Below are 54280 nucleotides of genomic sequence, written 5' to 3'. Positions count from 1 at the left end.
TTGGCCTCCGACTTCGGCGCACGGCGGGGCGCCGCGCCGCGCCCGGCACGGCCCGGGCCGTCGGGCGGCGGCGCCGGCGCTTGCGCTTTCGACTATCCTCGGCACTTCCGTGCACTCCTGCCGTGCGCGTTCTTTCCGGGCGGCTCGGTGGATTGTCGGCCGCGACGGGAGCAGCGGGTCGAAAGGGGACGGAATGATTCACCGGCCAGGGCAGAGAATGGGGCCGTCCGGCGACCGCGGGACGCCACCCCGGCTCCCGGGCGACCACGGCGGGGCGTCAGCCGCCACGTCCGCGTCGCGCCGCCGACCGAGGACCCGACGCGCCGGCCGCTCCAGAAGGGACATCGCATGAAGACCACCGAACCGTCCACCCCGCACAGGTCGCCGCTGGGCCGCGCGTACGCCGAACGGCTCGCCGGACGCGCGCCGACCGACGACCCGGCCGCCGCCGCCCGGCAGTCGGTCACGCTGGGACAGTACGGAGACCGGTTCCTGCTCGGCCCCGCCTTCCTCAGCGAGGCCGAGCGGCGGACGGTGACCCGGGACCTCCGCACGGTCTACGACCTGCTGCGCTCCCTGCCGGAGCGGGCGTTCGACGGAGACCTCGCCGCGATGGCCGGCGCGGTCGGTATGGATCCCCTGCAGACGGCGCTCATCACGCGCGGCGCCCGGGCGGGCTCGCTCGTCCCGCTGGGCCGCGCCGACCTCTACCACGACGGCGCGGGGTTCCGCCTGCTGGAGTTCAACGTCGCCAGCGCGCTCGGCGGCGTCGAGAACGCCGACATCAACCGGGCGATGCTGACGTACCCGCCGCTCAAGGAGTTCGTGGACCGGCACGGGCTGCGGTACCCGGACACGCTGGACTGCGTGGTCCGCACGATGTACGCCGAGAGCGCCGCGACGATCCCCACCGACCGGCCGCCCGTCGTCGCCGTGGTGGACACGGCGGAGAACCTCGCGATCGTCGGCGACGAGGTGCGGGCCATCGCCGGGATGCTGACCGGGTACGGCGTCGAGGCGTTCGTCTGCCACCTGGGCGAGTTCGCGTACCCGCAGGGCCGGCCCACCGTCGCGGGCCGGGCCGTCGACGTCGTCCTGCGCTATTTCCTGGTCGAGGACCTGGCCGACCCGGCGGTGGGGCCACTGCTGGAGCCGCTGCTGGCCGCCGTCGAGCGGGAGGAGGTCGGCCTGGTCAGCCGCCTCGACGCCGAGCTCTACGGCAACAAGGGGACCCTGGCGATGCTCTCCGACGACCGGCGCCGGCACCTCTTCGACGCCGCCGAGCTGGCCTGCCTCGACCGGTTCCTGCCGTGGACCCGCCACGTACGCCCGCGCGGCACGGATCCCGACGGCGCGGAGGTCGACCTGCCCGGCTACGCCCGGGCCCGCCAGCACGAGCTGATCCTGAAGCCGACGCTGCTGCACGGGGGCATGGGGGTCGTCGCCGGGTGGCAGGTGGACGCGGCCGAGTGGGGAGCCCGGCTCGACTCGGCGTTGGACGGCCCGTTCGTGCTGCAACAGCGCGTCCACCCCGCCGCCGAACCGTTCCCCGACGGCGCCGGCGGCGTACGGGAGCTCTACCTCAACTGGGGCGTCTACCTGGCCGACCGCGACGTCGTCGACGACGGGTACGCCGGCTGCCTGGTCCGCGGCAGCACCGATCCGGCCGCCGGGGTGGTCAACATCGGCGCCGGCGCGATGATCGGCTGCACCTTCCACGGCGGCTGAGCCCCGCGCCTGTCGGGCACCGGGTCCGGTGCCCGACAGGCGGCGGCGACTCAGGCCGAGCGCACCCGGTCGATCCACGCCTCGACGTCGTCGGGGGTGCGCGGCATCGCCGCCGACAGGTTCTCGTGCCCGTCCTCGGTGACCAGCACGTTGTCCTCGATCCGGACGCCGATGCCGCGGAACTCCGCCGGCGCCAGCAGGTCGTCGGCCTTGAAGTACAGGCCGGGCTCCACGGTGAGGATCATGCCGGGCTTCAGCTCGCCGTCCATGTAGTCCTGGCGCAGCAGCATCTGGCAGTCGTGCACGTCCATGCCGAGGTGGTGCGAGGTGCCGTGGACCATCCACCGCCGGTGCCAACCGCCGGTCTCGCGGTCCAGCGTCTGCTCGAGGGTGACCCCCTCCGGCAGCAGCCCCCACTCGTGCAGCCGGCGCGCGATGACCACGTTCGCGGCGGCGTGGATGTCGCTGAACCTGTTGCCGGGGCGCACCGCCGCCAGGCCGGCCTCCTGCGCCTCCAGGACCGCCTCGTAGATCTTCCGCTGCACGTCGGTGAAGCGGCCGCTGACCGGCAGGGTCCGGGTGATGTCGGCGGTGTAGAGCGAGTCGACCTCGACCCCGGCGTCCACCAGGATGAGGTCGCCCTCGCGTACCTGCCCGGTGTTCTTCGTCCAGTGGATGGTGTTGGCGTGGTCGCCGGACGCGCAGATGCTCTCGTAGCCGATGCCGTTGCCGTCGTGGCGGGCGTAGAGACCGAAGAGGCCCTCGACCCAGCGCTCGCCGCGCTCCTTGCCGACCGCCTCGGGGAGGCCGGCGATGATCGCGTCGAACCCCCGGTGGGTGGCGGCGATGGCCTTGCGCATCTCGCCCACCTCCCACTCGTCCTTGACGATCCGCATCCCCGAGAGGTGGCGGGCCAACTCCTCGTCCGCCTCGTGCTGCCGCTCCACCGCGGCCGGCGTCTCCGCCTGGGCGCGGGTCTCGTCGACGAGGCGGGCGAGTTCGCCGTCGGCCGCGCGCACCACCCGCACGGGGGTCGCGCCGGCGTCCTTGGCCAGTACGTCGGGCAACGATTCGACGTGCCGGGTGCTGAGGCCGAGCCGCTGCTCCACCTCCCGCATCGTGGGGCGGGGCCCGACCCAGAACTCGCCGAAGCGGGAGTCGGCGAAGAACTCCTCGCTGTCGCGCGGGGCGAGCGGGCGGAAGAACAGCACGGCCTCGTGGCCGCCGTCGGACCTCGGGTCCAGCACCAGGACGCTGTCCGGCTCGCTGTCGAAGCCGAGGCCGGTCAGCCAGGCGAACGCCGTGTGCGGCCGGAAGGTGTAGTCCGTGTCGTTGCTGCGCACCTTGAGGCCGCCGGCGGGGATGATCAGACGCTCGCCCGGGAACCGCCGTGACAAGGCCGCCCGGCGGCGGGCCGCGTGCTCGGCGACCTCCGCGCGCGGGACAGGTACCGCAGCCGGGCTAGCCCATCCGGAGGCGATGAAAGCGCGGAACTGGTCGCTCGTCGGGGTGTTGCGGTGGCTGGCTTTCACCTGCTCGTCGCTTGTCATGGTCGATATCCTGCCATGCGCCGCGGAGCACCGGCAAAGCCCGCGACGACCGCGTCGTCCGGGCATTTTCCCGCGTACGGGCCGACGGCGGGACACCTTGCGGCCGCCGGCCGTCCGGACCGGACGAGTCGGGCCGGCGGCCGGGGCGGCGGCACCGCGGTCACCCGTCGCCGTAGACGAGGCCCATCGTGTCGCTCCGCCCCGACCAGCGCAGTTCCAGCCGCCAGCAGCCCGCGCTCGGCAGGTCGACGATCGACGGTCCGGGGCCGCCGGCCACCTCCCGGGTCACCGTCGTCGCCGTGCCGTCCAGGGTCGCGGTGATCGTCAGGGTGGCCGGGGAGGCGGGGTCGGGGGACGTCGCGGCCGGGCGCGGCACCCAGAGGATCTTGTTGTTCGTGCGGCCGGCCCCGCCCTGCCCGAGCGGATGCCCGAACAGCACCGCGACGATCTCGCCCCGCGCGCCGAAGACGTGCGGCATCACGGCCTCCCCGCTGAATCCGCCGCGCGCCCAGTCGGGCAGCCGCTCCGTGCGCACCGGAGAACCACAGCCGGCCGACGGGCTCGCCGCCGCCTGCGGCGTGGCCGCGCCGGCCGGGGCGTCGGCCCGGTCGAGCGACGGATCCGCTGTCGCGCACCCCGCCAGCAGGAGGACCGTACCCAGCAGAACCCCACGCACCGAACCCATCTCGCGCCTCCCGGACAGCCGTCGTACCCCGCCGGGGAGGCTCTGGCCTCCCCCACTCACCGGACACCGGCCCGGCCTCCCGGGTTCCCGGGATGCCCCGGGTGTCCCGGCGCCGACCGCTCCCCTACCCCAGCGAGCCGGCGATTTCGAGCGCCTCGGCCCTGCCGAGGTCCCCCTCGATCCGGTAGCTGACGCCGGCCCGCTGCCAGATGAGCGTCGAGGCGGCCAGCCGCGCGGTCTCCGTCCGGACGGTGCCCGCGCGATCCACGTAGGCCACCGGGTGGGGGGCGCCGATCCAGACCGCGAACTCGCCGTCGACCCGCACCCACTCGACCCCCGGGCCGCCGGCACCCTTGTGGAACGCCAGGTCGAGGCGACCGTCGAAGGCGTCGACGCGCAGCGCGCCCCCGCGGTAGAGCAGCGTCACCACCCGGAAGCCGCCCGCGCCGTCCGGGTCGGCGACCAGCACCCCCTCGGGGTGGCCCAGGCGCGCCGGTACGCGGATCGGGAAGCGCACCTTCCGCCGCGCCTCGCCGAGGGCGGCGGGCTCCTGTGACGGCAGCGGGGACGGCGTGCCGGCGGGCGGTGCCGGCCCGGGGGCGGTGGCGATCGTGATCCCCGCGAAGCGCAGCAGGCCACCCACGGCGTCGGCGAGGGCCGCCCGCCCCGGCGGGAGCACCACCACGGCCGCGGCGACGAGCACCGCGGCGAGGTGGTAGCGCCACCGGCGCCGCCGCCGGGTGGGCGCGAGGCGCCCACGTACGCGGGCGGTCACGTCGGGCGGGTCGGGCGTCTGCAACCAGGTGGAGAGGTCACGCAGCTCCCGTTCGAGGTCATCCACGCCGCACCTCCCCGACGTCGAGCAGGCCGCGCAGCTTCGCCAGCGCCCGCGAGGTCCGCGACTTCACCGTGCCGCGCGGCCAGCCCAGCAGGGTCACGGTCTCCTCCTCGCTGAGGTCGAGGAGGAACCGGCAGACGATCACCTCCCGGTCCCTCTCCGGCAGTGACCGCAGGGCCCGCACCAGCGCGCTGCGGCGTTCCCCGGCGAGGACGGCCTCCACGGCGACGTCCCCGCTGGCCTGCGGCACCGGGTTCGCCGCCGCGGCGCGCAGGACGAGCCCGTCGCGGCGGCCACGGGAGCGGTGCAGGTTGCGGGTCTCGTTGGCCACGATCGCCAGCAGCCACGAGCGGAAGGACGCCTCCCCCCGATAGCGGGCGAGCTTGCGGTGGCCCTTCACGAACGCCTCCTGGATGATGTCCTCCGCCTCCGAACCGGCGCCGAGCAGCACCGCCGTCCGGTACGCCGCGGCGGTGTGCCGGGCGACCAGGAGTTCGTACGCGTCCAGCTCACCCGCCCGGGCACGGCTGACCAGCTCTTCGTCGTCCAGGGAGACCTCCGATCGGGACGAACTGGTGACACCGTCCGGCCCGTCCGGGTTCCCGTCGCGGCCGAATTCGTCCGGGCGGTGCCGCCAGCCGCGCCGCGACGGTCCCCGGCCCGGGTCGCCGGGCCGGTGGGCGGCGACCGCGTCAGCCGAGGCGCTCGACGGTGGCCGGGACCAGCCCGTGGCCCCGCGCGACGCCGACGAGCTGGCGCAGCAGCCAGCGCAGCGCGTCGCCGCCGGCCGGCGCGGACGTCACGTCGATGCACCACGCGATGCCGCCGACGCGCCGCAGGTCCCAGCGCAGCTCCGTGTCGTTGACCCGCAGCCGGCCGGTGGCGACCGCGCCGGGCGGCACGGCGTCGGGCGGCGGGGCGCCGGTCAGCCGCAACCGCGCGCTCAGCCGGGCGATGCGGTGGTCGTCCGGTTCGCCCGCGAAGAGGATCCGGTGTACGCCCGGCCCGGCGCCGAGCCGCAGCGGCGCCCGCGGAGCAAGCGGGGCGTCGTCGCGGAAGTGGCCGCGCAGCGTCTCCTCGTCCGGCAGCGTGCCGCCGCCGAGCCCGCGGTAGGCCGCCTCGGCGGCGCGGCGGTCGACGGCCGTGGTGCGGGCGCGCAGCCCCGGTTGCGTCCGGACCGCCCGGGCGAAGGCGGCGGAGCTCCACCAGTCCCGCTCCGCCGCCGTCCAGCCGGCGCTGCGCAGGCCCACGGCGCAGAGGTCGTCGTCCAGGACGAACTCCTCGACGAGCAGCCCCGCCGCCCGACCGTCGTCCGCCCCGGCGTGCAGCAGGTAGTAGTCGAGGGTGGCCGTGCTCGACCGCGGCGTCGGGATTCTCGTGGTCATCCCGGGACCGTACCCGGCGGGCGGGCCGGCCGGCCCGGTCCGCCGTGCGCCGGGCACGTCGGAGTCCCCCGCACGGTTCTCCACCAGCGGAAAGAACGGCCGGATGAATGGTGCGCGCGGAAAGCCGGGGAGGGTGTTGTCCGCGGCATCGCCGCACACTACGCTGTGGACGGTTTCAATCAGCCTCGCCTATGCCTACCTGGCCGCCGCGACAGCCATGTCATGGACGCGTCCCCGCTGCCCGGCCGCCGCCGGCACCGGCCCGGACACCGCGGCGGATCCGACCCGTCCCGCGCGTCGCGTCCGCCCGAGGGGCGCGACGGGTGCCGGACCGGACGGCACCAGCCGCCCGAGGGGGTCGCGTCCCGGCGGCGGCCACGGCGGGCCGGCCATTCATGGCCGCCTAGACGTAACTGCTTTTAACCAGACCGATATCAGGCGCCGGTAGGGTCCGGCGCTGATAGATCGACGTCATGGGGAATTCCCTGGCACGGGTGGGGACCCGAAGGGGTGGGGATGAGGGGCGCCATGTCCTTGGTCATCGGCATTGCTTCCTCGCCGGCCGAACGCAGACGGCTCGCCCGTCTGCTCGGCGGGACGGAGGCGTTTCTGATCGTCTCGAGCGTCGACCAGGCGCGCAAGTTCCTCGACGTGCCCGGGGCGGCCCCGGGCACGGGCGTGGCGGTGCCGGCAATGAGCGACGCGGGGCGGGGCACCGGCGCGCCGCCGCCCGATCTCAGCGTGGACTCCGACCGGCGGGTGCTGCGCTGGCGGGACCGGGAGATCGCGCTGACCCGGCTGGAGCACGATCTCCTGCTGTGCCTGGTCGGCGCGCCCGGGCGGGTCTGGACCTACGAGCGGCTGCACCTCGAGGTCTGGGGCAACGCGCACCTCGGGCGCGGCTCCGACATCCACTCCGTGGTGCGCAGGGTGCGGACCAAGCTCCTCCGGCTGAACGCCGCCGCGACGATCCACTCCGTCCGGGGGGTCGGCTTCCGCCTCGCCCCGCTCTGACCGGCGCCCGCCCGCGCAGGGTACGGCGTCGACGAGCCGAACGGAGCCGGCCCGCCTGGTCGCAACCAGGCGGGCCGGATCTGTCACCTACGGTCGCTCGTCAGCAACGGACGGGGGACAGTGCGAAGTCCTCCACCGTCGGGGTGGTGGTGTTGATCTTCGTCTGACGGGTCTGGGGCTTCCAGTCGTCCTTGGCGACGATCATCGTGAGCGGGTTGTTCCGCCGGTCCAGCCAGTAGGCGTACCTGCCTTCGACGTCGGTGGCGAACGTCCAGGACATCGCCCACGAGTCGACCTGGACGAGGGCACCGGAGATCGGCGACCTGGCGCCCTGGCAGCTAGTCCCGGTGACCGTACCCGTCAGCTTGCCCCAGGTCGTCGGCTGCAGCACGTTCATCGTGACCGCCACCGGCTCGACCGCGTACGGGGTGTTCTCCTTGACGGCCACCGAGGCGGTGTAGGTGCCGGGCTGGTCCACGTTCGCCGACATCCCGACGTTGACCGTGACGGCCTCTCCCGGCGCCAGGGTGGCCGCCGTCTTGTCGATCGTCATCCAGCTGACGTCGGCGGTGCTGGCGGCGCACTCCTCGAAGCCGGGCAGCACCTCGCTGTCCCGGGTGGCGGTGAAGCCGCCGGACGAGCCGCCGACCTTGTAGAACCCGCACGCCGCACCACCGCGGTAGCGCGCCGTGTTGGCGTTGGGCAGGCTGGACCAGGAGGCGGTCGCCGGGTCGTAGGCGAAGCCCACGTTGGTGATGGCACCGCCCTGGGAGCCGCCGACCACGAGGAACTTGCCGTTGGCCACGGCGAACGAGCTGGCCCAGTTGTCGGCCGGCGCGTCGGCGATGGCGGTCCAGGTGTTGGCGCCCGGGTCGTAGGCGTAGCTGGCCTTCTGCGCCACGGAGCCGTCGTTGCCCCCGGTGCAGTAGACGATGCCGTCGATCCCGCCGCAGGAGACGAAGGCCACCGACTTGGGGTAGTCGGCCAGGGTCTCCCAGCTGTCGCTGGCCGGGTCGTACCGCACGACGTCGTTCGACATCGGCGTGCAGGACGCCGTGGTGCAGCCGCCGACGGCATACAGCTTGCCGCCCGCGACCGCCTGACCGGCGGCGGAGCGCGGCGCCGGATTGTCGGCCCTCTCCGTCCAGGTGTTGGCCGCCGGGTCGTACGACCAGGTGGTGCCGTCGGGGCCGGCGGTCCCCCAGCCACCGGTCGCGATGATCTTCCCGTCCAGGACGCCCACCGTCATGGCGGTACGCGCGCCGGGCAGATCGGCGATCGCGCTCCAGGTCTGCGCGATCGGGTCGTAGGCGTAGTTCTTCGCCGAGGACGCCGATCCGGTGCCGCCGGCGATGGAGTACACCTTGCCGCCCAGGTTGACGACCCTGTTGTCCATCACCACGGCCGGGTAGTCGGCGATGTCGGTCCAGGGCGCGGCCTGCGGACCGGCCGCAGGCGACGCCGCCGCCGCAGACTTGCCGGACGTCTTCGCCGCGAACGAGGTCGGGACCTCGAGCCGCTGCACCGGCGCGCCGGACGAGCCGAGCACCTGCTGCTCGTCCAGCCGGGAGCCGTCGGCCCGCAGCAGGTCGAAGCCACCGTCGCGCTCGCTGAACTCGACCGCGACCGGGGCGCCGCCGGTGTTGGTCACCGTGAACGCCTTGGTGACCTTGCCGGTGGGCATCCGGACCGTCCCGGTCACCTCGGCCGGCTTGACCGACAGGCGGCCGGCGGCCAGCTGGAAGTTCGCCGCGGTGGCCCAGTCGGCCTGGACGTCGACCTGCTTGCTCTGGCTGACGTAGTTGCTGGCCCGGGCGGTGAACTTGTGGGTGTCCGTCAGCGAGGAGAACATCCAGTAGAAGCCGTCCGGCAGCCCCGGGTCGTCCGGCGTCGCCACGGTGGTGGCCTTCTCCGCCGGCCGCTCGTCGCTGGTGACGGTCGCGCCGTTGACGTAGCCGTTGTCGTTCCTGTCGCGGACGTGACCGAGCACCAGGCCGCCGTCGACCGGCGCACAGGTGAGCTGGCTGCCGATCAGCACGTTGTCGACCGCCCACCACCACTCGTACGAGGCCTCGTAGTAGTGGAACCGGACCCGCGTCTGAGCGTTGCCCGCGGCCTGCGGGATGGCGATCTCGGTCACCTTCGGCCCGCGGACGTCGGCCGCCTGCCGCAGCACGTTGGTCCACGTGGCACCGCCGTCGAGGCTGAGGTCGACGTCGGCGCGGTCGCTGTTGAGCCAGTTGTAGTCCTGGTTGAACCGGATCACCGGCGCCGCCACGTCGGTCAGGTCGACGACGGGGCTGACCAGCGACGTGTCCTGCTTGCCACCGGAGCCGTACTCGTCGCTGTCGACGATCGCGAAGTTGCCGCTGCCGCCGGTGAGGTTGCCGCGGGCGCCGTCGTCGGTGAACTTCCACACCTGGCCGCTGGCCGCGTTGTCCACCACGGACCAGCCGGCCGGCACGGTGCTGCCGTCGAAGGTCTCGTACTCGCCGTCCGAGCCGAACGTGTAGCCGGGTGCCGTGGTGCAGGCGTTGGTCTGCACCGGAACGGCCACGTTGGCCGTGGCGTTGCCCGTGCCGACCGCGACCTGCTTGGTCACCGTCTGGTAGCCCGGGTACTGCGGGGTGACCTTCAGGGTGTACGTCGTCCCGGCCGGCAGCTTCAGGCTGTAGCGGCCGTTGACCGGCGTGGTGTAGTCGGAGACGCCCGACGGGCCCTCGACGGTCACCTTCGCGTAGAGCGGCCAGCCGTGCCCGGAGCCGTCGGTGACGGTTCCGCTGACGGTGACGCTCGGCACCGCCGTCAGTGCGACGTCGAGGGTCGTGGTCGCGTTGCGGGCCACCGCCGCCGTGGTCGTCCTGGCCTGGTAACCGAACGCCGCCACGGCGACCTGGTAGTCGCCGACCGGGAGCAGGGACGAGTACGTCCCGTCGGTCGCGGTGGTCAGCTCGCGCTCCGCCGCGCCGGTCACGGTCACCGTGGCACCGGCGATCGGGGCGCCGGTGGCCGCGTCGGTGACCTTGCCGGCGAGGGTGCCGGTGTCGCCGATCGGGGCGGCGTTGAGCAGCGCGAGCGCGTCCAGCCGGCCCTCGCCGAACACGTTGTTGTCGTCGGTGGTGCCGCCGCACTGGGCGTCGCCCTTGTCGAGCGCCGCGTTGTCGAGCAGCGCCCGGGTCGCGGTGACGTCACCGACGAGCGCCGGTGCCGCCGACCAGAGCAGCGCGATCGCGCCCGCGAGGTGCGGGGCGGCCATCGAGGTGCCGTTGTAGCTGGCGTAGCCGCTGCCCGGGATGCTGGACCGGACGTTCACGCCCGGCGCCGCGATGTTGGGCTTGATCTCGCCGTTCTGCCCCGCGCCGCGGGCCGAGAAGCTGGCGATGTTGTTGTTGACGTCGTAGGCGCCGGCCGAGTAGTTGCTGACCAGGCTGCCCGGGGAACCGCTGGTCTGGCAGGCCGGACCGCTGTTGCCGTTGGACCAGACGCCGAAGATGCCGGACGCGGTCCAGGCCAGCGTCACGTCCTCCATGAACGGGTCGTTGGAGGGCAGCGTGGTTCCCCACGAGTTGTTGATGATGTTCGGCCGCTTGCTGGCGTCCGGGTTCTGGCCGTTGAGGTCGGTCGGCTCGAGCATCCACTCGCCGGAGCTGACCAGGGCGGCGTCGCTCGGGCAGCAGCCGTTGGCCGCGATCCACCGGACCTCGGGGGCCACCCCGATCTGGTTCGCGCCGTCGGAACCGACCATCGTGCCCATCGTGTGCGTGCCGTGGCCGTTGGTGTCGCAGGGCGCGGCGCAGCTGCCGGTGGCGCGGTACCAGTTGTAGTTGTGGTCGAACGTGCCGTCGCCGTTGTTGCCGCGGTAGGAGTTCACCAGCGCCGGGTGGTTGAACTGGACCCCGGTGTCGATGTTCGCCACCGTGATGCCGGCGCCCTTGACGCCGTACTGGGACCAGACGTCGTCGGCGTTGATGTTCGCGATGCCCCACTCGAGGGCGTTCACGTTCTTCTCGTCGGTGCCCTCGGTGACCTCGGGAACCTTGTAGGCGATCGGGGCGTACAGGCCCTCGACCTCGGCGTGCGCGGCGAAGCTCTGCGCCATCGCCAGGGAGCCGCCGCTGACCTTGATCGCGTTGGTGGCCCAGAAGGTCTGGTACTTCGTACCCGAGCCGTCGAGCTCCGCCCGGATCTTCGACTGGCTGCCGGCGGCGGACTTCTTCAGCGCCTCGGCGACGGCCGCGCCGCGCTTGGTCCAGTCCTTGATCGCGGCGGCCTCGGTCAGGTCCGCCCGGTCCTTGAAGCGGATCCAGAAGTCGCCCTCGGTCTTACCCTGGAGTGCCTTCGTGAGTTCCGGCCGGACCTTGTCCGCCGGGGACGCCTGCGCGCCTGAACCTGTGGTGGCCAAGCCTGCCGCGGCGAGGATGATCGCCGCGCCTGCGCTCACCAGAGATCTGGCTGAGCGCCTCGTGGCTAGACGTCTGAACATTCGGTGGTGCCTCCTCCAGAACGACCCAGAGCTCAACGAGCCATGGTGGAGGGTGCAGGAAGTCGCCCCCGTTCGGACGAACCGGACCCGACCCCTACTTGCCCCCCAGGCACCGCACGGATCACGCCGGCTGCCCGTCTGGACACTATGATCGACAAGAACGGACGATCAAGAACTTGCCGTAAGCAATCTGTCACTATCCGCTGGTCAGCTGGCGGAAAGCTTGCCAGTAACTGTCATGATCTTGACGAAGCTGGGCAGAAGTTGCCCGACGTTTCGGGGTGGGTGCTGTGGGGGCACACGACGAAGACACCGGGTCGGGCGGGTCCGATCCGGCTGAAGAACGGTATCCGCTGGTCATAGCGGTGACACCCGCGCCGGCCGACAGGATCCGGCTCGCGGAGCTCCTCGACGGCGTCGCGCCGCTGCTACTGGTCGCCGACCTCGACGAGTTGCGCAGGCTGATCGCGGCCCCGCCCCGGCTCCCGCCCGGGCCGGAGGCCCCGGCGCCCGCGGCACCGCCCCAGGCGTCCGCCGCGGCCGACAACACGCTGCTGATCGACTCGACCCGCTCCACCGCCGCCTGCCGTGGCCGCGAGGTCGGCCTCACCCGGCTCGAACACGACCTGCTGGCCTGCCTGACCACCGAGCCGATCCGGGTCTGGAGCTATGCCGAGCTGCACCGCTCCGTCTGGCAGGACGAGGGCCTGCACCGCAAGGGCGACGTGCAGTCCCTGGTGAAGCGGCTGCGCCGCAAGCTGCACGAACTCGGCACCGGCGTGAGCATCGACGCGGTGCGTGGCGTCGGGTTCCGGCTGACCGAGCACCAGCAGCCCCGGGTCAGCGGATCCTGACGGCTGCCTGACATGGGCAGTCCGCGTCGCCGGCTACGCAGAGGGTCAGGTGCCACCCGGACCGGCCGCTGGCCGCGGACGCCCGTTCGGCCGGCGGAGGTTCCCCGCGGCGGACCGGTCGAGCTGATGTCACAGACGACTCAGCTCGACAGCGTCGCGCGACCCGTTCGCCCCGCCGAGCTGAAGACGATCACCTTCGACGCGGGCCTCCTCACGCTCGCCGAGGACGCGGTCGTCAACCTGTGACGGTCATGTCCCCGCGGCGCCGGGCCGCTCGATCGCGTCCAGCCTGCGGCGCAGCAGGACCCGGTCGGCTTCGGTGCCGGCCAGGGCGAGCGCCTCCCGGTACGCCTCGGCGGCCTCGGCGTGCCGGCCGAGGCGGTGCAGCAGGTCGGCCCGGGCGGCCGGGTAGGGGTGGTGACCCCGCAGCAGCGGCTCGTCGGCCAGCTCGTCCAGCAGCGCCAGGCCCGCCTCCGGGCCGTCGCGCATCGCCACGGCGGCGGCCCGGTTCAGGGCGACGACCGGCGACGGCGCGAGGGCGAGCAGCACGTCGTAGAGCGCGACGATCTGCGGCCAGTCGGTGCCGGTGACGTCCGTGGCCTCGACGTGCAGGGCGGCGACCGCGGCCTGCACCCCGTACGGGCCGGGTGGGCCACCGGTCAGCGCGACGGGCACCAGGCCGAGGCCCTCCGCGATCATCGGGCGGTCCCAGCGCCCGCGGTCCTGCTCGTCGAGCAGCACCGGCCCGCCGTCCGGACCGGTGCGGGCGTCGCGCCGGGCGTGGACCAGCAGCATGAGCGCGAGCAGCCCGGCGACCTCCCGCTCGGCGGGCAGCAGCCGGCGCAGGATCCGGGCCAGCCGGATCGCCTCCTCGGCCAGGTCGAGGCGTTGCAGGCGCGGGCCCCCGCTGGCCGCGTAGCCCTCGGTGAAGATCGAATACACCGCCTGGAGCACGCCCGGCAGCCGCTCGGGCAGCTCCGCCGTGCCGGGCACCCGGAACGGGATCCGGGCCCCGTGGATCTTCTGCTTCGCCCGGGTGATCCGCTTGGCCATCGTCGCCGTGGGCACCAGGAAGGCCCGGGCCACCTCGGGCGTGCTCAGGCCGGCCAGGTAGCGCAGGGTCAGCGCCCCGCGGTCCTCGGCCGCGAGCGCCGGATGCGCGCAGGTGAAGAAGAGCTGGAGCCGCTCGTCCGGCAGCTCGCCCGCCTCGACGGCGGGCACGGGGGCCAGGTCCGGTCGGTCCGCCTCCGCCTGGAGGACGGCCAGCCGCGCCGCGTACGCCTGGTCGCGGCGCAGCCGGTCGACCGCCCGGCGGCGCGCCGTGGTCATCAGCCAGGCGCCGGGCCGGGACGGGACGCCGTCGACCGGCCACCGTGCCAGCGCCGCCTCGACGGCCTCGGAGGTGACCTCCTCGGCCAGGTCGAGGTCGCCGAAGCGGCGGACGAGGGCCGCCAGCAGTCGGCCGCGTTCCTCCCGGAACACCGCCTCCACGACCGACGCCGACGCCTCGTCCGTTCCCGCGGTGCCGGCGGGCCGTTCGTCCACCGCGCTCAGCCCTCGAAGTCCGCGACCGGCCGGACCACGACCGAGCCGCCGCCGCGCGCGCCGGGGCAGCGCGCCGCCCAGTCGAGCGCGACGTCGAGATCGGGCACGTCGATCACGTAGAAGCCGCCGAGGATCTCGCGGGTCTCGGCGAACGGCCCGTCGGTGACGGTCCGCCTGCCGTCCTCGCCGACGCGCACCGTCGTGGCGGTGACCAGGTCCGCCAGCGACTCTCCCGAGACCAGGATCCCCGCCTCCCTCACCTGCTTGTCGTACGCCATCCAGTCGCCGACGTCGCAGCCGGCGGCCCCGCCCTCCTCGCCGACCGCACCGGCGTTGATGAGCAACATGTACTTCATGATCGGACTCCCTCGTGTCGTCGCACCCTCGGGTACGGCCAGGACCGCCGTACGCCATCACGACGAACGGGGAGCCGCCGGATGGACACCCTCCCAGAAGATTGTCGCGCGCCACCCCGCGCGGCTCGTTCGCACCCGGAGATCCGGCCGGCGATCCTTGACGACGCACACCGGCGGGTCGTAGTTTCCAGCCTTACATCGACGTGTGCCGCTCGATGGGCCGGCACCGGGCCCGGCACCGCAGGTCCCTGACCTCCGGGAACCCGTCGTGAGGGAGGACCGCATGACCATCACCCGCCGCACGCTGTTCGGCAGTCTCGCCGCGGCCGGCGTGGCCGCCGCCGTCGCGCCGGCCGTGGCCCCCGGCCCGGCCCGGGCCGCCACCTGGAAGAAGCGCCTCACCGGCGCCGACCTCGACACGAACCACCGCTGGCGGGTCGCGGGCACGGATCTCGGCATCCCGTACGTGCTGGAGAACGGCTCCATCGGCTACCTCTTCGGCGACACCTTCGACACCCCCTGGCCGGAGGGTCCGCCGCTGCCCAACGACTGGCGCTCACCGGTGATGCTGCGTTCCAACGTGCACCCCGGCGCGCCCGGCGGGATCGTCTTCGACAGCGCCGCCCGCGTCGCCGGCAACGGGCGGGCCCCGGAGCTGATGCACAACGGCCACCACGGCGTCGGCATCGACGGCCTGCGGGAGGTGACCGTCATCCCCAACGACGGCATCGCCTTCCCGGAGACCGGCCGCCAGCTGGTGTCGTACATGAGCATCGAGAACTGGCACTCCGCCGGCCCGGCCGGGCCGGACTGGAGGTCGCGCTACGCCGGCCTGGCCTACAGCGACAACGGCAACGACTTCGTCCGTACGCCGCTGAAGTGGTGGAACAACGGCACCAACACGGACCCGTTCCAGATGTGGACGATGCAGCGCGACGGGGACTGGGTGTACGTCTTCTCGGTGCGCGCCGGTCGTCAGGACGGCCCGATGATGCTGCGCCGCGTCCGCTGGGACCGCCTCTTCTTCCCCGAGTCGTACGAGGGCTGGGGCTACAACGGCGCCAACTGGGGCTGGGGGCGGCCGTGCACGCCCATCCTGACCGGCCGCTTCGGCGAGCCGTCGGTGCGGCGGCTCGCCGACGGGACGTGGGTGATGTCGTACCTGAACGTCGCCATCGGGTGCATCGTCACCCGCACGGCCGACGGACCGGACCGCGTCTGGACTTCCGAGAAGATCCAGGTCACCGGGTGGCAGGAGCCCGGGCTCTACGGCGGGTTCATCCACCCGTGGTCCAGCCGGCGGGCCAACGACCTGCACCTGATGGTCTCCAAGTGGACCAGGACGCCCGACAACCGCAGCACCGCCTACCACGTGAGCCAGTTCGTCGGCTCGGCGTGAGCCGGCCGCAGCCCCACCGCCCACGGGTCCCGGGAGCCGCCGTGGCGTGACGGGTGCGGGACCGACCTCACGTCTGCCCGGCGGCGGCCCGGCGGACCAGCCGACGTGCCTCGTCGCGGGGGACGCCCGTGGCGCGGAGCAGGTCGTTGGCGATGGTCCGCAGCTGGGACACGACGATGGTGCCGGAGAATCCCATGTCCTGACGGCACGCCTCGCCGGCCTCCCGCACCGCCGCCAGCACCCGCTCGCGCGCACCGACGGGCTCGCGGGCGGCCAGGAACTCGCGGTGCAGCATCCGGATCGCCTCGCCGTAGCGCTCGACGGCGGCGGGCAGGCCGGGCGGCACCGGCTCGTCGTCGCGCAGGGTGGTGCCGATCCGGCGGACCAGGGTACGGCTGTTGCGGAAGGCCCGTTCCATGTGCTCCACGCCGCCCCGGTAGGCCCTGACCGCCCGGCGGCGGCGCCAGCGCAGCGGCGAGAACCGGGCCACCTCGCTGGCGGCCTCGACGGCCTCGCGGAGCCGGTCGAGTTCCGGCTCGGCGGAGCGCATCCGGTCCAGCACCTCCTCGGCCGCGTGGGCGTCGCCGAGGGCCAGCGCCCGCGCCGACGCGCTCATCTGGCGGGCGAAGACGTCCAGTGCGGAGTCGGCCACGCGACGCACGGTCCGCAACGGGTTCAACGGCACGATGACGAGGACGACCAGCAGGCCCACCGCCCCGCCGACCAGCGCGTTGATGGTCCGGGGCAGTTCCAGGTGGGGATTGTTCGGGGTGAGGGTCGCCACCAGCACGCCCGTACCGCCGGCCTGGGACATCAGGGCTCCGCCGCCGCGGAACAGGACCGCCACGGCGATCGCCAGGAAGACGATGACACCGGTCTGCCACGCCCCGGTGCCCAGCAGGCCGATCAGCACGTCGCCCACGGCGATGCCGAGCACCACCCCGGCGATCAGCTCGACGGTGCGGCGGGTGCGGTTGCCGATGGCCGCGGCGATCACACCGACCGCGGCGGCCGGGGCGAAGGTCGAGTCCTGGTTGCCCAGCACCTCGCGGGCCGCCACCCACGCCAGGGCCGCGGCGAGGCCGGCCTGCACCGCGAGGAGGAGGTGCGTCTGCAGTCGCCGGTAGGCTTCCCGGCCGGTGCGGCGCAGCCGGGAGTCCGCCTCCGCCGCCGCTGGGTCCCCCGCGATCCGCATGGCCGGGGTTACCCAACCCGCCGGGCGCCGAACGTCAGGCGGGATGGGCCATGACGCCGGTCAGCGCGAGGACGCCGGGCAGCCGGGTGTCCTGGCGCAGGAACTGCACCACCACCGGCACCGGCGAGCGCAGCAGGCAGCCGTAGGGACGGCCGAGGCGGATCGCCTCCGGGTCGATCAGGTCGTTGACCCGCACGTGCCGGATCCGGCGCGCGCCGACCAGGATCCGGTACGGCCCGACGGGCTCCGCGTCCTCGTAGTAGACGTCCAGGCTGAGTTCGGCCTCCTGGTCGGTGGCGTTGAGTACGCAGAGCTGGTCGAAGCCGGTGAACTCCGGTTCGGGGCCGTGGCCGGGGAACGGCACGTGCCCGCCCGGGACGACCCACGTCCGCGCACCGATCTGCGCCATCACGCCTCCTCCAGCAGCCGGGCCAGGTCCGGGGTGAGAAACACCCCGTCCGGGTCCAGTCGGCGACGCAACGACTGGAAGTCGTCCCAGCGGGGGTAGAGCGGACGCAGCTCACGGGCCGTCAACCAGTGCTTCTTGCCCCAGTGCGGCCGGCCGCCGTACTGCCGGAAGACCGCCTCCATGTCCCGGAAGTACTCCTCGTACGGCAGGGAGGTGTTCTGCAGGCAGGCGATGGTCACGGTCGGACGGCCGTAGGCGTTGCTGAGCCAGATGTCGTCGGCCGCGATGCTGCGCACGAGCACCCGCCAGCCGGCCACCCGTCGGTGCCGTTGCCTGATCCGTCGCCGCACCTCCGCGAAGCACGCCGCGAACGCCTCCACCGGGAGCATGTACTCGATCTCCTCGAACCGCAGCTCCCGGTGCCGGGGGATGACCCGGTGGGTGGGGGCCACGTGGACCTCGCGGGGTTCGTCCACGGCGGCGAAGCCCGGCACCCGCGGGGCGTGCCACACCCGCTCGTCCGGCTGCTGGTCGACCCGGTTCATGACCCGGACCTGGGTCAGGTCGCTGCGGGGATACCAGTAGAAGTCCATGTTCCGGTTGGTGTGCTGCAACTCGGCCAGGTGGTCCAGGGTCCAGGCGACGGGCGCGCACCAGGAGCGGCGGTGCAACTGGTAGCGGGGCTGCACGGCCAGCGTGACCCGGGTGACCACGCCGAGAGCGCCCAGGGAGAGCCGGGCCGCCGGCAGCAGCTCCGGGTTGTGCTCCGCGCTGACGTCCACCGTCTCGCCGGTGCCGGTGACCAGCCGGACGCCGGCCACCTGCGTGGAGAGGTTGCCGAAGCCGCGGCCGGTGCCGTGCGTGCCGGTGGCGGTCGCTCCGGCGATCGACTGGTAGTCCACGTCCCCGAGGTTGTCCATCGCCAGTCCCGCGTCGTACAGGCCCTCGCCCAGCGCCCTGAGCTTGGTGCCGGCGCCGACCGTGGCGAGCCCGCCCTCCTGCGCGATCACCCCGGCGAGACGGTCGAGGCTGGCGAGGATCCCGTCCGTGCGCACCAGCGGACTGGACGAGTGCCCGGATCCGACCGGCCGCAGCGTCGCGCCCTGCTCCCGGGCACGCCGCACCAGCGCCCGCACCTCGTCCTCGTCGGCGGGCTCGGCGTACTCGGCGGGGGTGAACGACAGGCTGCCGGACCAGTTCACGAAGCCTCGTCCCACGCCCCCTCCTCCCCCGGTCGGACGGCCGGCTTACCCGCAGGCGGCCGGGGTAGTCGTCGCCGGGCGCCGTCCCCGCACCGGGCGCGTACGACGCCGCCCGGCGACTTACGGAAGACCCCCGGAAAGTACGGTCGGAAGTCGGGTGTAGATGATCGTCCACTTGCCCCGGAATGGTCGTCGCCGTCGCAACGGAACCGCGCAGCCTGCTGAGATACCCATTCGCTCCGCCAATGCGCTACCGAAACTTTTCCGGAAATTCTTGCCTGTCCGCGCTCGGCGCTGACATACTTTCCATCCATCAGGGTCGATTACCTTGTGCCCGCGGCCCCTCCGGCGGGCCCCGGCTGAGCGGCCCCGGTCCGGCACACCCCACCACCCCGGCCCGCGCCCGACGGCGCCCGCCGGCCCCCGGAAGGAGCAAGGATGATCGAGAGGCGCCACCGGGACACCCGGCCCAGATCGCGCCCCCGCACCCGCGCGGCCCTGGCCCTCGTGGCCGCGGGCCTGCTCGCCGCGACCGGCGCCACGGTGCTGCCCGACGCGGCGAGCGCCGGGACCACGCTGGGCGCGTCCGCGGCGGAGCGCGGTCGATACTTCGGCACCGCCGTGGCCGCCAACAAGCTCAGCGACAACACCTACGTGACGATCCTGAACCGCGAGTTCAACTCGGTGACGCCCGAGAACGAGATGAAGATCGACGCCACGGAACCGCAGCAGGGCAGGTTCACCTACGGCGACGCGGACCGGATCGTGAGCCACGCGCGCAGCCGGGGCATGAGCGTGCGGGGCCACACCCTGGCCTGGCACTCCCAGCAGCCCGGCTGGATGCAGAACATGAGCGGCAGCGCGCTGCGCCAGGCGATGCTCAACCACGTCACGCAGGTGGCCACGCACTTCCGTGGCCAGGTCGTGGCCTGGGACGTGGTGAACGAGGCGTTCGCCGACGGCGGCAGCGGCGCGCGGCGCGACTCCAACCTCCAGCGCACCGGCAACGACTGGATCGAGGCCGCGTTCCGGGCCGCCCGGGCCGCCGACCCCGGCGCCAAGCTCTGCTACAACGACTACAACACCGACGACTGGACCCACGCCAAGACCCAGGCCGTGTACAACATGGTCCGCGACTTCAAGCAGCGCGGCGTGCCGATCGACTGCGTGGGCCTGCAGTCGCACTTCAACAGCGGCTCGCCCTACCCGGGCAACTACCGCACGACGCTGTCGAACTTCGCGGCGCTGGGGGTGGACGTCCAGATCACCGAGCTGGACATCGCCGGGGCCTCGGCCACCACGTACCGCAACGTGGCCAACGACTGCCTCGCCGTCCCCCGGTGCACCGGCATCACCGTCTGGGGGATCCGGGACAGCGACTCCTGGCGCGCCTCCGACAGCCCGCTGCTGTTCGACAACAGCGGCAACAAGAAGCCCGCGTACGACGCCGTGCTCGCCGCCCTGAACAGCGGCACGCCCCCGCCGACCACGCCGCCGCCGACAACCACGCCGCCGACCACGCCGCCGCCGACGACGACCCCGCCGCCGACGACCCCGCCGCCGGGCGGCGGCTGCACCGCCACCCTGCGCGACGGCCAGAGGTGGGGCGACCGCTTCAACAGCGAGGTGACGGTCAGCGGTGCCACGAACTGGACCGTCGTCGTCGCGGTGACCGCGCCGCAGAAGGTCTCCGCCACCTGGAACGGCACGCCGAGCTGGGACAGCAGCGGCGACGTCATGACCATGAGGTCCAACGGCAGCGGCAACGTCTTCGGGTTCACCACGATGGCCAACGGCAACTGGAACCGGCCGCAGGTGCGCTCCTGCACCGCGTCCTGAGCACGGGCCGGTGGGCACGCCGGGGTGGCGGCGCGGGTCGGCGCCACCCCGGGCCGTCGGTGCCACCGTCCGGTCGCCCGCCGCCGGCGGCGGGCCGGTCGGCGGCGGGCACGGGCGCGGCGGCGAGGCGCTGACGGTCGCCGGCAATACCTGACTAAGGTCAGGCGTCATGGATTCGGAACTCATCGCCGCCGTGCGGCGGTTCAACCGGACGGTGACGCAGCGGGTGGGCGCGCTCGACGACGAGTACATGGCCCGCGCCCGCCCGCTCGCGCAGGCGCGCCTGCTGTGGGAGATCGGCCCCGGCGGCGCCGAGGTCGCGGCGCTGCGGGCCCGGCTCGGGCTGGACTCGGGTCACCTCAGCCGCCTCCTGCGCGCCCTGGAGGGCGACGGGCTGATCACCGTCGGCCCCTCGGCGCAACCCGGCGGCGACGGGCGGGTGCGGACCGCCTCGCTCACCTACGCCGGCCGCGCCGAGTGGGCCGAACTCGACGAGCGCTCCGAGGCGTTCGCCCGGTCGATCCTGGCGCCCTTGACCGGGTCGCGCCGCGAGCGGCTCGTCTCGGCCATGGCCGAGGTCGAGCGGCTGCTCGTCGCGTCGATGGTGGTCATCGGGCCCTGCCCGCCCGGCGACCCGCGGGCCCGGGCCTGCGTACGGGCCTACGCACGGGAGGTCGCGCGGCGCTTCGACGAGGGGTTCGACCCCGCCCGGAGCAATCCGGTGCACGACGAGGAACTCGTCCCGCCGTCGGGCGTGTTCCTGCTCGCCACGCTCAACGCCGAGCCGGTGGGCTGCGGCGCGGTCAAGCTCCACCCCGGCGCGCCCGCCGAGATCAAGCGGGTCTGGGTCGCCGACAGCGTACGAGGGCTCGGCGTCGGGCGACGCCTGCTCGGCGAACTGGAGCGGTACGCGGCCGAGCGGGGCCGGACCGCCGTCCGGCTGGACACCAACCGCAACCTGACCGAGGCGATCGCGATGTACCGGGCGGCCGGCTACCGCGAGATCGAGGCGTACAACGCGGAGCCCTACGCGCACCACTGGTTCGAGAAGCACCTGACACCGTGACCAGCCCGGAGACCGGTCACGCCACCCCGACCACGCTTGCCACACCCCTGCCACCAGCAGACACTGATCGATGTCTGAGCCGGACGTGATCGGGCAGCCGGGCAGCCCTCGATCGGAGCCACCCCTGTCCGCCATCCCCCGGAGGAACCAGCCATGAGATCCCGAATCAGACTGTGGGGCGTCGCCTTCGTCGCCGCCGCGTTGACCGCGATGGCGGCGGCGGTCCCCCCGCCGGCGTCCGCCGCGGCGCTGACCGAGGTGCCGAACTTCGGCCCCAACCCCAGCAACCTGCGGATGTACCTCTACGTGCCGGACGCCGTCGCGCCCCGCCCGGGGCTGCTGGTCGCGGTGCACTACTGCACCGGCACCGGTCCGGCGATGCACTCCGGCACCCAGTTCGCCGCCCTGGCCGACCGGTACGGCTACATCGTCGTCTACCCCTCGGTGACCCGCAGCAGCCAGTGCTTCGACGTCTCCTCGCCGCAGGCGCTGCGCCGCGACGGCGGAAGCGACCCGGTGGGCATCAAGTCGATGGTCGACCACGTCCGGCAGCGGTACGCCGTCGACCCGGAACGGATCTTCGCCACCGGCATCTCCTCCGGCGCCATGATGACCAACGTCCTGCTCGGGCTCTATCCCGACGTGTTCCGCGCCGGGGCGGCCTTCTCCGGCGTCCCGTTCGGCTGCTTCGCCACCACCAACGGTTCCGAGTGGAACAGCGAGTGCGCCAACGGCCAGGTCACCAGGACCCCGCAGGAGTGGGGCGACCTGGTCCGCAACGCCTACCCGGGATACACCGGGCGTCGTCCGCGCATGCAGACCTGGCACGGCACGAACGACGAGGTGCTGCGCTACCCGAACTTCGGCGAGCAGGTCAAGCAGTGGACGAACGTGCACGGGCTGAGCCAGACGCCGACGTACACCGACAGCCCGCAGGCCGGCTACACCCGCACCCGCTACGGCGGCAGCGGCGCCATGGCGCCGGTCGAGGCCATCAGCATGCAGGGCGTCTCGCACAACCTGCCGGTCGACGCCGCGCAGGCGATCCGCTTCTTCGGGCTCGACGCCTCGGCGCCGCCCACGACCCCACCCCCGACGACCCCGCCGCCGACCACTCCCCCGCCCGTACCGGGGGTCTGCCGGGTGGGTTACACGGTCAGCGCCTGGAACAGCGGGCTGACCGCCTCGGTGACCATCACCAACACCGGGGGCAGCACCGTGGACGGCTGGTCGCTGGCCTTCACGCTCCCCGCCGGGCAGCGCATCACCAACGGCTGGAACGCGACGTACGCCGCCACCGGCAGCGCGGTCACCGCCCGCGACGTCGGCCACAACGCCACCCTGGCCCCCGGCGCGTCGGTCACCCTCGGCTTCCAGGCCACCCATACCGGCGACACGACGCGACCGTCCTCGTTCACCCTGAACGGCGCCGCCTGCTCGGTGGCCTGACTCGCCCGGGGCGGCACCGCGCGGTGCCGCCCCGACACCTTCCTTCCGTGCCGCGCGTCCCGGCCGGCCGGACCACCCCCACGCCGTCCGTTACCGGCCGTCCGGACCCGGCACGTCGCGCATCGGCACAGCGCGGCGATGCGCCGCCCCCGTGCGAGCGGTTTCGTGACCGGTCGGCGGCAGTCGCGTCCCACCCGGCGGTTAGTCTGCGGGTATGCAGGAGGCGGAGCACCGGCGCGAACCCGATGGCTGACGCCGACGACGTCCGCCGCCTGGCGCTGGCGCTGCCGCACGTGGTCGAGATCGACAGTGCCGGCTTCGACTTCCGGGTCGCCGACAAGGGGTTCGTCTGGTCCTATCCGGAGCGCAGGCCCGGGGCGTCGCGGCTGATCCGCACCGACGTCGCGGTGCTCTACGTCGGCGACGAGGCCGAGAAGCAGGCGTTGCTCCTCGGCGAGCCGGAGGCATTCTTCACCACCGCCGCGTACGACGGGCTGCCCCTGGTCATGCTGCGGCTGGCGCAGGTCGACGTCGACCGCCTGGAGGAGTTGGTCACGGACGCGTGGCGCATGCGCATCCCGGAAGCGCTCCTCGCCGGTCACGACGACAACGCCGACCCGGCGGGCGCCCGGTCGGGGTGAGGCGGCGGGTCGCCGCCCCGGCACGCCGGGCGTGATCTCCGTCCCGCAACGGATCCCCGCGCCGGGCGCGATCACTACGCTCGGGGCGGGCGTTCGAACGGGGGAACCGTGCGCAATCATCCGGCTGTCGTGCTCGTCGCTGTCCTGCTCTCCACCCTCACGCTGCCGGTGTCGTTGACCGGTGCCTCGGTCGCGTTGCCGGACATCGGCCGCGACCTGGACGCCGGGCTGGCGGGGGTGCAGTGGGTGGTGAACGGCTACAACGCCACCTTCGCCAGCTTCATGCTCGCCAGCGGCACGCTGGCCGACCTGTTCGGCCGTCGCCGGGTCTTCGCCATCGGCGTCGCGATCTTCACCGCGTCGGGGCTGCTCGCCGCGGTGGCCGACGACATCGTCCTGCTCGACGTGCTCCGCGCGGTGGCCGGCGTCGGCGCGGCAGCCGCCGCCACCAGCGCCTCGGCGATCCTCGCCGGCACGTTCCACGGCCCGGCCCGGGCCCGTGCCTTCAGCGTCTTCGGCACCACCATCGGCGTCGGCCTCGCGTTCGGGCCCTCCATCGCCGGGCTGCTCGTCGACGCCTTCGGCTGGCGGGCGGTGTTCGCCGGCCCGGCGGTGGCCGGGCTGGTGGTGCTGGCCCTGGTGCCGCTGCTGCCCGAGTCCCGCCAGCCGCACGGCGGACGGATCGACTGGCCGGGCGCCGTGTCGTTCACCGCCGCGCTGCTGCTGCTGATCTTCGGCTTCGTGCAGGGTCCGGAGCAGGGTTGGCACGATCCCGTCATCGTCGCCGCGTTCGCCGCCGCGCTGGCGCTGCTGGTGCTGTTCGTACGCGTCGAGCGGCACCGCGCCGAGCCGATGTTCGACCTGACGCTGCTGGCCAGCCCACGGTTCCTCGGCATCTGCCTGGCGGCGGCCGTCATCGTCACCGTGCTCGTGCCGCTGCTGGTCTACCTGCCCGCGTACCTGACCACGGTGGTCGGGCTCAGCCCCGCCACGGCCGGGGCGACACTGATCCTGCTCACCGCGCCGACGCTGGTGCTGCCGCTGCTCGGCGGGGCGCTGACCCGGCTGGTGCCGGCGCCGGCGGTGATCGTCGCGTCGGTGGCGGTGGTGGGCGTCGGCGCGGCGTGGGCCACCGTGATCGGTCCGGACAGCGGTACCGGCACGCTGGCCGGGCCGCTGCTCACCATCGGCGTCGGGGTGGGACTCTCCATCGGGCTGCTCGACGCGCTCGCCATCGGCAGCGTCACGCCGGCCCGGGCCGCGACCGGCGCGGGGATGATCAACACCGCCCGGCTGGCCAGCGAGACGGTCGCCATCGCGGTCGTCGGCGCGGTGCTCGCCAGCACCACGGCCGGCCGGCTCGCCGACCCCGGTTTCACCGGCGGGTTACGCGTCGTGCTCTGGTCGATGGCCGGGGTGGCGCTGGTGGCCACCGTCGCCGTCGCCGCCCTGGTGCGCCGCGCCGTGCCGGTGGCGCCGGCGCCGGTCGCCACCCGCGACCGGCGGGCGGCACGACGGGCCTGACGTACGGCTGGTTCCGGCGCCGCGCCGGGGCCTCCGGTGGGTACGGCCCCGGCGCGGATCGGATCAGCGCAGCCGGCGGGCGGCGAACCTGGCCGGCGGCGCGGCGATCGCGTCCTGGGCGGCGACCAGCTGGATCTCCCGGGTGCCCGCCGCGAGGGTCGCCTCGAGCACGGCGAAGACGCTGGCGATGGTGCGTTCCAGTGCCGTCGCGGGCGATCCCGTCGTCCACAGGTGCGCGAGGTACAGGGCGGCGGTGACGTCCCCGCCGCCGTTCGGGCTGATCGGCAGCAGCGGCGTGGTCACCGCCCAGGCACCCGCGTCCGAGACGGCCACCACCTCCAGCGACCCCTGCGGCACGTCACCGTGCAGCACGCTGGTGACCAGGACGTGCCGTGGCCCCGTCTCGCGCACCACGTCGACCGCCTCCAGCACCCCTGTCAGCGAGTCCGTGGTGCGGCCGGCGAGGAAGTCCAGCTCGAAGTGGTTCGGCGTGATGATGTCCGCGCGCGGCACGACGACGTCACGCAGGTACTCGGGGATGCCCGGTCGGACGAACATCCCGCGACCGGCGTCGCCCATCACCGGGTCGCAGCAGTACACCGCGGCGGGGTTCGCCGCCTTGACTGCGCTCACCGCGTCGAGGATGACCGCGCCCATCGCCGGGTCGCCCTGGTAGCCCGAGAGCACCGCGTCGGCGCCGCCGAGGACCCCGCGGTCCGCGATGCCCGTGATCACCTCGGCCACGTCGGCCGGCGCCAGCAGCGGCCCGCGCCACGCGCCGTACCCGGTGTGGTTGGAGAAGTGGACCGTCAGCACCGGCCAGACCTCGTGCCCGAGCCGCTGGAGGGGAAAGACGGCCGCCGAGTTGCCCACGTGGCCGTAGGCGACCGAGGACTGGATGGAAAGGATCTTCACCAGCTCATCGTCGCAGGCCCGGCCCCGCCGGGCTCCCGCGGCCCGCCGCGGTCACGCCTCCGGTGCGGCGGGCGGGCGGGGGACGGCCGCGTCGATCATCGCCAGCAGGCTGGCGCGGAGCAGGTCCAGCCGGGCGCGATCGAGGGTGGCACCCCAGAGCGGGGACGCCAGCACGCCGTCGGCGGCGGCGACCACCACGGCGAGGACGTCGGGCGGCAGGCCGTCGGCGGCGAGGTCACGCTCCCAGCGCTGGTAGTCGGCGGCGGCGAGGCCGGCGGCGGCGGCGGACGCGTTGAGCTGCGCCATCAGTGCGACCCGCTCGTGCGCGTCGCTCTCCAGGATCCCAGGCTCCAGGCTGGCGTGGACGAAGGCGCGCGTGAGCCGTCCCGGGCCGTCGTCGGCCGGGTCGAGGTGGGCGCGCACGGAGACCCGGAACGAGTCCAGCATGTCGTGCGCGAGCGCCGACACGAGGGCCTCCTTGCTGGGAAAGTGGTAGATGAGCCCGCCCTTCGACACCCCGGCGCGGCGAGCGATCTCGTCGAGGGAGACCGAGACCCCGTGCGTACGGATCGCCGTGGCGGCCGTCTCCAGCACCAGCCTGCGCGTCTCCTCCGACGACCGACCCGCCGTCCTGCCCATCGCGCCTCCCCTGCCCCGCACCACCACCATAAACTGTACCGACCGGTCAGTACAGTATCTCCATGACCACCACGAGCGCCGCACACCGCGGACTGTCGCCTCGACGCCGCTGGGCGGCACTCTCCGTCCTCGTGCTCGCGATCCTGCTGCTGGCCGTCGACGGCACCGTGCTCTACCTCGCGGTCCCGTCGCTGACCGAGGCCCTCTCCCCGACGGCCACCCAGGTGCTCTGGATCGGCGACATCTACTCGCTCGCCCTGGCCGGACTGCTGGTCACAATGGGGAACCTCGCCGACCGGGTCGGACGCAAGAAGATCCTGCTCTGCGGCGCGGTGGCGTTCGGTCTGGCGTCGCTGCTCGCGGCGCTGTCGACCAGCGCGGAACTGCTGATCGCCGCCCGCCTGCTGCTCGGTGTCGCGGGCGCCACCCTGATGCCCTCCACGTTGTCGATCATCCGGAACATCTTCACCGACCCCGCCGAGCGCACCCGGGCCATCGCCATCTGGTCGGCCGCCGCCGGCGGCGGCGCCGCGCTCGGCCCGCTGGTCGGCGGGGTGCTGCTCGAGCGCTTCTGGTGGGGCTCCGTCTTCATGATCAACGTGCCCGTCATGCTGGTGCTCGTCGTGACCGGCGCGTTCCTGCTGCCCGAGTCGAAGGACCCGGAACCCGGGCGCTTCGACCTCCTCTCCGCGGCGCTCTCCCTGGCCGCCGTCGTCTCGCTCGTCTACGCCGTCAAGCACACCACGACCGCCGGGATCGACCTGCCGGGCCTCGTCGCGCTCCTCACGGGCCTGGTCGCGGGCGTGGCCTTCGTCCGCCGGCAACGGCGCCTCGCCGCCCCGCTCATCGACGTCGACCTCTTCCGTACGCCGGCGTTCTCCGGCGCGGTCTTCGCCAACTTCGTCGCCGTGTTCGCCCTCACCGGGCTGCTCTTCTTCTTCTCGCAGTACCTCCAGCTCGCCCGCGGCTTCGGCCCGCTGCGCGCCGGGCTCGCGGAGCTTCCCGCGACCCTCGCGTCGATCGGCGTCGTCGCCCTGGTCGGGGTGGCCATGGCGCGGCTGGGCCGGGGCCGGACGATCGCCTGGGGCCTGCTGCTGACCGCGGTCGGCCTCCTCTTCGTCGCCGCGGCGGAGGGGGCCGACCGGTTCGTGTGGCTGGCCCTCGCGCTGGTCCCCGTCGGCCTCGGCGTCGGTTTGGCGCAGACCGCGACGACCGACGCCGTCGTCTCCGCCGTGCCGCCGCGCAAGGCGGGCGCGGCCTCGGCGATCTCCGAGACCGCGTACGAACTCGGTGTCGCGCTGGGCATCGCGGTGCTCGGATCGCTCGTCACGCTGCTGTACCGCGGCGCGGTCCGAGTCCCCACCGATCTCTCGGGCGCCGACCGGGCCGCCGTACACGACTCCCTGGCCTCCGCCCTGTCGGTGCTGGCTCCCGACTCCGCGGCCGCGCACGCGGCGAAGGAGGCCTTCACCCACGCCATGCAGGCCGCCTCGCTCGTCGCCGCGGCCATCACGGCCGTCGCGGCCGTCATCGCGTGGCGCGTGATCCGGCCGGACGACGACTGACCCCGGAAGGGTTGCGACGCCGGCGGCCCGGCGCGGGAGCGGTCCCGCGCCGGGCCGCCGGAGCGGTCAGCTCGCGGTGCAGGTGGGGGCGGCGGTCGGTCCGGCTCCGGTGCCCTGGAAGCCGAACTCGGTGGTCGCCCCGGCGGCCAGCCGGCCGTTGTACTCGACGTTGCGGAACGTCACGGCGCCGCTGGTGCCGGTGGCGCGCGCGCTCCACGTGTTGGTGACCGTCGCGCCGCCCGGCAGGGTGACGGCGACGGCCCAGCCGCCGGTGCCCGACGATCCGGCTGTCACCCGTACGGTGGCGACGAAGCCGCCGTTCCAGGAGTTCAGGGCCACCGTCGCGGAGCAGCCGCCGGACGGCGGCGGGGTGCTGGGTGCCGGGGTCGACGGCGCCGGGGTCGACGGGGGCGGGGTGGCGCCGCCGTTCAGGGCGTCGAGGGTGGCGGTGTAGGCCGGCTTCTTGTTGCCGTTGCCGTCGAAGAGCAGCGGGGTGCCGCTGGCCCGCCAGGAGTCGGTGTCCCGGATGCCCCACACGGTGATCCCGGTGCAGCGGGCAACCGCGAGGCAGGCGCGCACCACCCGGCCGTAGTTGTCGGCCTGCGTCTGACCCGAGCCCTCGATGTCCAGCTCGGTGATCTGCACGTCGACCCCGAGGTCGGCGAAGCGTTGCAGGTTGGCCTGGTAGTCCGCGGGCACGGGCGAGGCGCTGTTGAAGTGCGACTGGAAGCCGACGCAGTCGATCGGCACGCCGCGGGCCTTGAAGTCCTGCACCATGGCGTACACCGCGTTGCTCTTCGCGTTCTGCCCGTCGGTGTTGTAGTCGTTGTAGCACAGCTTCGCGGTCGGGTCGGCGGCCCGCGCTGCGCGGAACGCCGCCTCGATCCAGTCGTCGCCGGTCCGCTGGAGGTTCGAGTCACGGCGCGCGCCGGTGCCGCCGTCGGCGAACGCCTCGTTCACCACGTCCCAGGAATGGATCTTGCCCCGGTAGTAGGTCGCCACCTGGGTGACGTGGTTGAGCATCGCCTGACGCAGCGCGCCGCCGGCGAGGTTCTGCGCCCACCCCGGCTGCTGGGAGTGCCAGGCCAGGGCGTGGCCGCGCACCTGCATGCCGTTGGCGCGGGCGTGGTTGACGATCCGGTCGGCGCTGGTGAACGAGAACTGCCCCTGCGACGGCTCCGTCGCGTCCCACTTCATCTCGTTCTCCGGGGTCACCGAGTTGAACTCCCGGTTGAGGATCCCGACGTACGTGGTGTCGGAGAGCTTGTTGGCGGCCACCGCGGTGCCGAAGTACCGCCCCTTCTCGGCGGCGGACGCCCCCAGGGTCGTGCCGGCGTTGGCGCCGGACGCCATCGCCATCGTGGTGGCGACGGCGGAGAGACCGACCACGACCGACGCCAGCGCGACGCGCGGCCCTCTGCGGGCCGGGCGCCCACCGGTACGGGCGAGCATGTTGTCCATGGCAGAGCCTTTCGATGAACCGGATGGTGGAGGAAGGCGGCCTCGGCAACTGCCCGTCACGGCTCGGACCGGCGAGGTGGTCGCCCGGAGACCCCGCGGTCGTCGGCCCGGCATCGTGAGTTGATCGAAGCACTTCCATGGCGAACCGTATCGGAACATATCCGGAAGCTCAACGGCCGACGTCCGGGTAATTTCGTCCTCGGCCGCCGCGAGGCAGACCGGGCGGAGCGGATACCCACTGTTTGAAGACATCGCCCCGCCCTCGCGCGGGACCGAAAGTTCCGGAGCAGACGAGGCTCACCCCCGCTCCGGCGGCGCGCGGTCGACGAGCCCGCGACTCCGCCCAGCCCCCGCCGGGCCGTCGGCGCCAGCGCGCGGCGGTGTCGAGCTGAGTCGTGCGCGGCATCAGACGGCCGCCCGAATCGTCCACGACATCAGCTCGACAGGGTTCCGCGGCCACCTAACCGGAGTCCCGCCGCGCCACACCGGACCGCCCGGGGCCCGGCCTGACGCCGGCGCGGCGCTTCCCGGTGCGGCCGAGCCCTCTCAGGCCGAGGGGCGGAACAGGGCGTCGACGAACACCCCGGGTTCGACGGTGCGGGGGCGGTCGCTGACCTGCCCGTCGCCGAGCTCGACGACGCGCCAGACGCCGTCGGCGCGCAGGGTCAGGTCCACGGTCACGAAGGGCAGCCCCAGCGCCGCGACCGACGCACCGACCGGGGCCGGATCGAAGGCCTCGGGCGGCGCGTCGTGCGGGCTGTCCGGGTGGGCGCCGGTCAGGACGCAGGCGCCGTCGACCCACCAGGTACGGACCTCGGCGGTGGTGAACGGCTCGAAGCGGCGCAGCACGAGGCCGCCGACGAGATCGTCCCCGCGCAGGTCGAGGAAACGGCTGGCCACCCGCCAGGCGGCGTCGCCGTCGTCGAGGTCCGCGATGAACGCCGCCTCGTGCCAGTGGTGCTTCATCGACTTGACGTAGTCACGCAGCACCGCCGCCCCGCCACCGAGCGCGCGCCGCGCCCGGTCGAAGTCGTCGCGCCGCGACCCGGCCGTCCACGCCGAGGGCGGCGTCCACCCGAGCAGGTCGGGATACCAGCCGGGCAGCTCGTGGGCACGCCGGTACTGCTCGCCGGTCGTGCGCAGCGCGACCCCCCGTTCGGCCAGCGCGGCGGCGAAGGCCGCGTACCGCTCGCTGCGCAGCATCCAGCCACGGTAGACCGCGACGCTCTCGGCCGGCATCCGCGACACCGCCCGCGCCATGTCCTCACCCCGGACGAGGGCGTCGTGGTCGACGAGCGTCACCTCGACGCCGGCCTCCCACGCGGCGCGGGCCTCCGGCGCGAAGTGGGCGTCGGGACGCCCCGGCCGCAGCGGGTCCGCGGGAACGATCAGCAGCATCCGGAGATGGTGTCCCATCGGCGGGTACGGCACGAGCGCGGGGGCCGCTCCACGCCCTCCGCCGGCCGGGCGGGCACCCGGTTCGTGCGGGCGGAGCGGGCCGCCGAGGCTCCACGGTGGCGCCCGGCGCGTTTCCAGGGTAGAAACGTGTCGATCCCTTTTTTCACGGCGTGATACAAGTCCGGATGCATCAGAGAGCGCTCTCTCAGCACCTCCCCACCCCCACGTCGCCGCGCCGGAACGCCGTCGGCCGGCGGAGAGGACGAAGCGAATGAGATTGCAGTCCCCCACCGGGCGGCGGCTCCGCCGGGCGCTCGGGCTCGGGCTCGTGCTGACGACGGCCGTCGGCGCGACCGGCCCGGCCGCCCTCGCCGGCCCGCCCCGGCACGGCACCCCGGACTTCGGGCCGAATGTGACGATCTTCGAGCCGGGCACGCCGGTCGCCGAGATCCAGGCGACCCTCGACGCGGCGCACACCCGGCAGGTCGACGCCGAGATGGGCACGGCGCGGCACGCGTACCTCTTCAAGCCCGGCAGCTACGGCACCGCCGCGCAGCCGTTGCAGGTCAAGGTCGGTTACTACACCGAGGTCTCCGGCCTGGGCGCCTCCCCCACCGACGTGACCGTCAACGGGAAGGTGGAGGTCTACAACCGCTGCCTCGAAGGCGGCGGGACCGGCAACTGCATCGCCCTGGTCAACTTCTGGCGCACCCTGTCCAACCTGTCGATCTCGATCAACGCCGCCGGCCAGGACGGCTGCCGCTCGTCGGCGAACTTCTGGGCGGTCTCCCAGGCGGTGTCGATGCGCCGCCTCGACATCGGCGGCGGTGAGCTGTCGCTGATGGACTACTGCACGGCCGGCCCGCAGTTCGCCAGCGGCGGCTTCATCGCCGACTCGCGGCTGCCCGTCACCACCAACGGCTCCCAGCAGCAGTGGCTGACCCGCAACAGCGAGGTCGAGAGCTGGTCCAACGCAGTGTGGAACCAGGTCTTCGCGGGCACCGTGGGCGCCCCCGACGACGCCGGCTTCCCCGACCCGCCGTACACCACGCTGGAGACCACCCCGCTGAGCCGGGAGAAGCCGTACCTGTTCGTCGACGACCGGGGCCGGTACCAGGTCCGGGTGCCCGCGGCCCGGCGCGACAGCCGGGGCGTCTCCTGGGCCGACGGCATGACGCCGGGTCGGACCATCGGCATCGGGGACTTCTTCGTCGCCAAGCCCTCCGACCCGGTGCGGGTGATCAACCGCGAACTCGCCCGCGGCAAGCACCTGCTGCTCACCCCCGGCGTCTACGACATCGCGCGCAGCATCGAGGTGAAACGGCCCGACACGGTGGTGCTCGGCATCGGGCACGCCACGCTGACCGCCGCGAACGGCGCGATCCCGCTGGACGTCGCCGGCGTGCCCGGCGTGGTCGTCGCCGGGGTCACCGTAGACGCCGGCCCGACCGAGTCGCCGGTACTGCTGCGGGTGGGCCGCGAACACGGCCGCAACGCCAGCACCCCGGGCAACCCGATCACCCTCTCCGACGTGTACTTCCGCGTCGGCGGGCCGCACGTCGGCAGGACGGACACCGCGCTGGAGGTCAACGCCGACCATGTGCTCATCGACCACACCTGGGTGTGGCGCGGGGACCACGGCGTCGAGGGCTTCACCGAGGGCGTCAACGGCGACACCGACCGGTGGCGGACCAACACCGGCCGCTACGGCGCGGTCATCAACGGCGACCACGTGACGGCCACCGGCCTCTTCGTCGAGCACTTCCAGCGGTACAACACCGTCTGGAACGGCGAGCACGGCACCACGATCCTCTACCAGAACGAACTGCCGTACGACCCGCCGACGCAGGCCGACTGGATGAACGGCGAGGTCGAGGGGTGGGCCGGCTACAAGGTCGGCGACCGGGTGCGACACCACACCCTGCACGGCGGCGGGGTGTACGTGTTCAACCAGAACAACCCGTCGATCCACACCGAGAACGGCTTCGAGGTGCCGGTGACCCCGGGCGTCCGGCTGCACCACATCATGACCGTCAACCTGAGCGCCGGCACGATCGACCACGTGGTCAACGGCGTGGGTGCGGCGGCCGACATGACGCGGGTCGGCGCGCCGGTCTACGTCGCGCGGTATCCGGCCCCGTAGCCGGCGTCGGGAACCGGGCCGGACGGGGCACGCACCTCGCCCCGTCCGGCCCGCGCGTCAGCCGGCGCAGTTGTTGTTGTGCGCCGGCTGCGTCAGCTTCTCCTGGGTGCCGAACTTCGCGTAGACGCGCAGGTAGCAGGGGAGCTCGATGTCGCCGTAGTAGCTCTGGACCTCGTCGTCGTAGTGCGTGGTGCCGCTCTGCGCGACCTGCCAGCCGCCGGCGTCGCCCGACTGGATCTCCCAGTAGACGTCGCCGGAGCAGCCCCGCAGGCCCTGCGACCAGGCGATGATGTTGGCCCCGTTGTAGATCTCGGACTGCACGAGCGTGCAGCTCGCCGCCTGCGCCGGGCCGGCGCCGGCGAGCAGCCCCACGGTCAGCATCGCTCCGGCCCCGATCGCCGACATCATTCTGCGCATGCTCGGTCTCCTCCACGATGGACGCCAGGTGAATCCACAGGAGGGTATCCAATTTCGCAGAATAGCTCCACGACAATGATCTATGTCGGCGAAAAGTTTTACCGGGCGGGTCCGGTCCATGCCTCGCCGCTTACGATCAACAAAGCTAACTGATAGCCTCCCGCCATTGACGAGGAGCCAGGCGCTGGTGACGCACACGCCCCCGCCGGGCGCCGGCTGGAACCCCGCCGCGACGCCCTCCCTCTGGAGGGACCTCGGCGCCTGCGACGGCGGCGGCACGCCGTCGCCCACCCCGACCACCACGGCGGGGCCCTCCCCCACCGCGACGCCGACACCACCCGCCACGCCCACGCCCACCACGACGCCCACGCCCCCCGGCCCGGACACCTGCGCCGGCAAGCCTAAGCCGGCCGGCAAGGTGCTCCAGGGCTACTGGGAGAACTGGGACGGCGCGGCGAACGGCGTTTACCCGCCGCTGGGGTGGATCCCGATCACCGACCCCCGGATCCCCGCGCACGGGTACAACGTGATCAACGCGGCGTTCCCGGTCATCCGCGCCGACGGCACCGTGCTCTGGGAGGACGGCATGGACTCCACCGTCAGGGTGCCTACCCCCGCCGAGATGTGCCGCGCCAAGGCCGCCGGCCTGACCATCCTCCTGTCCATCGGTGGCGCCACCGCCGGCATCGACCTCAGTTCGGCCGCGGTCGCCGACCGGTTCGTCGCGACCGTCGTGCCGATCCTCAAGCGGTACAACTTCGACGGCATCGACATCGACATCGAGACCGGGCTCACCGGCAGCGGGAACATCTCCCAGCTCTCGCCGTCGCAGGCGAACCTCATCCGCATCATCGACGGGGTGCTCGCGCAGATGCCCGCCGGCTTCGGCCTCACCATGGCACCGGAGACCGCGTACGTCACCGGTGGCAGCGTCACCTACGGCTCCATCTGGGGCGCGTACCTGCCGGTCATCAAGCGGTACGCCGACAACGGCCGGCTCTGGTGGCTGAACATGCAGTACTACAACGGCAGCATGTACGGCTGCTCCGGCGACTCCTACCCGGCCGGAACCGTGCAGGGCTTCACCGCCCAGACCGACTGCCTCAACGCCGGGCTGGTCGTTCAGGGCACCACCATCCGGGTCCCGTACGACAAGCAGGTCCCCGGACTGCCGGCGCAGCCCGGCGCCGGCGGCGGCCACATGGCACCGGCGACGGTGGCGCAGGCGTGGAACGCCTACCGTGGCGGCCTGAAGGGCCTGATGACCTGGTCGCTGACCCCTCCTGCCGGCAGGGGGCGGCCGCGCGGTCGGCGGCGGGCGCCCGGAATGTGGCGGGAGCGGGCGTCAGCCGGCCAGCCAGTTCCGGATCTCGTCGCCGTGCTCGTCGAGCCCCGGCGGCGGCAGGTCGTAGCGCGGCGGGGTGGCGGTGAGGCCGATCGGGTTGCGGACGCCGGGCACCCCACCCGCGGTGACCACCGGGTCGAGCCCGAGTTCGCGGGCCAGGTCCACGCCGGCGGCGACGGTGTTGATCGGGGCGCACGGCACGCCCGCCGCGCGCAGGTCCCGGAACCACTCGTCGCGGCTCCGCCGGGCCAGTCGCGCGACCAGCAGGGGCCGCAGGGCCTCCCGGTTGACCGTGCGGTCCCGGTTGCGCGCGAACCGGGGGTCGTCGGGCAGCTCGGGCACGCCGAGCACCTGGCACAGCCTGCGGAACTGGCCGTCGTTGCCGGCGATCACCACGAGGTCGCCGTCGGCGGTGGGCAGCGGCTCGTACGGGAAGAGGCTGGGGTGCGCGTTGCCCATCCGGAACGGCGTCACGCCGCCGGCGACGTGGCCGCTGGCCTGGTTGACCAGCCCGGACAGCGCGGAGGAGAGCAGGTCGACCTCGACGTGCTGGCCGACGCCGGATCGTTCGCGGTGGTGCAGGGCGGCGAGGACGCCGACCGCCGCGTGCAGGCCCGCGATCACGTCGAGGACCGCGACGCCCGCCTTGTAGGGCGGGCCGTCCGGCTCGCCGGTGAGGCTCATCAGGCCGGAGGCGGCCTGGACGACGAGGTCGTAGCCGGGCAGGGCCGCGCCGGCACCGGCGCCGAACCCGCTGATCGAGGCGTAGACGATCCGCTCGTTGACCGCCGCGACACTGTCGTAGTCGAGGCCGAAGCGGCGCAGGCCGCCGGGGCGGAAGTTCTGGATCATGACGTCGGCGCGACGGGCGAGTTCCCGGGCGACGTCCAGGTCGGCGGGGTCGGCCAGGTCGAGGGCGATGGAGCGCTTGTTGCGGTTGACGCCGAGGTAGTAGGTGGAGGTACCCTCCCGCACGGGCGGCTGCCAGGCCCGGGTGTCGTCCCCGCCGGGCCCCTCCACCTTGATCACCTCGGCGCCGAGGTCGGCCAGGAGCATTGTCGCGTACGGCCCGGCCAGGATCCGCGAGAAGTCCGCGACCACGATGCCGCGCAGCGGCCCGGCCGGTTGCTCCCCCATCGCCCCTCCCCTTGCGCCGACACGCCCGCCGCGACCGGGTCTCCCGGGGCCGCCGCCCGGCCGCCCGGATGGAAGGACCACGATGGCACAGCGGGCGCGGCGGACGTCCCTCGCCCCGGCCCAGGGGCCGTGGCGCGCCGTGCGGCCGTTCACGGCCCGGGTCGCGGTGCCGGCCCCGCCGGCGGCGGGACCGGCCGTACGCCGCGACGGGTCAGCCCTTGCGCCACTTCTGGTTGGCGGTGCCCGCACAGTCCCAGAGCTGGAGCTTCGCGCCGTCGGCGCCGTTGAGGTCCCGGATGTCGACGCACCTGCCGGACTGGAGGTTGACCAGGTCACCGGCCGAGTTCAGGGTGAACCGCTGCGCGCCCGTGCCGTTGCACGAGTAGAGCTGCACGACCGCGCCGTTGCCGGTCGCGCCGCCGTCGACGTCCAGGCACTTGTTGTTCTGGCTGCGCAGGGTGTCGCCGGTGAACGTCCACTGCTGCGCGGCGGTGCCGTTGCAGCTCCACATCTGCACCTGCGCGCGGTCGACGAAGTTCGCGTTCGGCACGTCGAGGCACTTGTTGTTCCAGGCGCTCACCACCGGCACCGCGCCGCCGGGGTTCCCCGGTCCGCCGCCGCCCGCCCCGAACGGGCTCAGGACGATGCCGGCGGCGCGGGGGTCGCCGTCGTGGACGAGGGACTCGAACGCGCCGACGTCGTCGAAGGCGAAGGCGTACGCCCTGCCGTCGGTCATGTTGGCGTGGATGACGCGGGCGTAGTGGTTGGTGGGGTTGTTGCGGTAGAACTCGGCGGCGTTGGTGCTGGGCTGCGTGTCGATGGTGCCGAGCGTGCCCCGGTTCAGTGCCGCGCAGAGCGTCCGGGAGATCGGGCCGACGACCGGGTCGTTCGGTGCGGGCAGGTCGCCGTCGCAGCCCCAGACGCTCGCCGACGAGGGCCGGTTGAAGGAGGCGACGACCTGGCCGGCCCCGTTGGTGAAGGTCATCACGTTGCCCGACGTCCGGCCGAAGTAGCGGATGTTCGGCTGGTTGGCGAAGGGCACCACGGTCAGCGTCCTGGTCGTGTACGCGTTCCACGCCCACGCGATGTAGGAGTCCAGGTAGGTGGGGCTGAACAGGCCCGCGCCGGCCGCCTTGCCGGGCGCGAGCACCCGCAGCACGGTCCCGTCGGCGCGGGTGTGCACCGTGTTGGCCCAGCCGGGCTGGGAACGGATGCCTTCGATGATCGCGTTGCGGCCGTTCGCGACGACGTCGCCCGTGCGCCTGGTGACGCCGGTCGCGCCGGTCACCGTGACCGCGTGCGGCACCGCGAACATGTCCACCTGGGAGCTGTTCAGCCACAGCCCGGCGTCGTTGTAGGTGAACTCGCTCCAGTCGAACAGGATGTCGCGGTTGGCGTCGCCGGCCGCCCACGGCGCGGGCTGTACCAGGCCGTCGGGGGTGAGGAAGAACTTGAGCTTCTCGCCGAAGGAGAAGTAGACGCGACCGGAGAACCCGCGCGGGAACCGGATCGTCGTGCTGGCGCCGTTGCCGGGCCCCGGGATCGACGCGTCCGGTGCCGGCGACGGCGGGAGCTGCCCACCCGACCACGGGACGAAGGTGCCGCCCTGGTTCACGTAGCCGAGGCGGCCGCTGGAGAGCTGCACGCCGATGACGTACAGGTGGACGGCCTCGCCACGGCCGCTGCTGTTGCTGACCGTGACGGGCAGCAACGCGGGACCGACGGCCTGGGCGGGGGGCGCGGCGGCGACGGTCACCGGGACGGCGGCGACCAGGGCGGACAGGACGGCGAGCAGCCTTCTTCGGAGATTCACGTGACCCTCCTGGTGGTGGACGACTGAGAGAGCGCTCTCTCAGCGTCGGTCGGAGGCGGCTCCCCTGTCAATAGATGCTTGCCGATAGGTCTGGTCGCGCGCGGTTCCGGGGCGGGAGGGGGCGCGCCGGGCGTCAGCCGTGCCCGTGGCCCCCGGCCGCCCGGTCCCTGAACGTCGCCAACGGGTCGGCCAGGAGCGGGGCGAAGGCCAGGTCGGCGGCGCCGAGCAGGGTCGCGTCGTCGCCGAGCGCGGAGATGCGCAGCCGCACCCGCTCGCGGGATATCGGCAGCACGTTCTCGGCGACGCGGCCGCGCACCGGCGCCGCCGCACCGGGGTACACGTCGCGCAGCACGCCGCCGAAGATGACCATGCCGGGGTTGAAGAGGTTGATCAGGTTCGCCACCCCGATGCCGAGCCAGTCGCCGATGCGCCGCAACGCCTCCCGCGCCGCCTCGTCACCCTCGTCCGCTGCCCGCACCACCGCCCGTACCGCGTCGCGGCCGATGAGCCCCGGGGGCCGGCGGGCGGCGTCGAGCAACGCCCGCTCGCCGACCTCGGCCTCCAGGCAGCCCCGGGAGCCGCAGCCGCAGGGGCGCCCGTCGTACGGGTTGACCACCATGTGGCCCACCTCGGAGCCGTACCCGCCGTCGCCGTCGAGCAGCTCGCCGCCGACGATGATCCCGCCGCCGACGCCGACGTCCCCGTGCAGGTAGACCAGGTTCTGGATCCCGACACCCGCGCCCCGGGTGTGTTCGGCCAGCGCCCCCAGGTGCGCCTCGTTGCCCACCGAGACCGCCAGGCCCAGAGCCAGCCTCCGACCCAGTTCGGCGCCGAACGCCTGGTCCACCCAGCCCATGTCCGGCCCGAACCGGACCATGCCGTCGCCCCGCCGGATCATGCCGCAGTACGACGCACCGACCCCCACGCACACCGACCGTGGCGCCGCCGCGCCGTACAACTCCCGCCCCAGCCGGGCCAGCGTGCCGGCGACCGTGTCGAGGTCGGCACCGGCGCGCAGCCGGGGCGCCTCCCGGCGGTCCAGCACCGTCCCGCCGAGGCCGACCCGCGCGGCCACCAGCCGGTCCACCGCGATGTCGAAGGCCAGCACGTAGGCCCGGGCCGGCTCCGGCCGGACCACGAGTGACGGCCGCCCCGCCCGACCACTCGGCGCGGGCCGCTCCTCACGCACCAGACCCGCCGCCGCCAGCTCCGCCGTCAGCGCCATGACCGTGCTGCGGTTCACGCCCATCGCCCCGGCCAGCTCCGCGCGCGAGATCGCGCCGCCGAGGTGCACCCGGCGCAGCACGGCGCCGAGGTGGCGTCGCCGACCGTCCACCCGGCTGCGCTCGTCGGCCGACGCCACACGGCTTCTCGCCATCACGGGGAACCTTCGTCGACTCGGGGAGGGGGCGGCAGGTGCCGCGCCGCCAATCTATCGCGCAGTCACCGGGTTCCGCCCGGCCCTGCCTGCGGCGCCGCACCCGGCCCGCCGTCCATGAGGGACGGAGCACCCGAGGACGGCGTTTCGCCCGGACCGGCTCGCGCGGCGCCCGGGCGGCGACACTAGGGTGAGCCCGTGACCCTCACCCCCGCCACCGCCCCGTCCGCACCCGGCGGCGCGCTGCTCGCCGAGGTCGAGCGGCTGATGGCGGCCGAGCCGCTCGACGCCGCGTACCTCGAAGGGCTGTGCCTCGAACTCGACGGCCGGATCGTGCGCGGCGACGCGATGATCGGGATCCTGCCGGTCGAGGCGTACGACGTGCTGGTCCGGGGTTACACGGCGGCGGCATTCGCCGGCCGGAGCACCGCCTGGGTGCCGCTGGGACGTCGGCTGCTCGACCCGCGCGTCGGGTGGACGCCCACGTGGCCGTCGCCGCACCCGTTCCCCGTCGGGGGGACCGAACAGCTGGACTCCGCGCTGCGCTGCTTCGCCGAGGCGGCCCGGCACGGCGACCGCCAGGGCGCGTACCTGTTCGCCGCCCTCGGCCGGGAGGCCGTGGACCGGGTCGGGCCGCACGCTCTGACGCTGCTGGAGCCGCTGCGGGCCGACGACCCGACCGGGGAGGCGAACTACTGGTCCGGCATCGTGCACTACCTGCGGGGCGACGGCGGGGCCGCCGTCGCGCACCACCGGCGGGCCGCCGCGGCCGGCAACGCCGACGCCATGTTCGAGCTGCACGTCCTGTACGGCACCGGGGACGTGGTGCCGCCGGACGAGGAGGCGGCGCGGGAGTGGCTGCTGCGCGCCGCCGACCGCGACCACCCGCGCGCCCTGTACAACGTCGCCGCCGCCCACGCCAGCGGGCGCGGGTTCCCCCGCGACGAGGCCGCCGCGGCCGGCTGGTACGAGCGGGCGGCGGCGGCCGGCAACGCGCGGGCCGCGGCCACCCTGGGCGTGATGTATCTCCTCGGCTCCGGCGTGCCCACCGACGCGGGCCGCGCCGCCGGCTGGTTCGACCGGGCCGAGGAGCAGGGGTACGACGTCGACGGCTGGCTGGAGCAGCTCGGCATGAGCCGCCCCTCCTGACAACCGCCGTCACGCCACGTCGACGCCCCAGGCGGCCCGCACGAGTTCGGGAAGCACCTCGGCGGCCGGCGCGCGAAGGTTCACGTCGGCGACGCCGTCCAGGGGCGTCTCCCCCGGGTTGACCTGCACCACCGAGGCGCCCAGCCGGGCGGCCACCAGGGGAATCTCCGCGGCCGGGTGCACCAGGCCCGAGGTGCCCACCGTCAGCAGCAGGTCGCAGGCGGAGGCCGCCTCGACGGCGGCCTCGAACGCCGCCGCCGGCAGGGCCTCGCCGAACCACACCACGCCGGGCCGGACCAACGCCGAGCAGCGCCCGCACCGGGGCGGAGCCGACCGGCCTTCGCCCGGCTCCTCCGCCGCCGGCGGCACCGGGGCGGGAGCCGCGCATGCCGAGCAGCGCGGCGCGAACAGGCTGCCGTGCAGGTGGATCGGCGCCACCGAACCGGCGCGCTCGTGCAGGTCGTCGACGTTCTGGGTGACGACGACCGTGCCCGGCAGCCGCGCCTCGATCGCGGCCACGGCCACGTGCGCGGCGTTCGGAAGCGCCCGCCGCACGGCCGCGCGCCGCGACTCGTACCAGCCCCACACCAGTTCGGGATCGTCGGCGAACGCCGCCGGCGTGGCGAGCCGCTGCGCGTCGAAGCGCCCCCACAGGCCGGTGAGGGCGTCGCGGAAGGTCGGCACGCCGCTCTCGGCGGAGACGCCGGCGCCGGTGAAGACCACGACGCGCCGAGCCCGCGCCAGCAGGGCCCCCGCCTCGCGTACCGCCCGCTGCCCCATCCGCCCCCGCTCCCCCTCGGCCCAGTTGACCGCAGCCGATACTAGGCGCGCCGGGTCCTGCCGCCGGCGCCGCCTCGGTGACCCCGGGCGCGGCAGCGCACCCGCGTCGCACGCCGACGCGGCGGAAACCTCTTCGACGTTGCTCACTTCGCCGTCGTGTGCGGCGGGTGCGCCCCCGGGCGCACCCGCCGGACACGTCACCCGCCGCCGCCCCACCTGCCCGGGCACGGCGCCGGGCCGCCGAGAGCAGCGAACAGCACGAGGGAATGGGATTCCCGCGGCTTTGGGGAAGGGTGGTGCGACGGTCCACCGACAGATATGAATGTCTCAGGCGCTCCGACGGAAAGGCGTGTGCACATGAATGATCTGACGTTGGTCTCCCGGGACCAGTGGGTCGACGCGCGCAGGAAGCTGCTCGACCGGGAGAAGGAAATCACCCGCCTGCGCGACGAGGTGACCGCCCTCCGACGCCAACTCCCCGCCGTCGCCGTCGAGAAGGACTACTCCTTCACCGGCCCCGCCGGCCCCGTCGGGCTGGCGGACATGTTCGAGGGCCGACGACAGCTGATCGTCTACCACTTCATGTTCGACCCGCAGTGGTCCGAGGGGTGCACCGCCTGCTCACTGCTGGTCGACAACTTCGGGCACCCGGCGCACCTGCACGTCAGCGACACCACCCTCGCCGTGGTCTCGCGTGCCCCGTTCCCCACCATCTCGGCTTTCAGGTCCCGAATGGGCTGGACGTTTCCCTGGTACTCGTCGCACGGCAGCGATTTCAACTACGACTTCCACGTCACCATGGACCCGACCGTCGCACCCGTCGAATACAACTACAAGGACGCCGACGCCCTGGCCGCGGCGGGCCTCACCGACCACATGCGGGGCGAGTCGCACGGGCTGAGCGTCTTCGTCCGGGACGGCGAGCGCGTCCTGCACACCTACTCCGTGTACGGGCGCGGCCTCGAGACGCTGGTGAACACCTACACCTTCCTGGACCTCACGCCCCTGGGCCGGCGACGCTACGTCAACGAGTTCCCCCTGCACGACACCTACGGCACGGACCCGGACGCGGGCGGGAGCCACTGACGCCACGCCGGTCGGTGCGGTCACCCGGGGACGCAGTTCCTGCTCGTACGCCTGACCGTGTATTCGGTGTCGTCGTGGGTGATGCCCGACGGGGCACCGTCGAAGTGGGCCTCGACCTTCTCCCAGCCCCGCCGCTGCTCGTAGTGCAGGTGCGGCGCGCCCGAGTTGCCGGTGCTGCCGACCCGCCCGATCTGCTCGCCCTGGGCCACCCGCTGGCCGACCCGGACCAGGGGCGGTTCGAGCAGGTGGAGGTACTGCGTCTCCCACCGGCCCCCGTGGTCGATCTTCACCCAGTAGCCGCCACCGCGCCCCCGCGGGCCGTCCGGGTTACGCGGGTTGCGCCCGCCCAGGGAACCGTTGATCCCCGCGACGGTCACCTCGCCGGCGTAGGAGGCGAGCACCGGCCGCCCCCACGCCTCACCCTCGGTGGGAAATAGGTCCACGTCGAAGTCGTCGTGGCCCGGGTAGGTACCCAGCTGCCACGTCTCGCCGCACGCGACGGGAAGCTGGAACAGCGGGCGCGGGCCCGGCGGGCGCACCAGCGGCACCACGACCACCGCGGCGACCACTGCGACGGCGAGGAGCACCGCCACGGCGCCGGACACCAGTGCGATGCGCACGCGGCGGCTGCGGGGCCGGCGGTGGGTGCGGGGCGGGGCGGGGCGGCCGGTCGTCACCGGCCCGAGCATGGCAGACGTCGGCAAGGCGCCGGCCGCCGGCACCGCGCCGCCGAACGCCGCCGACCTCGCGGCGCGGGCTTGGCCGATCCCGCGCTCCGCCCGCCCGCCGGTTGACAGAGTGGTCGGGTGGCGATGAGCGCGTCGGGGGCCGGGCGGATCCGCGCCGCCGTGTCCCCTCGCGTCCAGCTCGGGCCAGGCGGGGTGACGCGCCTGGAACTCTTCCTCGACCTGGTCTTCGTCTACGCGTTCGTCAACGTCACCGAGTTGATGTCGGCGAACTTCGGCCCCGTCGGGCTGTTCCAGGGATTCCTGGTGGTCGCGCTGCTGTGGCGGTGCTGGGCCTCGTATGCCTGGTTCGGAAACACGGTGCGTTTCGACCGGGGCGTCATGCCACTGGTCGTCTTCGCGGCGGCGGCCGGTGTCTTCGTGGCCGCCGTCACCCTGCCGGTGGCCTTCACCGACCGACCGGGCGGCCTGTGGGGTCCGCTCATATTCGCCGTCGCCTTCGTCCTGGTCCGCCTGGGGCCGTTGGCGGTCACCACCCTCGCCGGCCTGAACGCCAGCGACCGGCCTCTCTTCCCGCGCCACGCGTGGCTGCCGCTCTGCGTCAGCGTCCCACTGCTGCTGGCCGCCGCGTCCCTGCCCGCCCTGCTGCCGGCCTGGCCCCCGGTACACCTCGCGCAGACGGCGCTGTTCGCCGTCGCCGCCGTCATCGACCTCGCCGGCCTCGCGACGATCGGCGCGGGCGACTGGCAGCTCACGTCGGTGGGCCACTGGGCGGAGCGGCACAGCCTGATCCTGCTCGTCGCCCTCGGTGAGACGATCATCTCCATCGGCACCAGCCGCGGACTGGTCGGCGACCCGCCGATCACCTGGTCGGTGCTCGGCGGGTCGGCCCTGGGCGGCGTCGTGGTGGTCGTGCTGTGGTGGACCTACTTCGACCTCGCGAGGTTCGCCGCCGAGCACTCCCTGCGGCGGCGCAGCGACCTCGCGTCCCTGGTCAGCCGCGACGCGTACGCCCTGCTGCACCTGCCGATGGTGGGCGGCCTCATCCTGCTCGCGCTCGGCCTCAAACAAGCCCTGAGCGCGACGGAGGCGAGCACCGCGCAGCGCTGGGACACGGGCGGTGCGCTCGTCCTGTACGGCGGGGCGCTGCTCTACCTGCTCGGGCTCCTGGCCTTCGAGAAGCGCGCGTTCGACCTGGTGGGACGCAGCGTGCTGCTCGGCATCGCGCTGCTCGCCGGCACCGCACCATTGGCGCTGCGCCTGCCGGCGCTCGGGGCGCTGGCGGTCCTCGCCGGCGTCATGGCCGCCGTCGTGCTGGCCGACCAGACCGTCTTCCGGGGCCGGCACCGCCGGCTGCACGGCACGGTCGCCGACACGGTACGGCGGATCACGGTCGTCCGCCCGCACGAGCTCTTCCTCGACCTGATCTTCGTGTACGCGTTCATCCAGATCACCGTCCTGGTGGCCCGCCAGCCGTCCGCGGCGGGGCTGGCCCAGGGGCTCGGGATCCTGGTCCTGCTCTGGTGGGCGTGGTGTCTGTACGCCTGGCTGGGCGGCGTGACGCGCCGCGTCACCACGCCGGTACGGGTCACGGTCCTGGCGGCCGCGGCGCTGATCCTCGTGCTCGGCATCGCCATCCCCCAGGCGTTCAACCGTGCTCCCGGCGGACTCCCCGGCCCGCTGATCGTCGTGACCTGCTACGTGGCCGTCCGGGTGCTGCAACTCGTGGCGCTCCGCCGGGCCGCCGGCTCCGATCCGGCGCTGCGGGCCCAGACCGTCCGGGCCGCCGTGCCCGCCACGGCGGCGCTCGCCCTACTGGTGGGCGCGACGTCGACGTTCCCCCCGGCCGGCGAGGCCATCCCGCCGCTCAGCGCGGCGTGCTGGGCGACCGCGTTGGTGGTCGACCTGCTGGGCGGCTACCTGGTCGGTCCCGGCAACTGGCGGATCCGCTCCCTGGAGCACTGGTCGCAGCGGTACAACCTGATCGTCCTCGTCGCCTTCGGGGAGGGGTTCATCTCCACCGGGGTCGCGCTCGCCGACACGTCGATCTCGTTGGCCGCCCTGTCGGCCGTCGCGTTGATCGTGACCCTGCTCGCCGCCCTGTGGTGGACCTACGTCGGCACCGAACGCATCCTGCACCGGCGCATGTCGCAGGTCTCGACGGGGTCGCTCGGGGCCGCCCTCGGCCGGGACGCCTACACCTACCTGCACCTGCTGATCGTCGCCGGGCTGATCCTCGTCGCCCTCGGCCTCACCACGACGCTGGCGCGGGTGGCGGAGCAGCCGGCCGCGCCGCTGGGACCGCTGGGACACGCCGCCCTGCACGGCGGCGTGCTCGTGTTCCTCGCCGGCGACCGGCTGATCCGCAGGACCGCCCGAGGCGGCCGCTGCCGGCGCCGGACGCTCGGGCTGGTGCTGGTGGCGCTCGCCGCGCCGGCGACGACCGTGCTGCCCAGCCTCGTCACGCTGGCGCTGCTCGCGGCGCTCGCGGTCGCGATCGCCACGACCACCGCGCTACAGCCCGCCTCCCCGCGCGACGACAGCTGAGCCCCGGCTGCCCGAAGTCCTGCCCTCGTCACTTGGCGTTGAAGTAGCTCGCCTCCGGGTGGTGCACCACGATCGCGTCGGTCGCCTGCTCCGGGATCAGCTGGAACTCCTCCGACAGCTGCACGCCGATCCGTTCCGCACCCAGCAGCTCCATGATCTTCGCCCGGTCCTCCAGGTCGGGGCAGGCCGGGTAGCCGAACGCGTACCGGCAGCCCCGGTAGTCGGTGCGCAGCAGACCCGCCAGGTCCGCCGGGTCGTCGTCGGCCACCGTACGGCCGCCGGGCAGGGTCAGCTCGGACCGGATCCGTCGGTGCCAGTACTCGGCGAGGGCCTCGGTGAGCTGCACGGAGAGCCCGTGCACCTCCAGGTAGTCGCGGTACTCGTTGCGGGCGAACATCTTCGCCGTGTACTCGCTGATCGGCTGCCCGACGGTCACCAGCTGCAACGCCACCACGTCGAGCTGGTCGCCGCGCGGGCGGAAGAAGTCGGCCAGGCAGAGCCGCCGCTCCTGCCGCTGCCTGGGGAAGGAGAACCGGGCCCGCTCGGCGTGCCCGTTCTCGTCCAGCACCACCAGGTCGTTGCCCTCGGCGTACGCCGGGAAGTAGCCGTAGACGACGGCCGCCTCCAGCACCTGGTCGGCGATCAGCCGGTCCAGCCAGTAGCGCAGCCGGGGCCGGCCCTCCGTCTCCACCAGCTCCTCGTAGGACGGGCCCTGCCCGCTGCGGGCGCCCCGCAGGCCCCACTGACCGAGGAAGGTGGCCCGCTCGTCGAGCAGCGCCGCGTAGTCGGCCAACGGCACGCCCTTGACCACCCGGGTGCCCAGGAACGGGGCGGCGGGCACCTCCACGTCCGTGGCCACGTCGGAGCGGACCGAGGCGTCGTCCAGCTCCGGCAGCGACTCCGTGACGATGGCCCGCTGCCGCTCGCGGCGCGCCCGGCGGGCCGCCAGCGCCGCCTCCCGCTCCGCGTCGATGACCGGCGCGCCGCCGCGCTTCGCGGTCATCACCCGGTCCATCAGGGAGAGCCCCTCGAAGGCGTCGCGCGCGTAGTGCACCTGGCCGGGGAACATCGACCGCAGGTCGTCCTCGACGTACGCCCGGGTCAGCGCCGCCCCGCCCAGCAGGACCGGCCAGCGCTCGGCGACCCCGCGCGTCGCCATCTCGGCGAGGTTCTCCTTCATGATCACGGTGCTCTTGACCAGCAGCCCGGACATGCCGATGGCGTCGGCGCGGTGCTGCTCGGCGGCCTCCAGGATCGCGCTGATCGGCTGCTTGATGCCGATGTTGACGACCTCGTAGCCGTTGTTGGACAGGATGATGTCGACCAGGTTCTTGCCGATGTCGTGCACGTCGCCGCGGACGGTGGCCAGCACGATGCGGCCCTTGCCGCCGTCGTCGGCGCTCTCCATGTGCGGCTCCAGGTACGCCACCGCGGTCTTCATCACCTCGGCCGACTGGAGCACGAACGGCAGCTGCATCTGGCCTGAGCCGAAGAGCTCACCGACGACCTTCATGCCGTCGAGCAGGATGTCGTTGATGATGGAGAGCGGGGCGCGCCCCTGCGCCATCGCCGCGTCCAGGTCGGCCTCCAGGCCGTTGCGCTCCCCGTCGATGATCCGCCGCTTGAGTCGCTCCTCAAGCGGCAGCGCGGCCAGTTCCTCCGCGCGCCCGGCCCGCGCCGACGCGGCGTCGACGCCCTCGAAGGCCTCGATGAACCTCTGCACCGGGTCGTAGCCCTCGCGGCGCCGGTCGTAGACGAGGTCCAGCGCCACCTGCCGCTGCTCGTCGGGGATCTTGTTGAACGGCAGGATCTTGCTGGCGTGCACGATGGCGCTGGTCAGGCCGGCCTGCTGGCACTCGTGCAGGAAGACCGAGTTGAGCACCTGCCGGGCGGCCGGGTTGAGCCCGAAGGAGACGTTGGAGATGCCGAGGGTGAAGTTGACACCCGGGTAGCGGCGGGTGATCTCCCGGATCGCCTCGATCGTCTCGATGCCGTCGCGCCGGGTCTCCTCCTGGCCGGTGGCGATCGGGAAGGTCAGCGCGTCGATCATGATGTCGGCGCGGTCCATCCCCCACCGCCCGGTGAGGTCGTCGATCAGCCGGCCCGCGACCCGCACCTTCCACTCGGCGGTCCGCGCCTGCCCCTCCTCGTCGATGAGCATCGCCACCACGGCGGCGCCGTGCTCCCGGACGACGGACATCACCCGCGCGTACCGGGACTCCGGCCCGTCGCCGTCCTCGAAGTTGACCGAGTTGACCACGCACCGGCCGCCGAGCATCTCCAGCCCCGCCTCGACCACCGCCGGTTCCGTCGAGTCGAGCATGATCGGCAGGGTGGAGGCGGTGGCGAAGCGGCCGGCGAGCTCCCGCATGTCCTGCGTGCCGTCGCGCCCGACGTAGTCGACGCAGAGGTCCAGCAGGTGCGATCCGTCGCGGGCCTGGCTGCGGGCGATCTCCACGCAGGCCCGCCAGTCGCCGGCGAGCATGGCCTCGCGGAACACCTTCGAGCCGTTGGCGTTGGTCCGCTCCCCCACCATCAGCAGGGACGCGTCCTGGGCGAACGACACCGGGTGGTAGACCGACGAGACGCCCGCCTCGTGCCGCGGGTCGCGGGGTGCCGGGCTCCTGCCGTGCAGGCGCTCGGAGAGCACCCGGATGTGCTCGGGGGTGGTGCCGCAGCAGCCGCCCACCAGCGCGACCCCGTACTCGGTGACGAACCGCTCCAGTGCGTCAGCCAGCTCGACCGGGGTCAGCGGGAAGTACGCCCCGTCGGCGGTCAGCACCGGCAGGCCCGCGTTCGGCATCACCGACAGCGGGATCCGGGAGTGCTGGGAGAGGTAGCGCAGGTGCTCGCCCATCTCGGCGGGCCCCGTCGAGCAGTTCAGCCCGATCAGGTCGACCCCCAGCGGCTCGATGGCCGCCAGCGCCGCCCCGATCTCGCTGCCCACCAGCATGGTGCCCGTGGTCTCCACGGCCACGTGGCAGATGATCGGGACCGTCGTGCCGAGCCGGGCCATGGCCCGCTTCGAGCCGACCACGGCCGCCTTGACCTGGAGCAGGTCCTGGCAGGTCTCCACGATCAGCGCGTCCGAGCCGCCCTCGATCAGACCCTCGGCGTTCTCCTGGTAGGCGTCGCGCAGGGTGGCGTAAGGGGCGTGCCCGAGAGTGGGCAGCTTGGTGCCCGGGCCGATCGAGCCCAGCACGAAGCGGGGCCGCTCCGGGGTGGCGTAGGCGTCGGCCGCCTCCCGGGCGAGGCGGGCCCCGGCCTCGGAGAGCTCGCGGATGCGGTGCTGGATGTCGTACTCGGCCAGGTTGGCCAGGTTGGCCCCGAAGGTGTTCGTCTCGACGCAGTCCGCGCCGGCGGCCAGGTACGCCTCGTGCACCCCGCGCACGACGTCCGGCCGGGTGACGTTGAGGACCTCGTTGCAGCCCTCGTGGCCCTCGAAGTCGTCCAGGGTGAGGTCGGCCGCCTGCAACATCGTGCCCATGGCGCCGTCGGCGACGAGGATCCGGTCAGCCAGTACGTCGAGCAGTGAGGTGCGCACGGGAACAGGTTAGTGCCGCGACGGCCCCGGGGATTCCTCCGTAGGTGCCTTCCCACATTGTGTCACCGGGATCACGGTTTCCGGTTATTCGTGGTACCGCCGGGCGACGCCGGGGCCGACCGGCGCGGCCGACGGGCCGCATCCGGCCCCGACACGTAGGCTGACGGACGTGAAGGACTACAGCGACAGCACCACGCCCGGCGGGCGGACGACCGGGTCCGGTCCCGGCGCCGCCCCCGACGAGCAGGGTGAGGTGACGGCGTGACCGAGTTCGACGGACTGCCGGTGCTGCGGTCCCCCGTGGCGATCGCCGCGTTCGAGGGCTGGAACGACGCCGCCGACGCGTCCACCGCCGCCGTCGAGCACCTGGAGCAGGTGTGGCAGGCCCGGGAGGTCACCGAACTTGACCCGGAGGACTTCTACGACTTCCAGGTCAGCCGCCCCACCATCACCATGGCCGAGGGCGAGACCCGTCGGGTGGAGTGGCCGACGACGCGTTTCATGGTGGCGAGTCCCGAGGGCACGGAGCGGGACGTCGTACTGATCCGGGGCATCGAGCCGAGCATGCGCTGGCGCACCTTCTGCGACCAGGTGCTGGAGATCTGCCACAGCCTGGAGGTCGAGCGGGTGGTGGTGCTCGGCGCGCTGCTGGCCGACGTGCCGTACACCCGGCCGTTGCCGATCAGCGGCAGCGCCTCCGACGCGGAGGCCGCCCGGCGCTACCAGCTCACCCCCACCCGCTACGACGGGCCGACGGGGATCGTGGGCGTGCTGCACGACGCGTGCAACCGGGCCGAGGTCGACGCGGTCTCGTTCTGGGTGCACGTGCCGCACTACGCCAACAACCCGCCCTGCCCGAAGGCCACCCTGGCCCTGCTGCACCGCGTCGAGGAGGTGCTCGACCTGCCGGTGCCGATGGCCGACCTCGCCGAGGAGGCCGCCGAGTGGGAGCAGCGGGTGCGCGGCGCCGCCGAGCAGGACGCCGAGCTCGGCGAGTACGTACGCGAGTTGGAGGAACGCGTCGGTGACGCGGGCATCACCCCGCTGACCGGCGACGAGATCGCCCAGGAGTTCGAGAAGTACCTGCGGCGCCGGGGCGGTTCGGCCGGCCCCACCGCCGGTTCCTGGTAGCCAGCCCCGCCCTGTTCACCGCCGTGCCCCGTACGATCGCCGTCCGGGGCACGGCGCTTCGGCGTGTCCGGGGTGGCGCGGTCACCACCTGTACGGCATCCTAGGAACCTAGCTGTGATCGAGGAGGCGGGTATGCAGATCAATCCGGGCGCGGCCGAGTTCCCGCACCGACAGATCGCCGCGCAGCTCAAGGCCCAGATCCGCCGCGGTGACTGGGGGCCGGGCGAGCGGCTGCCGTCCATCCCGGCCATCGCCGAGATGTTCGGGGTGGCGAAGCAGACCGTGCAGCGCGCCGTCGACCAGCTGCGGGTCGAGGGCATCCTGATCACCAAGCCCGGCTCCGGGACGTACGTGCGAGGCACCCGACGGCGGCTCAACCGGCTCTCCCGGGGCCGCTACGGTGGCTTCCGCGGCTACCACACCGACCTTGCCGCGCGATATCGGCAGCAGCTCGTCTCCGTCGGCCGGGCCCCCGCCCCGCCCGAGGTGGCGGACGCGTTCGGGGTCGCCGACGGCACCGAACTGCTCTGCCGGCGCCACCTCGTACGCACCGAGGACTCCCCCGTCGAGGTGGGCGCCTCGTGGTTCCTGCCCGCCGAGACCGCCGGCACCTCCCTGGAGCGCACCGAGGCGTTCGGCCGCCCGCTCTACCAGGAGGCCGAGGAGGCCACCGGCCGGCGGTACGTCTCGGCCACCGACACGATCAGCGCCCGCCAGCCGAGCCGGGAGGAGGCCGAGACGCTCCAGATCCGTCCCGACACCCCGGTGCTGCACCTGCTGCACGTGGCGTACGACGGGCACCGCAAGCCGATCGAGGTCGCCCAGGCCACCTGGCCGGGCCCGGTCACCACCCTGACCGAGGAGTACCGGATCCCCGCCCCCACCCCGGACCCGGACCCCGACCCAGGCCTGGTCCTCACCTAACCCCCTCCCCTTCCCCCTCTCCCCGCGCCACTCCCACTCGTCGATCTTGCACTTCTCGCCCCCGGAATCGGGACGAAGGCCGCGAACCAGGGGCCGAAAGTGCAAGATCGGCGACGTGGAGGGGGAGGGCGGGGGCGGGGCGGGAGCGGGGCGGGGGTGGGTCAGAGGTGGAGGCCCAGGAGGGCGTCCAGGGTGGTGGCGAAGAGGGCGGGGGCGGACGGGTCGTCGCCGGTGCCGGCGAGGGTCGCCTCGGCCCAGCCGTCGGCCAGCGCGAGAGCGCCCGGCGAGTCCAGGTCGTCGGCGAGGCGGGCGCGTACGCCGGCCAGGAACTCCTCGCCCGACGGCCCGGCGGGCGCGGCGGCGGCCTGCCGCCAGCGGGCCAGCCGCTCCCCGGAGGCCGCGAGCAGCTCGTCGGTCCAGGCGCGGTCGGCGCGGTAGTGCCCGGAGAGCAGGGCCAGCCGGACGGCCATCGGGTCGACGTGGTCGGCACGCAGCCGGGAGACGAAGACCAGGTTGCCGCGCGACTTCGACATCTTCTCGCCGTCCAGGCCGATCATCCCGGCGTGCACGTAGTGCCCGGCGAACGGCGCGGAGCCGGTGAGCCGCTCGGCGTGCGCGGCGGAGCACTCGTGGTGCGGGAAGATCAGGTCGTTGCCGCCGCCCTGCACGTCGATCCGGTCGCCGAGCAGATTGAGCGCGATGACCGCGCACTCGATGTGCCAGCCGGGCCGGCCGGCACCCAGCTCGCCGCCGGGCCAGGAGGGCTCGCCCTCGCGGGCGCCGCGCCACAGCAGCGGGTCGAGCGGGTCGCGCTTGCCCGGCCGGTCCGGGTCGCCGCCGCGCTCCGGGAAGATCTCCAGCATCTGCTCGCGGGTCAGGTGGGACTCGTAGCCGAAGCGGGGCACCGCGTTGACGTCGAAGTAGACGTCGCCGGTGCCGTCGTCGAGGCGGTACGCGGCCCCGTCCTTGAGCAGCAGGAGAACCTTGTCGGCGATGTCGGGGATGGACTCGACCGCGCCGACGTAGTGCGCCGGCGGGATCATCCGCAGCGCCTCCATGTCCTCCCGGAACAGCGCCGTCTCCCGCATCGCCAGGACCTTCCAGTCCTCGCCGTCGCGCTCGGCCCGCTCCAGCAGCGGGTCGTCGATGTCCGTGACGTTCTGCACGTAACGCACGTCCCGGCCGGCGTCGAGCCACACCCGCTGCACCAGGTCGAACGCGATCATGGTGGCGGCGTGGCCAAGGTGGGTGGCGTCGTACGGGGTGATCCCGCAGACGTACATGGTCGCGGTGCCGGCCGGATCGCTGGGGTGGACGCCCTGCCGCGCGGAGTCGAACAACGACAGCGGCCCGCCCCTGCCGGGCAGCCGCGGCACCTCATGTCCCGCCCAAGAGTCCATGACCGTCAGCCTAGCCAGCCGGCGCGGCGCGGCAGGACCGCCCCGCAGTGATCATCGTGACAACTCGCGAGCGGATGCCCGGGGCCGCGGAGCGCCCCGACGGACGCATCACATGGGGGGCCAGGGCACCGCCGGCCACTCCTGCGACGGCTGCGGGAAGAGGCCGCTGTCCCGCAGCCGGTCGACGCGGGCGGCCAGCTCGGCGACCTCCCGGAGGGTCAGGTGCTCGGCCAGCTCGGCGCCGAGCGCCCCGGCGAGCTGGCCGGCGAGCCCGTCGAGCATCTCCACGGCGTCCGCGGGCAGTTGCCGGCCCGCCCAGCCCCAGAGCACCGTGCGCAGCTTCTCCTCGACGTGGAAGCTCACCCCGTGGTCGACGCCGTGGATCCGGTCGTCCGGGCCGAGGAGCACGTGCCCGCCCTTGCGGTCCGCGTTGTTGATCACCGCGTCGAGCACCGCGAGCCGGGCCAGCCGCGGATCGTCGGCATGGGCCAGCAGGTACGGCGTGCCATCGTCGTCACGGGCCGCGGCGATCGGGAACCAGCGGGGCGGCAGGGCGTCGGCCGGCACGAAGCCGATCAGCGGTTCCGCGTCCTCCGGCTCGGCTATCCAGAGCTGGCACGAGCCCGGGCCGAACGGGCCGTCACGCAGTACCGTCGGCGGCACCAGGTCCCACCCGGTGGCCCGGGAGACCAGGTAGGCCGAGACCTCCCGGCCGGCCAGGGTGCCGTCCGGGAAGTCCCAGAGCGGGCGCTCGCCCCGCACAGGCTTGTAGACACAGCGGGCGGTCGCCCCGTCGAGGGTCAGCACGCCCCGCAGCGTGGTGTTGGAGGCGTCGACGAGCCGCCCCTCCAGGTCGAGCTGGCCGTCGCGGAGCAACCGGAGCGCGGCCTCGCCGTCCTGTCGGGGCTGGAGGTCCGACGACGTCACCGGTGGTAACCGTTGTGGCGCGGGCAGAGGTGGCCGGCCGGGTCCAACGGTTGGCCGCAGAGCGGGCAGGGGGGACGGCCGGCGTTGACCACCCGCCGGGCCCGTTCGATGAACTCGCGGGTGGCCTCGGGCGTCAGCCGCACCCGGAGCCGGTCGAGGTCGTCGTCCGGCTCCTCGTCCTCGTCGTCGACGTCCTCGTCGTCGGGCTCGCCCAGCTCGACCTCGGCCTCCCCCTCGCCAGCGGCGATGGCCTCGATCACCACCGTCGCGGTGTCGACGTCGAACGCCAGGCCCAGCGTGCCGACCCGGAACTCCTCGTCGACGGGCGTGTCCAGCGGGTCGTTGTCGCCGACCGCGGTCACCGCCTCGGACAGCTCCACGCCGAAGCGGCGCTGCGCCTCGGAGAGCAGCTCCTCCAGCTTCTCGGCGAGCAGGGACACCTGGACCTTCTCCAGCGCGACGCTGACCAGCCGGCCACCGCCGCGCGCCTGGAGGAAGAACGTGCGCTCCCCCGGCGGCCCGACAGTCCCGGCGACGAACCGCTCCGGCGGCTCGAAGGCGTGCACCTGGTGGGTCATACCCACGACCCTATCCGGCGCGCCGCGGGGCCGCGCACCCCACCGACCCGAATCGTGGCCCCCGCGCCGCGCCCGGCACACCGGCCGTCGTCCCCGGGCGTGGCGACCGGCCGGACGGCCGGCCCGCGCGCCGCCGGACGCCGCCGCGCGGGGGC

The 54280-nt window shown here is 73.5% G+C and carries 41 protein-coding genes and 1 pseudogene; 17 read left to right on the top strand and 25 right to left on the bottom strand.

The genetic code is table 11. From position 1 onward, the window contains the following. The first annotated feature begins 348 nt into the window (after positions 1 to 348). Positions 349 to 1728, top strand: a complete 1380-nt coding sequence (locus V6V16_RS21755) for a hypothetical protein (protein ID WP_334564788.1) — start codon at positions 349 to 351, stop codon at positions 1726 to 1728. Positions 1729 to 1778: 50 nt separating this feature from the next. Here the strand turns inward: V6V16_RS21755 and V6V16_RS21750 are convergent, their stop codons facing one another. The 5 genes from V6V16_RS21750 to V6V16_RS21730 form a co-directional block, all read right to left on the bottom strand. After that, on the bottom strand, positions 1779 to 3278 hold the full coding sequence (locus V6V16_RS21750; RefSeq protein ID WP_334564786.1) for an aminopeptidase P family protein: 1500 nt from the start codon (positions 3276 to 3278) through the stop codon (positions 1779 to 1781). Positions 3279 to 3438: 160 nt separating this feature from the next. Continuing rightward, complete coding sequence (locus V6V16_RS21745; RefSeq protein WP_334564785.1) at positions 3439 to 3963, bottom strand: hypothetical protein; 525 nt, start codon at positions 3961 to 3963, stop codon at positions 3439 to 3441. Between the two features lie 124 nt (positions 3964 to 4087). Next, positions 4088 to 4804 (bottom strand): hypothetical protein, encoded by a 717-nt coding sequence (locus V6V16_RS21740; protein WP_334564784.1) that lies wholly within the window; start codon positions 4802 to 4804, stop codon positions 4088 to 4090. After that, the gene (locus V6V16_RS21735) at positions 4797 to 5252 is read right to left on the bottom strand and encodes an RNA polymerase sigma factor (RefSeq protein WP_334564783.1); all 456 of its coding nucleotides are present in this window, start codon (positions 5250 to 5252) and stop codon (positions 4797 to 4799) included. Before V6V16_RS21735 ends, V6V16_RS21740 begins: the two co-directional genes overlap by 8 nt. Before the next feature lie 241 nt (positions 5253 to 5493). After that, entirely contained in the window at positions 5494 to 6186 is a 693-nt protein-coding gene (locus V6V16_RS21730; protein WP_334564781.1) for a hypothetical protein, read from the bottom strand. A 516-nt stretch (positions 6187 to 6702) separates the two neighbouring features. Between V6V16_RS21730 and V6V16_RS21725 the strand changes: the two genes are divergently transcribed. Beyond that, the gene (locus V6V16_RS21725; protein WP_442934128.1) at positions 6703 to 7200 is read left to right on the top strand and encodes a winged helix-turn-helix domain-containing protein; all 498 of its coding nucleotides are present in this window, start codon (positions 6703 to 6705) and stop codon (positions 7198 to 7200) included. A gap of 100 nt (positions 7201 to 7300) precedes the next feature. Here V6V16_RS21725 and V6V16_RS21720 read toward each other — a convergent pair whose 3' ends face one another. Further along, positions 7301 to 11602, bottom strand: coding sequence for a S8 family serine peptidase (locus tag V6V16_RS21720; protein WP_334564777.1), 4302 nt, complete (start codon positions 11600 to 11602; stop codon positions 7301 to 7303). 446 nt (positions 11603 to 12048) lie between these two features. On the opposite strand from V6V16_RS21720, the gene V6V16_RS21715 reads away from it, so the two are divergent. Further along, the gene (locus tag V6V16_RS21715) at positions 12049 to 12537 is read left to right on the top strand and encodes a winged helix-turn-helix domain-containing protein (RefSeq protein ID WP_334564775.1); all 489 of its coding nucleotides are present in this window, start codon (positions 12049 to 12051) and stop codon (positions 12535 to 12537) included. 249 nt (positions 12538 to 12786) lie between these two features. Here the strand turns inward: V6V16_RS21715 and V6V16_RS21710 are convergent, their stop codons facing one another. Further along, positions 12787 to 14082 carry an RNA polymerase sigma factor gene (locus tag V6V16_RS21710; protein WP_334564774.1) on the bottom strand — a complete coding sequence of 432 codons (1296 nt, stop codon included), beginning with the start codon at positions 14080 to 14082 and terminating at the stop codon, positions 12787 to 12789. A gap of 5 nt (positions 14083 to 14087) precedes the next feature. Then, complete coding sequence (locus V6V16_RS21705) at positions 14088 to 14438, bottom strand: YciI family protein (protein ID WP_334564772.1); 351 nt, start codon at positions 14436 to 14438, stop codon at positions 14088 to 14090. A 283-nt stretch (positions 14439 to 14721) separates the two neighbouring features. Here V6V16_RS21705 and V6V16_RS21700 point away from each other — a divergent pair, with 283 nt between their 5' ends. Beyond that, positions 14722 to 15837: a DUF4185 domain-containing protein gene (locus tag V6V16_RS21700; protein WP_334564771.1), complete on the top strand. Its 1116-nt coding sequence runs from the start codon at positions 14722 to 14724 to the stop codon at positions 15835 to 15837. Between the two features lie 67 nt (positions 15838 to 15904). On the opposite strand, the gene V6V16_RS21695 is transcribed toward V6V16_RS21700, so the two are convergent. From V6V16_RS21695 to V6V16_RS21685, 3 genes are read right to left on the bottom strand one after another with little or no spacing between them, the layout of a single operon-like run. Beyond that, on the bottom strand, positions 15905 to 17032 hold the full coding sequence (locus V6V16_RS21695) for an FUSC family protein (RefSeq protein ID WP_334564770.1): 1128 nt from the start codon (positions 17030 to 17032) through the stop codon (positions 15905 to 15907). Between the two features lie 34 nt (positions 17033 to 17066). After that, on the bottom strand, positions 17067 to 17441 hold the full coding sequence (locus V6V16_RS21690) for a sensory rhodopsin transducer (RefSeq protein WP_334564768.1): 375 nt from the start codon (positions 17439 to 17441) through the stop codon (positions 17067 to 17069). After that, entirely contained in the window at positions 17441 to 18658 is a 1218-nt protein-coding gene (locus tag V6V16_RS21685; protein WP_334564766.1) for a D-arabinono-1,4-lactone oxidase, read from the bottom strand. The genes V6V16_RS21690 and V6V16_RS21685 overlap by 1 nt, the downstream gene beginning before the upstream one ends. A gap of 423 nt (positions 18659 to 19081) precedes the next feature. Between V6V16_RS21685 and V6V16_RS21680 the strand changes: the two genes are divergently transcribed. The 5 genes from V6V16_RS21680 to V6V16_RS21660 all read left to right on the top strand — a co-directional run bounded on the left by V6V16_RS21680 (position 19082) and on the right by V6V16_RS21660 (position 25162). Continuing rightward, complete coding sequence (locus V6V16_RS21680) at positions 19082 to 20482, top strand: endo-1,4-beta-xylanase (protein ID WP_334564765.1); 1401 nt, start codon at positions 19082 to 19084, stop codon at positions 20480 to 20482. Positions 20483 to 20651: 169 nt separating this feature from the next. Further along, complete coding sequence (locus tag V6V16_RS21675; protein WP_334564764.1) at positions 20652 to 21548, top strand: helix-turn-helix domain-containing GNAT family N-acetyltransferase; 897 nt, start codon at positions 20652 to 20654, stop codon at positions 21546 to 21548. A 153-nt stretch (positions 21549 to 21701) separates the two neighbouring features. Then, on the top strand, positions 21702 to 22997 hold the full coding sequence (locus V6V16_RS21670; protein ID WP_334564763.1) for an extracellular catalytic domain type 1 short-chain-length polyhydroxyalkanoate depolymerase: 1296 nt from the start codon (positions 21702 to 21704) through the stop codon (positions 22995 to 22997). Between the two features lie 245 nt (positions 22998 to 23242). Continuing rightward, positions 23243 to 23638 (top strand): MmcQ/YjbR family DNA-binding protein, encoded by a 396-nt coding sequence (locus V6V16_RS21665; RefSeq protein ID WP_334564762.1) that lies wholly within the window; start codon positions 23243 to 23245, stop codon positions 23636 to 23638. A gap of 108 nt (positions 23639 to 23746) precedes the next feature. Next, positions 23747 to 25162 (top strand): MFS transporter, encoded by a 1416-nt coding sequence (locus V6V16_RS21660; RefSeq protein ID WP_334564761.1) that lies wholly within the window; start codon positions 23747 to 23749, stop codon positions 25160 to 25162. A gap of 63 nt (positions 25163 to 25225) precedes the next feature. On the opposite strand, the gene pdxY is transcribed toward V6V16_RS21660, so the two are convergent. After that, the gene (gene pdxY / locus V6V16_RS21655; RefSeq protein ID WP_334564760.1) at positions 25226 to 26077 is read right to left on the bottom strand and encodes a pyridoxal kinase PdxY; all 852 of its coding nucleotides are present in this window, start codon (positions 26075 to 26077) and stop codon (positions 25226 to 25228) included. Positions 26078 to 26128: 51 nt separating this feature from the next. Beyond that, positions 26129 to 26716: a TetR/AcrR family transcriptional regulator gene (locus V6V16_RS21650; protein ID WP_334564758.1), complete on the bottom strand. Its 588-nt coding sequence runs from the start codon at positions 26714 to 26716 to the stop codon at positions 26129 to 26131. Between the two features lie 62 nt (positions 26717 to 26778). On the opposite strand from V6V16_RS21650, the gene V6V16_RS21645 reads away from it, so the two are divergent. Further along, positions 26779 to 28281 carry an MFS transporter gene (locus tag V6V16_RS21645; protein WP_334564757.1) on the top strand — a complete coding sequence of 501 codons (1503 nt, stop codon included), beginning with the start codon at positions 26779 to 26781 and terminating at the stop codon, positions 28279 to 28281. A 66-nt stretch (positions 28282 to 28347) separates the two neighbouring features. Here V6V16_RS21645 and V6V16_RS21640 read toward each other — a convergent pair whose 3' ends face one another. Together V6V16_RS21640 and V6V16_RS21635 are read right to left on the bottom strand one after the other, a co-directional pair. Continuing rightward, positions 28348 to 29742 (bottom strand): endo-1,4-beta-xylanase, encoded by a 1395-nt coding sequence (locus V6V16_RS21640; protein ID WP_334564756.1) that lies wholly within the window; start codon positions 29740 to 29742, stop codon positions 28348 to 28350. 546 nt (positions 29743 to 30288) lie between these two features. Beyond that, positions 30289 to 31140, bottom strand: coding sequence for an ATP-grasp domain-containing protein (locus tag V6V16_RS21635; protein WP_334564754.1), 852 nt, complete (start codon positions 31138 to 31140; stop codon positions 30289 to 30291). A 271-nt stretch (positions 31141 to 31411) separates the two neighbouring features. Between V6V16_RS21635 and V6V16_RS21630 the strand changes: the two genes are divergently transcribed. Then, complete coding sequence (locus tag V6V16_RS21630; protein WP_334564752.1) at positions 31412 to 33283, top strand: adenylyl cyclase; 1872 nt, start codon at positions 31412 to 31414, stop codon at positions 33281 to 33283. A 57-nt stretch (positions 33284 to 33340) separates the two neighbouring features. On the opposite strand, the gene V6V16_RS21625 is transcribed toward V6V16_RS21630, so the two are convergent. After that, a complete protein-coding gene (locus V6V16_RS21625) occupies positions 33341 to 33700 on the bottom strand; it encodes a hypothetical protein (protein ID WP_334564750.1) in 360 nt (119 codons plus the stop codon). 178 nt (positions 33701 to 33878) lie between these two features. Between V6V16_RS21625 and V6V16_RS21620 the strand changes: the two are divergent. Further along, a pseudogene (locus V6V16_RS21620) lies at positions 33879 to 34997 on the top strand (chitinase); the annotation flags it as partial. A gap of 48 nt (positions 34998 to 35045) precedes the next feature. Here V6V16_RS21620 and V6V16_RS21615 read toward each other — a convergent pair. From V6V16_RS21615 to V6V16_RS21605, 3 genes are all read right to left on the bottom strand, one after another. After that, a complete protein-coding gene (locus tag V6V16_RS21615; RefSeq protein ID WP_334564749.1) occupies positions 35046 to 36182 on the bottom strand; it encodes a CaiB/BaiF CoA transferase family protein in 1137 nt (378 codons plus the stop codon). A gap of 211 nt (positions 36183 to 36393) precedes the next feature. Then, positions 36394 to 37995, bottom strand: coding sequence for a beta-1,3-glucanase family protein (locus V6V16_RS21610; protein ID WP_334564748.1), 1602 nt, complete (start codon positions 37993 to 37995; stop codon positions 36394 to 36396). A 133-nt stretch (positions 37996 to 38128) separates the two neighbouring features. Beyond that, the gene (locus tag V6V16_RS21605) at positions 38129 to 39373 is read right to left on the bottom strand and encodes an ROK family transcriptional regulator (RefSeq protein ID WP_334564747.1); all 1245 of its coding nucleotides are present in this window, start codon (positions 39371 to 39373) and stop codon (positions 38129 to 38131) included. 198 nt (positions 39374 to 39571) lie between these two features. Here V6V16_RS21605 and V6V16_RS21600 point away from each other — a divergent pair, with 198 nt between their 5' ends. Further along, positions 39572 to 40522, top strand: coding sequence for a tetratricopeptide repeat protein (locus V6V16_RS21600; RefSeq protein ID WP_334564745.1), 951 nt, complete (start codon positions 39572 to 39574; stop codon positions 40520 to 40522). Positions 40523 to 40531: 9 nt separating this feature from the next. On the opposite strand, the gene V6V16_RS21595 is transcribed toward V6V16_RS21600, so the two are convergent. Then, positions 40532 to 41302: an SIR2 family NAD-dependent protein deacylase gene (locus V6V16_RS21595; RefSeq protein ID WP_334564743.1), complete on the bottom strand. Its 771-nt coding sequence runs from the start codon at positions 41300 to 41302 to the stop codon at positions 40532 to 40534. A 357-nt stretch (positions 41303 to 41659) separates the two neighbouring features. Here V6V16_RS21595 and V6V16_RS21590 point away from each other — a divergent pair, with 357 nt between their 5' ends. Then, the gene (locus V6V16_RS21590; RefSeq protein ID WP_334564741.1) at positions 41660 to 42388 is read left to right on the top strand and encodes a DUF899 domain-containing protein; all 729 of its coding nucleotides are present in this window, start codon (positions 41660 to 41662) and stop codon (positions 42386 to 42388) included. A 20-nt stretch (positions 42389 to 42408) separates the two neighbouring features. On the opposite strand, the gene V6V16_RS21585 is transcribed toward V6V16_RS21590, so the two are convergent. Further along, complete coding sequence (locus V6V16_RS21585; RefSeq protein WP_442934127.1) at positions 42409 to 43065, bottom strand: M23 family metallopeptidase; 657 nt, start codon at positions 43063 to 43065, stop codon at positions 42409 to 42411. 135 nt (positions 43066 to 43200) lie between these two features. Here V6V16_RS21585 and V6V16_RS21580 point away from each other — a divergent pair, with 135 nt between their 5' ends. Next, positions 43201 to 45621 (top strand): low temperature requirement protein A, encoded by a 2421-nt coding sequence (locus V6V16_RS21580; protein ID WP_334564790.1) that lies wholly within the window; start codon positions 43201 to 43203, stop codon positions 45619 to 45621. A 28-nt stretch (positions 45622 to 45649) separates the two neighbouring features. Here the strand turns inward: V6V16_RS21580 and metH are convergent, their stop codons facing one another. Next, positions 45650 to 49165 (bottom strand): methionine synthase, encoded by a 3516-nt coding sequence (gene metH / locus V6V16_RS21575; protein ID WP_334564737.1) that lies wholly within the window; start codon positions 49163 to 49165, stop codon positions 45650 to 45652. A 261-nt stretch (positions 49166 to 49426) separates the two neighbouring features. Between metH and V6V16_RS21570 the strand changes: the two genes are divergently transcribed. Together V6V16_RS21570 and V6V16_RS21565 are read left to right on the top strand one after the other, a co-directional pair. Continuing rightward, on the top strand, positions 49427 to 50296 hold the full coding sequence (locus tag V6V16_RS21570) for a PAC2 family protein (protein ID WP_334564735.1): 870 nt from the start codon (positions 49427 to 49429) through the stop codon (positions 50294 to 50296). A 132-nt stretch (positions 50297 to 50428) separates the two neighbouring features. Continuing rightward, positions 50429 to 51220, top strand: a complete 792-nt coding sequence (locus V6V16_RS21565) for a GntR family transcriptional regulator (RefSeq protein ID WP_334564733.1) — start codon at positions 50429 to 50431, stop codon at positions 51218 to 51220. A 161-nt stretch (positions 51221 to 51381) separates the two neighbouring features. Here the strand turns inward: V6V16_RS21565 and mshC are convergent, their stop codons facing one another. From mshC to V6V16_RS21550, 3 genes are all read right to left on the bottom strand, one after another. Continuing rightward, complete coding sequence (gene mshC, locus V6V16_RS21560; RefSeq protein ID WP_334564732.1) at positions 51382 to 52620, bottom strand: cysteine--1-D-myo-inosityl 2-amino-2-deoxy-alpha-D-glucopyranoside ligase; 1239 nt, start codon at positions 52618 to 52620, stop codon at positions 51382 to 51384. A gap of 108 nt (positions 52621 to 52728) precedes the next feature. After that, positions 52729 to 53547 carry an SCO1664 family protein gene (locus V6V16_RS21555; protein WP_334564730.1) on the bottom strand — a complete coding sequence of 273 codons (819 nt, stop codon included), beginning with the start codon at positions 53545 to 53547 and terminating at the stop codon, positions 52729 to 52731. Next, positions 53544 to 54125 carry a DUF3090 domain-containing protein gene (locus V6V16_RS21550; RefSeq protein ID WP_334564728.1) on the bottom strand — a complete coding sequence of 194 codons (582 nt, stop codon included), beginning with the start codon at positions 54123 to 54125 and terminating at the stop codon, positions 53544 to 53546. Before V6V16_RS21550 ends, V6V16_RS21555 begins: the two co-directional genes overlap by 4 nt. Positions 54126 to 54280 lie beyond the last annotated feature (155 nt).

The organism is Micromonospora sp. CPCC 205561 (genome assembly GCF_036906775.1).
In the GTDB taxonomy this organism is placed as follows: domain Bacteria; phylum Actinomycetota; class Actinomycetes; order Mycobacteriales; family Micromonosporaceae; genus Micromonospora.
This window is presented reverse-complemented; position numbering and strand designations above follow the sequence as displayed.

Coding starts and splice junctions, on each gene's coding strand:
- V6V16_RS21695 (WP_334564770.1), bottom strand. CDS start 17,032: ATGCGGATCGCGGGGGACCCAGCGGCGGCGGAGGCGGACTCCCGGCTG.
- V6V16_RS21750 (WP_334564786.1), bottom strand. CDS start 3,278: ATGACAAGCGACGAGCAGGTGAAAGCCAGCCACCGCAACACCCCGACG.
- V6V16_RS21705 (WP_334564772.1), bottom strand. CDS start 14,438: ATGAAGTACATGTTGCTCATCAACGCCGGTGCGGTCGGCGAGGAGGGC.
- V6V16_RS21745 (WP_334564785.1), bottom strand. CDS start 3,963: ATGGGTTCGGTGCGTGGGGTTCTGCTGGGTACGGTCCTCCTGCTGGCG.
- V6V16_RS21640 (WP_334564756.1), bottom strand. CDS start 29,742: ATGGACAACATGCTCGCCCGTACCGGTGGGCGCCCGGCCCGCAGAGGG.
- mshC (WP_334564732.1), bottom strand. CDS start 52,620: ATGGACTCTTGGGCGGGACATGAGGTGCCGCGGCTGCCCGGCAGGGGC.
- V6V16_RS21690 (WP_334564768.1), bottom strand. CDS start 17,441: ATGGCGCAGATCGGTGCGCGGACGTGGGTCGTCCCGGGCGGGCACGTG.
- V6V16_RS21670 (WP_334564763.1), top strand. CDS start 21,702: ATGAGATCCCGAATCAGACTGTGGGGCGTCGCCTTCGTCGCCGCCGCG.
- V6V16_RS21725 (WP_442934128.1), top strand. CDS start 6,703: ATGAGGGGCGCCATGTCCTTGGTCATCGGCATTGCTTCCTCGCCGGCC.
- V6V16_RS21755 (WP_334564788.1), top strand. CDS start 349: ATGAAGACCACCGAACCGTCCACCCCGCACAGGTCGCCGCTGGGCCGC.
- V6V16_RS21680 (WP_334564765.1), top strand. CDS start 19,082: ATGATCGAGAGGCGCCACCGGGACACCCGGCCCAGATCGCGCCCCCGC.
- V6V16_RS21645 (WP_334564757.1), top strand. CDS start 26,779: ATGACCACCACGAGCGCCGCACACCGCGGACTGTCGCCTCGACGCCGC.
- V6V16_RS21665 (WP_334564762.1), top strand. CDS start 23,243: ATGGCTGACGCCGACGACGTCCGCCGCCTGGCGCTGGCGCTGCCGCAC.
- V6V16_RS21730 (WP_334564781.1), bottom strand. CDS start 6,186: ATGACCACGAGAATCCCGACGCCGCGGTCGAGCACGGCCACCCTCGAC.
- V6V16_RS21580 (WP_334564790.1), top strand. CDS start 43,201: ATGAGCGCGTCGGGGGCCGGGCGGATCCGCGCCGCCGTGTCCCCTCGC.
- V6V16_RS21700 (WP_334564771.1), top strand. CDS start 14,722: ATGACCATCACCCGCCGCACGCTGTTCGGCAGTCTCGCCGCGGCCGGC.
- V6V16_RS21635 (WP_334564754.1), bottom strand. CDS start 31,140: ATGCTGCTGATCGTTCCCGCGGACCCGCTGCGGCCGGGGCGTCCCGAC.
- V6V16_RS21565 (WP_334564733.1), top strand. CDS start 50,429: ATGCAGATCAATCCGGGCGCGGCCGAGTTCCCGCACCGACAGATCGCC.
- V6V16_RS21675 (WP_334564764.1), top strand. CDS start 20,652: ATGGATTCGGAACTCATCGCCGCCGTGCGGCGGTTCAACCGGACGGTG.
- V6V16_RS21595 (WP_334564743.1), bottom strand. CDS start 41,302: ATGGGGCAGCGGGCGGTACGCGAGGCGGGGGCCCTGCTGGCGCGGGCT.
- V6V16_RS21615 (WP_334564749.1), bottom strand. CDS start 36,182: ATGGGGGAGCAACCGGCCGGGCCGCTGCGCGGCATCGTGGTCGCGGAC.
- V6V16_RS21630 (WP_334564752.1), top strand. CDS start 31,412: ATGAGATTGCAGTCCCCCACCGGGCGGCGGCTCCGCCGGGCGCTCGGG.
- V6V16_RS21650 (WP_334564758.1), bottom strand. CDS start 26,716: ATGGGCAGGACGGCGGGTCGGTCGTCGGAGGAGACGCGCAGGCTGGTG.
- V6V16_RS21605 (WP_334564747.1), bottom strand. CDS start 39,373: ATGGCGAGAAGCCGTGTGGCGTCGGCCGACGAGCGCAGCCGGGTGGAC.
- V6V16_RS21550 (WP_334564728.1), bottom strand. CDS start 54,125: ATGACCCACCAGGTGCACGCCTTCGAGCCGCCGGAGCGGTTCGTCGCC.
- V6V16_RS21590 (WP_334564741.1), top strand. CDS start 41,660: ATGAATGATCTGACGTTGGTCTCCCGGGACCAGTGGGTCGACGCGCGC.
- V6V16_RS21625 (WP_334564750.1), bottom strand. CDS start 33,700: ATGCGCAGAATGATGTCGGCGATCGGGGCCGGAGCGATGCTGACCGTG.